This window comes from Duncaniella sp. B8 (assembly GCF_005304985.1).
Classification (GTDB): Bacteria; Bacteroidota; Bacteroidia; order Bacteroidales; family Muribaculaceae; genus Duncaniella; species Duncaniella muris.
Map to the genome: position 1 here is coordinate 3,111,883 of NZ_CP040121.1, position 57,671 is coordinate 3,169,553.

Consider the following 57,671-nt stretch of genomic DNA (forward strand, 5'->3'; position numbering starts at 1 on the left):
CACGGCAGAAACGGTCGGTGGGAAAGCGCCCGCCGCGTCCCTGCCGGAAATCCGTGCCTTCGAATTCGAGCGGACGCCCGGTGACTCCTGCAGTCCAGATGACCATTTCGGAGTATAGGGTCGATCCATCGTCAAAGGTGAGCAGGTTGTCGGCATAGCTTTTCATCTGTCGGCCTAAGTGGATATCCACCAGTAACGATTTCAGATCTTTGAGTGCTGTTTCTGACGACTCGGCGCTCATGGAGGCCAGAAGTTTGTTGCGCCCTTCATACAGGCTGACGGTCATGTCTTCCGGCGGAATGTCGGGGTAGTCGCGTCTGAGTATGTAGCGTTTAAGTTCTCCGATGGCTCCAGCCATCTCTACTCCGGCAGGCCCGCCTCCTATGACAACGAATGTCAGCATGCGCCGGCGTTTTTCGCGGTCAGGTTCTATCGAAGCGCGTTCGCAGCGGTAGAGGATTTCATTACGTATGCGGATTGCCTGGTCGTTGGATTTCAGTGTGTAGACCTCGTCTTTAAGGGCGTCATTGCCGAAGAAGTTGTTTGTGGTGCCGAATGCAATGACAAGCTTGTCATATGGGATTGATCCGTGGTCAGTGATGACGCAATGCCGGCTGACGTCTACGCTTCGGGCACTTTCCATGTGAAATTTCACTCTTCCGGATGCTTTTTTGACGAGTTCGCGTCTGAAAGGGAAGCTGATGCTCGACGGGTCAATTTCAGACGAGGCCACCTGATAGAAAAGCGGCGGGAAGGAGTGATAGTTGTGGTGGTCGACAAGGGTGATGTCAAATTTGTCTTTGTCGATGTGTTTTACAAAATTCAGCCCGGCAAAACCTCCGCCGAGCACTACTATGCGGGTCTTTGATGAATTCATTCAGGCAAAAAAATATAACAGTGTAACATGAACGTTGACACTGTTATAACATTTTTGCGGGTTTTAAGTTTTGAATCAGAGAGAGGTGCCCTACTATGAGATGGTGTGGTTCTCGCACTTGATGACTCGTCCGGGGAATTGATCGACGAAACTGAGATTGTGTGTGGCCATTATCACGGTAGTTCCCTGACGGGCTATATCGTGAAGACGGCTGACAATGGCTTCGCCTGTGGCCGGGTCGAGATTGCCTGTAGGTTCATCCGCGAGAATTATGCGCGGATGGTTGAGGAGGGCGCGGGCTATGACTATGCGCTGCTGCTCGCCTCCTGACAGCTCATGAGGATTCTTATAACTCTTGTTGAGCATCCCGACACCTCTCAGCACCTCTTCAATGCGGGCTTCGATATCAGATTTGTCTTTCCAGCCGGTGGCCTCAAGCACAAATTTAAGATTGGCATAGGCGCTGCGGTCGGTCAGCAACTGGAAGTCCTGAAAGACGATGCCTATCTGACGGCGCAGAAAGGGAATGTCGCGACGGCGTATGGTGTTCAGGTCGTAATCAAGAACACGGGCTTCGCCTCCGGCTATTGGAATGTCGGCATAGAGAGATTTCAGCAGGCTGGATTTGCCGCTGCCCACTTTGCCTATCAGATAGACGAATTCACCTTCGCCCACTGACAGATTGACGTGGCGGAGCGCGATAAGATCTTGGCGGTGGAGTTCTACGTCGCGATAGTCGATGACCTTATTCATTGTTTGCGGTATTGAAAATCAGTTGCCCATTTCAGAGAGGAATTTGATGCGCATGAGGCGGATCTCGTCTTCTGTATAGTCTTCACCGAATTCTTTGTAGGCTTCGTTGAGGTCATCTGTCTGGCATTCCTTAAAGAAGTCAAACAGTTCTTCCTGCGAATCCTCGTCCATTATATCATTTATATAATAGGAGATATTGATTTTTGTGCCTGAGTAGACTATTACTTCAATTCTGTCAAGCAGTTCGTTGAATTCAAGGCCTTTGGCTCTGGCTATTTCAGGCAGAGGTATTTTGCGGTCGATTGACTGGATGATGAAGAGTTTGGTCGAGTTGCGGCTCGGAACGCTACGTACACGCAGGTCTTCCGGACGTTCGATCTCATTGTCTTCGACATGGCGCTTGATTACCTTCACGAAGTCGGCGCCATAGCGTTTTGCTTTACCTGCGCCTACGCCGGGAATGTTCTGAAGTTCTTCGAGTGAAATCGGGTAGGTGGTGGCCATTGCTTCGAGCGACGGATCCTGGAAAATCACATATGGGGGCAGCCCGAGTTGCTTGGCAATTTTCTTGCGCAGGTCTTTCAAGATGCTGTAAAGTTCGTCATCGGCGGCAAATGACGCTCCGCTTTTGATCATTTCCGGTTCGGCGTCTTCGCTGAAATCAGAGTCTTCGATCACTTTGAATGATTCGGGTTTCGAAAGGAATTTTTTGCCTTTCGGGGTGATGCGGAGAAGTCCGTAGTTCTCTATGTCGCGGTCGAGATATCCGGCCAGGATTGCCTGACGGATCACGGCGCTAATAAGTTTTTCATCAGCTCCTTGCTCGCAGCCGAACACGTCGAGCTGGTCGTGCTGATATGATGTGACATCAGCAGTAGTGTGGCCGAGGAGCACATCGGTGACATGATCGGCTTTGAATTTTTCTTTCAGTGCTATTACGGTTTCGAGCACTGCACATAAATCGTCTTTCGCTTCCACTTTTTTCTTTGGATTAATGCAATTGTCGCAGTTCTGGCAGTTGTCGACCGTGAACTCCTCTCCGAAATAGAAGAGCAGTGAGCGACGACGGCAACTGCTTGCCTCAGCGTAGCTCTGGGTTTCCAGCAGGAGCTGGCGGCCGATTTCCTGTTCGGCCAATGGCTTGCCCTGCATGAATTTTTCCATCTTCTGCAGGTCTTTGGCGGCATAGAAGGTTATGCATTGGCCTTCTCCTCCGTCACGGCCGGCGCGGCCGGTTTCCTGATAGTAGCCTTCGAGCGACTTGGGCATGTCATAATGAATAACAAATCTCACATCTGGTTTGTCAATACCCATTCCGAATGCGATCGTGGCGACTATGACATCGACTTTTTCCATCAGAAACGCGTCCTGATTGGCGCTTCGGGTCGCACCGTCCATTCCGGCGTGATAGGGGAGTGCCTTGATGTCGTTCACTGCGAGCATCTCGGCGAGTTCCTCAACCTTCTTGCGGCTCAGGCAATAGATGATGCCTGATTTGCCGGGGTTGTTTTTGATGAATTTTATAATGTCTTTGTCAATGTTGTTGGTCTTTGGCCTGACCTCATAATAGAGGTTCGATCGGTTGAACGACGATTTGAACACTTTGGCATTCTGCATTCCGAGGTTTTTCTGGATGTCATGCTGAACCTTTGGGGTTGCGGTGGCAGTCAGTGCGATCATCGGGCGGACGTTGATCTCGTTGATGATCGGGCGGATGCGTCGATATTCCGGGCGGAAGTCGTGACCCCATTCGGAAATGCAGTGTGCCTCGTCGACTGCGTAGAATGAAATCGGCACAGTCTTCAGAAATTCGATGTTCTCTTCTTTGGTCAGCGACTCCGGTGCCACATAGAGCAGTTTTGTGCGTCCGGCAGTAATGTCGGATTTCACAAGGTCAATCGCTGCGCGGTTGAGCGAGGAGTTTAGGAAGTGGGCCACAGTGTCGGCCGAACTGAAGTTGCGCATTGCATCAACCTGATTTTTCATCAGGGCTATCAGTGGAGAGATCACTATGGCTGTGCCTTCCATCATAAGGGCCGGCAGCTGGTAGCAGAGCGATTTGCCTCCTCCGGTAGGCATGAGGACGAAAACGTCGTTGCCTTCAAGGAGACTTGTCATTATGGCTTCCTGGTTGCCTTTGAATGTGTCAAATCCGAAATGCTCTTTAAGTGCTTCGTGAAGTCGTTGATTCATGGGATTCCGTTCAGGTTGGGGAGGAGTGAGTATGAAATGTGAGAGAACTGAGGGGAGAACTTCCCGGCTGTGCCGGGAAGCCGGGAAGAGGTGATAAAGTTTATGATTGGTGGAGACCGGTGTATCCGATACGTCCTTTTAGCCGATGTAGGCTTTTTGGATTTTCTCTTCGGCGAAGGCGCGGTCGATAACCAGTTCTTTAATGTCGGTAGAGGGGGTTTCATACATCGGATCGATCATGATTGTCTCTACGATTGTGCGCAGACCACGTGCGCCAAGCTTGTATTCGATTGCCTTGTCGACAATGAATTCAAGTGTCTCAGGTGCGAAGATGAGTTTGACTCCGTCCATGGCAAACAGTTTTTCATACTGCTTGGTGATGGCGTTTTTAGGCTCTGTGAGTACTCTGAGAAGTGCTTCGCGGTCAAGCGGATCGAGATGGACAAGTACCGGCAGACGTCCGATGATTTCGGGGATCAGACCGAATGACTTGAGGTCCTGGGGGGCAATGTATTGCAGATAATTGTCAGAGTTGATTTTCGAGCGTGTCGATCCTCCGGTGAAGCCTACCACATGGGTGTTCAGGCGGTGGGCTATTTTTCGTTCGATACCGTCAAATGCTCCTCCGCAGATGAATAGGATGTTTTTAGTATCGACGGCAATCATCTTTTGCTCAGGGTGTTTGCGGCCTCCGTTCGGCGGTACATTGACTACGGAGCCTTCAAGTAGTTTGAGGAGGCCTTGCTGTACACCTTCGCCGGACACGTCGCGAGTGATTGACGGGTTGTCGCCTTTGCGGGCGATTTTGTCGATCTCGTCAATGAAAACTATGCCTCGTTCTGCTTTTGCCACATCATAATCGGCGGCTTGCAGCAGTCTGACGAGCAGGCTTTCGATGTCTTCTCCGACGTAGCCGGCTTCGGTCAGCACCGTGGCGTCGACAATGGCGAATGGTACGTCAAGCTGTCGGGCTATGGTCTTGGCAAGCAAGGTTTTGCCTGTGCCTGTGGGTCCGACCATGATGATGTTGCTTTTCTCGATGTCTACATCGTCTTTGTCCTGCGCAAGACGCTTGTAATGATTGTAGACGGCTACCGAGAGATATTTCTTGGCGTCGTCCTGCCCGATGACATATTGATCGAGAAATGCGCGTATTTCAGCCGGAGTCGGAAGTTCTTTTGTCTCCGGCTCAATGGCGGCTTTGGATTTTTTCCCTTTCGCTTTGTCGGGCCGGATAGAAGGATTCTCTTCGTAATAATCTTTCAGGAGGCCCTCAATCTGGTCAACGCATTCGCTGCATATATAGGTGTCGCCAAACGGACTCGGCACGAGAATGTTGGTGTAGGATGGTTCCTTGCCGCAAAAAGAGCATTTGACTCCGTTGTCAGAGGTGTTGTTGTTTTTTTTTGCCATTCTGTGTCTATAGCGGGGTGGTTTATTTGTGGTCGGGGAGGAGGACGCGGTCTATCATGCCATATTCTTTGGCTTCGTCGGCAGTCATCCAGTAGTCGCGGTCGGCGTCAGCTTCGATGCGTTCGAGCGGCATTCCGGAGTGGTCGGCGATGATCTTGTAGAGTTCGGCTTTGTATTTGAGGATTTCGCGGGCGGTGATTTCGATGTCTGATGCCTGGCCCTGGACACCTCCGAGGGGCTGATGGATCATGACGCGCGAATGCGGAAGGGCCATGCGCTTGCCTTGAGCTCCTGCAACAAGAAGTACAGCCGCCATTGATGCTGCCATGCCGATGCAGATTGTGGAGACATCGCTCTTGATGTGTTGCATGGTGTCATAAAGGCCAAGTCCTGCGATCACTGATCCGCCTGGTGAGTTAAGGTAGATTGAGATGTCTTTTCCGGGATCTACTGAGTCAAGGTAAAGAAGCTGTCCCTGGACTACTGTGGCTGTATAGTCGTTTACGTCAGTGCTGAGGAATATGATGCGATCCATCATCAGACGTGAGAACACATCCATTTGTGCCACATTGAGCTGGCGTTCTTCAATGATGGTCGGAGAGATATAGGAGGAGGTGATTTGAGAAGCTGCCGAGGCGGCATATTGATCGAGCGCGAGCCCATTCATGCCGAGATGGTGCACTGCAAAATTTCTAAAATCCTTATTCATAGTTGTGTAACTTGTTTCGAATAGTTTGTTAATGTAAAGTTACGAAAAAATCTGTTTTCTGCAAAATTATTGCTTCGATTTGATTTGTTTTGTCTTTTGTCTGTCTTGGGTTTATTGGCGGCCCAGAATTATTTTCAGGGTTTTTGATCCCTGACGGGCTATGTATATTCCCGGCTCGAAGCCTGTCGCTGATCCGATTGATTCCGGTTCTGCTAATAAACGTCCTTGAATGTCATATAGTTTGAATGGCTTTGACGGATCAAGGGCTTTAGGCTGTTGGTCGAAGTCAATGTCTGCTATCGCGCTCTGAGTTGCTATGGATTCAATTTCGATTTTGTCGGCATTGGGCATGTTGATGGTGAGGGTTTTGTCTTTATAGCTGCCCGTGGTGTGTGTGGTGCCTTTGGTTATGGTGACTTTCCAGCCGTCCACTGTCATTTCGCTGTCCTGGTGGTTTCCTTCTATCCGGAGCTGGCGCCCAGCAAAGAATTTTCCGTCAAAATCGCGGTTATTGAGCGTGATCCCGTTGATTGTCAGTTTGATGTCGTCGGTGCGCCCGGCGTCGATGGTCAGGGTGCGAGGGGTTCCAAGCCGGAAGTATTCGCTTAGGTGTGTGTAGAAGAATGGTGTGCGAGCGGCGATCCATGAGCGCATTTTCTGTACTTCCTGTGAGTGGTTGGGCCACCATTCGTTGAAGAGCTTGCGATGATTGGGATATTCAGTCTTGATCATGGAGTACATTTTGTCGAGCTCCTTTACGGTGCCACGGTAGTTCATGAAATCGCCCATGTACACAGCGCAGCGGTCTATGAACATGTCATGAAACTCCGGGGTTTCCATCAGGGCGCGGAACAGGCGTGTGTGTTCCGGTTTGTTTGCCCATGCGCGGTCGGGGTCGAAATCATTGTCATATAGCCAGTTGAAGGTTTTATAGTTGTATGGAGCATCGTATAGGCCGAGGCCGAAATCGGTGTCTTTGGCGATCCATCTCCAGCGGCCTCCTTCGGAACGCGGGCGCCAGTTGACTATATTGTTGCCGGGGAAGTCTTTGTTGTCATAGAAGAGGTTCATTATCATTAGATTTGCGAATTCGCCGCAGTCCATCAGAGTGTTGAATTCGTCAAATGTGTGGCCGTCTTCATTGAAGAATTTTTTAAAGTTGTTGAAGTTGTCCCATGTCCCTTCTTTGAGTTCGCCCCAGTTTTCGAACATGTCTATGTCTTCTTCGCCGTTGTAAAAGGTGTAGATGTGGTCTTCATTGGTGCGGGAGCGGATGTTGAGCATGTCTTTATATTCTCCGTTTATGAAAAAGGCTGTCGGGAGCCAGGGTTGCCAGTCGAGATCGCAGTTTGTCCCCATTACGCGCTGGATCAGAGCGTCGCGGAAATAGGTGTAGTCGAAGTCGTTGCCGGAGTTGCGCATTTCGATTGATTTCTTTTGTAGGGTCATTTTTGTTGCAGATGCTATAGTCGTGAAGGTCTATGGCTGATTGTCCTGAGTTGTATAGTTCTACCCAGGAGTCAGGAAATTCGTTGAGGTCATCCATGATGCAGTCAATGTTTGATTGCATTAGTTCGTTGATTTGCAACTGGGCGTTGGCTTCGGTTGTGGAGAGGAGCAGTAGAGCGATTGGAAGAGAGCGAGAGAATTTCATTTAAGTTGATGAGAGTGTTGATGATTGAGGTTGCAGATGAATCAAAGGGTGTTGAGATGTGAGAAGAAGTGCCATATGGCGATTCCTCCTGATACTGACACGTTGAGAGAGTGTTTGGTGCCGCGCTGTGGTATTTCAAGGCATATATCGCATTGGTTTACCACGGCTTGGTCTACGCCTTCAACTTCGTGGCCAAGAATGAGGGCGTATCTGCGTCCTTTCTGGGGCGTAAATTCCTGAAGTTCGATGCTTCCTTTGACTTGTTCGAGGCAGCAAAGGGTATAGCCTTCACGTTGTAGGTGTGTGATGCAGTCTTCTGTTGTATGGAAATATCGCCAGTTTACAGAGTTTTCGGCTCCAAGTGCGGTTTTATGAATTTCGGGAGATGGCGGGCAGGCGCTGATGCCGCAGAGCATGAGTGTTTCCACTGCGAAGGCATCGCATGTGCGGAATATTGAACCGATGTTATTCAGGCTCCTTACGTTGTCCAGGACCACCGTGAGCGTCATCTTGGGCTGACGGCGAAAATGTTCGAGGTCTACTCGGTTGAGGTCGCGGATGCTTTTCTTTTCCATTTGTGCTGGTTTGGTGGGGTGGTTATATGCGCGGAATTGTCTACGCATTTGAAGCAAAGTTAAATAAATTTCTGAAATTTTACGCTATGAGCATCCTTAAAATCGAGATGTGAGGCAAAGGAGGCGCCGCTCTGTTGTTGGTTTATTTGTCGAACCGACTTCAAAATAGAGCCGGGCTGCAGATTCCAATCTGCAGCCCGGCTGTCTTTTCAGTGTTTAATCAGTCCTTGACTGAGGCTATTATGCTTCAGCCGGCTGGACGTTGATGAATTTGCGGCCTTCCTTGCCTTCAGTGAAGACAACTACACCGTCGATAAGAGCGAAAAGAGTGTGGTCCTTGCCCATACCTACGTTGAGGCCGGGGTGGTGAACTGTGCCACGCTGACGCTTGATGATGTTGCCGGCTTTGCAATGCTGACCACCGAAAATCTTTACTCCGAGTCGTTTGCTTTCTGACTCACGGCCGTTCTTAGAACTACCAACACCTTTTTTATGTGCCATTTCTTTTAGAGATTTTAGTGGGTTAAGCTACAACTTCTTTAATTAACACTTTGGTGAAGCACTGACGGTGACCGTTTTTGCGGCGATAGCCTTTGCGGCGTTTCTTCTTGAAAACGATGACCTTTTCACCTTTTACGAGCGGGGTGAGAACCTCGCATACAACCTTTGCGCCGTCCACTATGGGAGCGCCAACTTTAACTGAGTCTTCGGACTGAGCGAGGAGAACACGGTCGAATTCAACCTTGTCGCCTTCTTTGACTGCTTCGCCGAGATAATGAACATACAGGAACTTTTCAGGCTCTGCCTTGAACTGCTGTCCCTGGATTTCTACGATAGCGTACATCTGTTATTAATTGGGTTACAGGTTATTCCGGCGGGCGAGGATGCTGGAGTTGTCTTTTGCATCGCTGCTTAATCGAGCCCGCTACGGCTAAATCGGCCACAAAGTTACGAAAAATAATTTGAAAATAATGATTTTGTTGAAAATATTTTTTAGGATTTATGTTAAAAAGCTTCAAAAAACTTCATATATAGTTTGGCCCAATAAGCAAATGTGATTCGGAGCCCTATGTGGGTGAAATCGGAATGTGTGGCGATGAAAATACAAGAAAGTGAAAGGCGCAGCATGGAGTCCGATGGTTCCGATACTGCGCCTTTGACAATAGCTGTCTGAGTAGAGAGGAGATCAGCGAATAATTATCTTTTCAGTTTTTCCGTTGTGTCTGCGGATATAGAGTCCTGGGGCAAGAGGTGTGTGGACCCGGAAACCCTGCATGTTGAAATATTCCGGCTCCATCTGGTTGTCATCAGCTTCGGTAAGAATTATGGACGTGGGAATCCCTGCGATGTTGACTGTTGCTACCGCGCTTGGCGAGTGGCCGGCTTTCACGGCAGTGTAGCGGACTGAAAGGGATGAACCGTCGTAGATTAGAGGCCGTATGTCAAGGTCGTATGTTTTGCCAGTATGATCTTCGGCATCATCATCGTTTTCGGCAAGAGATAAGATTCCGCTTTCAGTAATTATCGGATCCTGCCCGTCAAGGGTATAATATATCTTCACATCATCGTCTTTGGGTTCAAAGTCAATATACATCCCAATGGAATAGCCTTCTGCAGCCGGAGGGGTGAAGTGGTTGCATTCTGCTGAAGTGGGGGGTATCTGGGTTTCTTTGACTTCTACTTTTATGGCATCAGTAAGGCGTTCGTTGGGGCCATGATCTCGTATGAGCCAAAGATATTTTTTGCTACCGGTATAATTGATTTCAAAATCGCCGGCGTTGTAATTTCTGAGGATGATTGTTTCCGGATCACGATAGATATCGTCATTGAACAATACTTCTTCATCGCTAAAAATATACATCAGATGGCCTTTGCTGTAATCGTTGCTCTCGTCAAAAGTTTTTACGTGTATTTTAATGTTGTAGGTGCTATCGGTCTTTTTGATTTCCATTACCTTGAGGTCGTAGATCTCTTTGCGGTACAGCTGCATTCGGTGCAGACCGTCTGTTTCCGGTGCATATGTGTTGAGTATATACTCTCCGCTTTCTTCTTTGAACCATAGGCCGTAACAATTGGCTTTGGCTCCTTCTAAATAGAAGGACGTCGCGCATGTGTGAGATTCCGGGTCAATATCGACAGTGGTATAGTAATGGTAACGGCGTGGCTTTATGGCAAGCGGGCCGGTTTTTATGCCATCAGTGTAATAATATGTTAGATAATCGTTTGAAAATAATGGTCTGAATGTCCATGGGTAATCAACATGTAGTTCCGGAGAACCGCAGTCGCATGTTTTCTGAAGTTCGGTATAAAAAATAGAGTATTCTCCAACAGAATGTTTGTCCGGCAGGCTGATGATTCCGTTGCCGCTGCGTGTGATTGCGGTGGTTTTTATACCGCTTGGACTATTCATTTCGTTTGCGGCTGCAATGTTAAGATCTTCGGCTACCAAGAGATAGACACATCGGTCAATAATCATGTCGTTGTTCGTTACAAGTCGATAAGTGCTCTCAGCCTGCATGGGCTGAAAAGTAAGAAAGGAGACGCCGAAAGTAGCAGCGATAGCCTTGATTAAGGAGAAATGTTTCATGATTAATTTATGAAAGGTCTGCGTAGATTAGAGTGAAAAATTGATGATCAACTATTCTACTGACGCATAATAAGGTGGATTGCTCAAAACTACATATATTTTGAGAAATGGCCAAGCCGTGAGTTTATATTTAATTAAAATTAACATAAATATTGCGTATTTGTGGCTAAAGTATAATTTGCAAGAAGATTACCGGTTGCTTTCATAGTCGCTTATGGCATTTAATTTGTGAGGGGTGTTAAATGAAAGGATCAGATTATTGATTTTTTTTAACCTGGTTCTTGAAGATTATTAGTAATTTTGTCAACCGCATCAATTCTTCAGATAGGGCTATCGGTAACTTCTGCAATAAATTTTGCAGTGTGTTTGGTAGCAAAAAAGAAAAGAGAAATGGAATTTCGAACAGTCATACGTCCGCTCTGCCGTCAAGGCCTTGTGGAACATGGTAGCCCCATGCTCTTGCTTGGCTCTTGTTTCACGGATAATATAGGCAAATGCCTCAGAGATGACCTTTTTGATGTCGAGGTTAATCCTTTCGGTCCGGTATATAATCCGATGTCTGTCTTGAGATCACTGGAAATTCTGAGAGACTGTCAGCCAATCAGAGAAGAGGAACTTATTGAAGTGGAGGGGCTATACCGCAGCTTTTTGTTTCACTCCCGATATTCAGCTGTTGACAGCGCGCAGGCTGCAGATATGATGGCAGCTTCGGTGCTGTCCGGCCATGAAACTTTGAAATGCGCTTCGGTTGTATTTCTGACTTTGGGTACTACCAGGGTATTCAGGCATCTCGCATCAGATCGGATTGTGGCCAATTGTCACAAACAGCCTGCAAAGGAATTCGAATCTAGGTGTCTCGGATTTGATGAAACGGTTGCGGTTCTTGCTGAGTGCATTGAGCTGATCCGCGGATTTAACCCCTCGGCAAGAATCGTTTTTACAATTAGTCCTCTGCGCTATCTCGAATCAGGCGCTCATGGAAATCAACTGATCAAGTCGACTTTGCTTCTGGCCGTGGATGAAGTGGTGAAAGTTTTTGGCGAAGATGTGGCAAGTTATTTCCCTGCCTATGAGATAATGATGGACGATTTGCGTGATTACAGGTTCTATGCGGAGGATATGAAGCATTCATCGTCACAGGCAGTCGAATATATATATGAAATTTTTCGCGCATCATACTTCTCTCCTGAAACTGAAAAGGTCGCGGCTGAAGCCCGCGCTCTGACCCGTCGGCTTTCCCATCGCATTGTGGCTTCCTCTACTGAGGCTGGAGCTAATGAGATCGCGGCAAGACAGAGGGCCATTCGTGCAATTACTGAACGTTATCCAAAACTCACCGACGCTATCAGGCGTTATAATGACAAGAATACATTATTTAAATAATGCAATATTCAATTTCTGAAATAGCAAAAATAATCGGGGCAGATTCATTATTGCCTGCTCCTGATTCTAGGATATCACGACTGTTGACAGACAGCCGTTCGCTGACATATCCGTCAGACACATTGTTTTTTGCCCTTGAAACATCTTCTGGTGACGGACACCGCTATGTCAAGTCGCTCTATGACCGCGGAGTGCGTAGTTTTGTGGTGTCAGGCTCATTTTCATGCTCGGATGATCTTCAGGATGCTAATATCCTTTATGTTGAGTCTCCGTTAGCTGCGTTGCAGACTCTGGCCGCGAATCATCGCCGGCGTTACGATGTGCCTCTGATTGCCATTACAGGCAGTCGAGGAAAAACCACTGTGAAAGAATGGCTCAATCAATTGCTTCAGGCCGATATTGAAATCGTAAGAAGCCCACGCAGCTACAACTCGCAGATAGGTGTGCCTTTGTCGGTCTGGCAGCTTGACAAAGACTCCGCTATGGGGATATTTGAAGCCGGAATCTCGCAACCGGGTGAAATGGCGAAGCTTAAGGAGATACTTAAACCTGAAATCGGCATCTTCACCAATATCGGTCCGGCTCACAGTGCCGGTTTTGAGTCGATAGAGCAGAAGTGTCGGGAGAAAGCTCTGCTTCTAGACGGTTGCAGAAGTATCATCTATAATGCGGATGATCCTTTGATTTCAGGCTGTGTGAAAGCTGCACCTGAAATGATAGGGTGGTCACGGACTGATCCTGAGGCTCCGCTGTATATCTGCGATGTTGTCAGAGGAAATGGCCGGACCGAATTTCGCTATATATATAAAGGTGGTCAGAGCGCCGTGCTGGAAATTCCGTTTGAGGGAGAGCATGAACTTGAGAATGCTATCCATTGTCTTGCTGTGATGCTTCTGTTTGGAATAAATCAGGAGACCATACGCCGGCGGATGGCATCACTTACGCCCGTTGGCACACGCCTTGAAGTCATTGAGGGTGTCAATGGCTGTCTGCTTGTCCATGACAACTACACCAGCGATTTCAATTCTCTTGCTCCGGCGCTTGATTTCATGAAACGGAGAATTACCCCAGATTGTAAGGCTATGGTCATTGTCAGTGATCTGATGCACGACGCCGATACCGATCTGGAGGACCTTTACCGCCGTATGGCCGAGTTGCTGGCTATTGCAGGTGTGAGCCGGGTGATCGGGATCGGCCCTGAGCTGATGGCCCACAAGGGTTGCTTCGGCCCGGAGTCTGAATTTTTTGCCTCTACAGAAGAGTTTCTACATAAAAAATCTACGTCTGATTTCCGAGGGGAGTTGATTTTGATAAAGGGAGCCCCTGAATTTGGATTCGGACGCATCTGCGAACTTCTTGAAGCCCGGCAGCATGAAACGGTGCTGGAAATCAATCTTGATGCCGTGGTATCGAATTTCAATGCCTTCCGCTCGCGTATCAAGCCTACCACAGCTATCGCCTGCATGATCAAGGCATCGGGATACGGCGCTGGCTCACATGAACTTGCGCGCACCTTGCAGGCTCAGGGGGCATCATATCTTGCCGTGGCCGTCCATGACGAAGGTGCAGACCTGCGTCGTGCAGGAATCACAATGCCTATTCTGGTATTGAATCCGACGGTTGAGAATTTCCATGCCTTGTTTGCCGATCGTCTGGAGCCTGAGATATACAGCTTTGACTTCCTGCGTGCATTGATCCGCGAGGCAGGGCGCTATGGCATTACGGACTATCCGGTCCATATCAAGATTGATTCCGGCATGCACCGTCTCGGATTCCTTAAAGAGGATCTCCCTGAACTGATCGAGCTGCTCAGGAGCCAGGATAGAGTAGTTCCACGCTCGATATTCTCGCATCTCTGTGCCGCGGATGATCCGATGGAGGATGACTATACGCAGCAGCAGTTCGATTATTTTGATGAATGTTGCCGGATGCTCCTTTCGGCATTCCCTGAACGGAAAATACTGCGGCATATTCTGAACTCTACAGGCATCACACGTTTCCCTGATCATCAGCTTGATATGGTGCGTCTCGGAATCGGGCTCTATGGAGTCAAGACTATGCATGACGGTTCGCAGGATGATCTGCGTCCTGTCTCTTCACTCAACACTGTGATTATCTCACTGAAAAACTGGCCTGAAGGAACCACAATCGGCTACAACCGCCGTGGAACGTTAAAGCGGCAGTCGGTGATTGCCACCATTCCGGTAGGTTATGCCGATGGCATTAACCGCCATCTCGGCTATGGCAATACATCGGTGATGGTCAATGGTATCAAATGTCCCACAGTCGGAAGCATCTGCATGGACGCCTGCATGATTGATGTCACGGACGTGGCTGATGTCAAAGTCGGAGACCGTGTGGAGATATTCGGCGAAAATATTCCGGTCGACGATCTTGCCGAAGTCCTCGGTACAATACCCTATGAAGTCCTGACCTCCGTGTCGCAGCGCGTTAAACGCGTCTACTATAGAGAGTGAAAAGCTCCTCGGCAGACGGAAGTCATCTATATATAAAACACACGAATCATACCCCCTTAAACCAAAACAACTAATTATGAAATCGCCAAGTTTGTACATCATCGCCGGTTGCAATGGAGCTGGGAAGACCACAGCTTCATTCACCCTTTTGCCTGACGTCCTTGACTGTCAACAATTTGTAAATGCCGATGAGATTGCCAAAGGCCTTTCTCCTTTCCATCCGGAAAGTGTGAGCATGGAGGCCGGACGTATCATGCTCGGCCGAATAGAAGAGTTGTTGCATAAAGGAATCACCTTTGCCATAGAGACCACGCTGGCCACACGCAGTTACCATGCCCTGGTCTCCAAAGCCCATAAACTGGGCTACTTTGTCCATCTGCTTTACATCTGGCTGTCGTCACCACAGCTGGCAATCAAACGCGTTGCCCAGCGAGTCAGTGAAGGTGGCCATAATATACCCTCCGATGTTATCGTGCGCCGCTATCATCATGGCATCGACAATCTGTTCAACCTGTTTATGCCTATTGTAGACAGCTGGACCATCATAGATAACACTCGCTGCCGCCCGCGTGTAGTGGCGAATGACACACTGACTTTAGCTCCGGAAATATATGAACGAATCAAAAACGATGGAAAGACGCAGGAAGACTGACAATAACATATCCGAAAAGTTAGCCCGCGGAATGGAAGTTGCGGTTGAAAAGTGTCTTTTAGACAAGGTGGTCAAAGGACAGACTGTGGTCTACGCCCACGATGACGGCACGGTCTACACCATGTCGGCCAAAGATGCGCTTGACCATTTCCTTGCGGAAGCCGTAAAAGAAATTTCGAGAAATTAGAAGGCCATTCAGGCTATCGCCAGAACAAACAGAGCCTCTGCCGGATTATTTTTTTGATCCGGCAGAGGCTGTTGCTGGGATTACAGAACCCCGCATCTTTAAAATGAACGCAAGTCGGGAGTGAGGCCGTATAGCTGACGGTTCTGGCCAGATGTATATCATCAATTAATGGAGTGGTCTGCTTTGATCCACTTTTCGATGGCCTTGATTCTTGCTTCGGCATGGAGATTGCCATTAATCATTTTGGCGACTTCGTTCAAAAGGTTCAGAGCGTCATCAGCCGACTTGCAGACATAGTCATTCCGAGGCGGACACTTGCGGTAGACCTCCAGCTCCTTCTTGGCGTATTCAAGCGAATAGCCTTTGTCGCGCAGCAGATGTTTTATGAGCTTGCACACCTCGACATTCTCCGGTGTGTACCTGCGCTGACCCGACGGAGTCCTGTGCGGTTCCAGCTGATCGAACGTATCTTCCCAGAAGCGCAAAGTGCTTGCCGGGATATTCAGCATCGCAACAACCTCGCGGATGCGGTAGTAGGTTTTTGTTGCCGATATCTCGGCCGATTTTGTTAAGTAAGTCGTAAAAATTAATTTATACTAAGCCGCATGGACAAAATTGATATTGAGTTCAGATCCAAGCGCAGCCAACGCACGGTTAGTTGCATAGAGCAGGGATTCTGTGGAGCAATAATCCGCAGGTCTGAGCCATTTGCCCTTGAGGATTCTCCAGAGCGTCTCGGCGATATTCAAATGTGGACTGTACGGTGGAAGGAAAAAGAGATACAACCCACGTTTCTCCCATATTGGACGGAGTTCCCGCATGAGTTTGCATCTGTGGACGCTTGCATTGTCAAGGACAACAAAAGTGTTTTTACGGATACGGAGAGAAAATCGGTCAAGAAAGTCGGCAACCTTGTCAGCGGTCATATTCTCAGTTGTGGAGAATCCTTCATATCGATTGTTGCGGTCTATCATGCCGAAAATATTGAGTCTCAGACCTCTTTCAGATGGGATATAGACATCTTCACCTCGGAACTGCCATCCGTATGGCACATATCCCTCGGTGCAGATGTGGCTTTCATCTCCATAATAAATGTCGATGAGACAATCTTTTTCCTGTTGTACGAGTTCTTGCAGCTTCTCGGTCTTATACGCATAGAGCTGCGGCGAGGGTTTCCCCTTTGGACGTTTTCTTATACGTCTATATCCCGCGCCAAGGCGGATAAAAAAGCCCTGAAGGTACTCTCGGAGGCTTCTTTCCCTGAAGCCTGCTGCCATGCCTCTTTCGCTTTCTTCACGCTCTGCCTGTCGTTCTCTATGGCTTTGCGTACCGACTCTTCGTCCGAGCAGTCCATTATTGGCTTCCGACCCCGTCCGGGACGTGTTTCCAGTCCTTTGATTCCTTCGGCCTCGAAGCGTTTCACCCAGGAATTGACTGATATATGGGTCATGTCGGTCTGTTCTCCAACCTGTTCCGAAGTCAGGCCGGTGGATTTCAGAAGCACTGCGCGACAGCGCATGCGGTATGCGTGGCTCTTGCCTTGGCGAAAGCCTTCCTCTAATTGCAGACGTTGTTGGTCTGTCAGTTGTATAACTTTGATTTTTGCGATAGCGTTGTGTCTTTATGTGTTTACACAAAGATACGCAAAAAAATTGATATAAACTAATTTTCAACATCTACTTATCATGAAATAAAACAGATAAAATTTCGATGTGCAGTCTTAAAGTCGCAACAGACCGTCATCGAGGATGCAAAATATCTTTATGTGTTCACTCCGTTGCGACGAGAAATGGTTTCACGACTCAAAGACAGGGAATTCAATCTTATTATCCAAATTTTCTTACAATAAAACTTTAGTTTTTATGTCTTTGCACTCTAACAGAGCCGAGAGCCACTTAACCCACACGGGATAGGTGGCTCTTGATTTTTATTACTAAGTATATGGAGAAGATTTTTCATTCATACCACATAAAAGGCGCGACACGAAAACCCTTGGCGCTTTTAAGTACATCGATTACGACTATGAGGGCCCTCTTTTGTAAAGAGTTCGGCGCGGCATACTTCGATAGCGTTGGGATATGACATAGAAAATGGCTTATGTACCGCGAAGATACATAAGCCGTTATATATTGTAAAAGACGAGTTTCTATTCGCTCGTAATGATTTTATCTAATGGAATAGGATATATGATAGGTAGGTTATACCATACCTTTTTAGGTATGCCATTCATTTTCCCAGGCTTAAATTTACCCAAGTGCTTGACTGCTTCTTTAGCAGCATTTACATATTCATCAGGCAACGTTGTTTTACGTGCCAATTTGATAGTTTCAACGTCAATAATTCCGTTTTTAGAAATGGCAAAAGTAAAAATACATTTGCCTTTAATGCTGTCTGATTGAGATAGTGATACAGTTGAAAGATAACAGTATAGGTCTCTCAATAGTCCATCATCACCGCCGTTGATATAAGCAGGTCTTTCTTCTACAGTTGTTGCATTTGTTGTTTGAGTGTTCAATGACACTATGAGCAACAAAAAGAATAATATTTTGACTAATTGAAAATTTTTCATACTGCAAATCAGGGCAACCGCATCAAAATTTTAGGCGATAAGCAGCGATGGCGTTGCGTCAACGATGATAGATGTAGGGAAATTCTTTGAATACACCATATCCGAAGTCATGAATTCTTAGTAATTTTATAGTGTTAAAATCTCGGCAACAGTCTGATTTTTAGCGCCATAAAGCTTGCATATCTCGTGCTTTTTTAGTATCTTTGTAGCTGACAATCAACAATATAGATACTAAAATCATGCTAAACGAAATCTTTATGACAGTACCCGATCATCGGGTTACAGGTCGTTGCACATACGCGCTTTCCGACCTTCTGACAATCGCCTTGCTGACCTATATCTGCGGAGGCGAGGATTATGTGGACATGAGCGAGTTCGCTTATTATCGGGCGCGTGATTTCGGTCTGCTTGCCGAGCGTCCTGACCGCAGCCCGTCGCCTGACACTTTCGAGCGGCTGATGAGTGCTGTGGATCCCGATGAGATTGAGAGATGTCTGGTTGAGCATGGCCGGAAGTTCCTTGACACGCTTTCTGAAAAACAGGTTGTCATAGACGGCAAAAAGCTCAGGGGTACATCGCCTAAACAGCATGGAACGAAAGGCGATTACATAATGAACGCCTATGTCAGCGAGAATCATATAGTAGTAGGACAGCAACGTCTCAAAGACAAGGAAAATGAAATAGTCGCCATACCGCAGCTTATTGAAAAACTGGATATCGAAGGAGCTGTAATCTCTATAGATGCTATTGGCACACAAGTAAAAATCGCTCAAGACATCCTTGATAAAAATGCCCATTACTTTCTCGCAGTCAAAGAGAATCAGGGAGCTATGAACGAACAGATTATCGATGCATTCCGCTACAATAAGCCAGTTGACTCAGCTTCGCAGATGGATGCCGACCACGGACGTATCGAGACACGCGATTGCCGCATATTGAATGCGGACACTATCGAGGACAAGGATGTCCTGGCTCGCTGGCCCGGCCTGAAAACATTGATAGAGGTCACTTCAACGGTTGACTATGGCAACCGCACGGCAACCGCCGTCAGACGGTACATCAGTGACGAAGATTATCCCAAGGCTGCATACTTCAATATGTTGGCCCGTGGTCACTGGTCAATCGAGAACCAATTGCATTGGAATCTTGATGTGACATTCCTCGAAGATGCCTGCCGTGCAAGGAAAGGGTATGCGTCACTAAACCTCTCAACAATAAGGAAGTTGGCAATGCAGATTATTAAAGAGCATGTCGACAAAAGTAGTCTGAAGAAAAGACGCTTCAAAGCGAGCCTTTCCAACGACTATCTGACCGATATGCTACTTAAAGCAAAATTTTGATGCGGTTGCCCTGTACTGCAAATTTATCTTATTAATAGGAACAGGAATGATGGAGGGAATTGCATATTCGCCATAAAAGGCGTACCATTCAATTGCTTTTATCACCTCTTATAAATATCGCGCCCGGCTCTTTGAAAGTGATTGGAAGATAACAGGTGAAGCTTTTCTTTAAGTGGGGAATATAGTATTTTACGCGGAAATTGGGCAACGCATTCACAAGTCTTAACGCCTCTTGATTGACGGCCTCGTTCTTGCTCGGTCGGCGAAAAATCGACGGATTGCTGATTGAGCCGTCAGGATGAACGGTAAATTTCACCAATACTCGTTCGCTACCCTTGAATCCTTCAGGAATACGGATGTTTTCGTCAAGCCATTCTTTGAGTTTTCCGTTGCCTCCGGGAAACTCGCAGCGAGTGTCAAGGTTTACCAAGACTTTTCGCGCTTCCGTTTTTATTTGTGAAAGAGTTTCGGGAGATACTGTCAGAAAGAGGGCGCGATTTCCATACTCGTCGTTTTTTACCTTCGCTTTTTGAATGGCGTCAGCTTCTACCAGACCGAGGTGTGCCCCCGGAATCCATTCATCATTGAAATAGAAAAATTCGGTTTTGTCGTTCAGAGTAAGAGGGAATTGAATTTCGCGTACAATGGTGTCGTTCACGCAGTAATTCTGTGCGAAAGCAATGCACGCCTGAACGAGAATCAAGGATACTAAAAATATCTTCTTCATATAGTACAAGTTTGATTTTCCAAAATGTCGTGGTTCAATGGAACCCTTTCCGACCGCAAAGTTAGCAAGGGTAAATGAATTTTGTCTTAACAAATGTATAGACCGCCTTATTTTTTGATGTTCGTTGTTGATTTATTTGCCAGTTCTCGTCTGATACGGCTTAAATGGTTGGGAGTAATCAACAGAAAAGAGGATATATCTTTCAATGTAACAGTCTCGACAATTTGGGGATATTGTTCACACAATTCCACATAACGCTGACGTGGCGACTTGCGGTAGAGATTGAGCAACCGCATGAATACCATATTGAACAGTGCCTTATATTCATCAAGCAGAGAAGGGGAAAGATAATCCTTAAAATTTTTTAACGGCACACGCATTATATCGCAATCAGCGCCGGCGATAATTGCGAATTGAGAGGATTCTCCGCGTAAAGACGAATGAAAATCTGTAATGAGTTGACCGGGGAAAGCGAAATTAACTACTGCCTCATCTCCCGAATCATTGAGGGTTGTAATTTTGAAATAGCCCGAAACTACAAGGGCGGCATAGCGTGCGATTGAACCTTGCTGTACAAAACATTCTCCTTTCTTATAATGGCATAGCGTTCCATTCTCACGGCAAAAATCAATGGCTACCGTAAGATCTAATAAATCAATATATGAATTAAACTGTGCCATAAGGAATTACAAAGTTAGGTAAAAATTTGCTATTCGTCATCTTTTAGCACTAAGAATCTCAACAACCTCGACACGGCTCTTTCATTTAACCTAAAATAAATAGCATATCTTCCCTTACCCGGTTCATTGAGAATCGGGTAATTTTTCCATGTCTGTATATCAAAGAGTTATTCTGGTATCAAAATCTTATTTTTTTCACTTTTGACTTAAAAATCGAATCAGTCTGGTAAAGCTCATCGAGATATGTCTGATCAGTTCGGCTATGCCTTTATTCTTATCTGATTGTTTCTTGCGAAGTCCTTTCCATATTGAGAACACCGAGTAAACTATTCTTTGTATGGTATCGAGGTTTCTGGCGGCTCTTGTTGACTTGCGTTTTATATTGTCCTGCTGAAGATTTTAGTCCAGCCCCCAGTGCATACTTTCTATTGACCAATGGTTGCGCACGAAGATTCCTGGCTTCGGAGTATGCGTAGGCATACTGCTGACGTACAGGCGTTTTTCTGAGGTGTGTACTCCTGTTGACTTTTTGACTGTGGACGATTCATACTCTATGATGGTCATGTTTCCGCCCCATTTCTTCTTGTCTGCGATAATGTCCAGTCCGTCATATACGCGGTAGGTTCTCGTCTCTATCCTGCCGTGGGCCAGTTCGGGACCTTCGGTGTAAGAATATACCGGTGTGTGTTCCACTAGCCTGTCCTCAATGCCGTATCGCAATGACGGCTGGTTGGCTTTGAGTTCTATCAGAAAGTCTCCGCCTTTCTTTCTGATTTTCTCGACAATATCCTTCTGCATAGACATTGCGTCGGCTGTGACAATCTTTCCTGCGACATCTATTTTATCAAGAAGTATCGGTATGGCCTTTATCTCGTTGCTCTTTTCCTGACAGGCTTCGGTGGCGATTGTTATGCCGGTGCTGAACGAATAGGCAGAGACGATATCCGGGCTTCGCCCGTTTTCCTGAACGGTGCCGCGCTCGGCTTTGCCGTCAATGCAGATTATTTCAATGATGCGGCTGGCGCAAGTAAGTCTTTCAAGGAATATGTCTGCGAACTGCTGCATCCTGTCGGCCATATCCATATCGTTGATGCCGTTCTCCACACGGCAAAGCGTGGCCTCAGATGGTACGCCGTTCCTTAACAGGCCCATTTTGTGTAATTTGTTGAGGTTGTATCTGCCGAACTCCAATATCTCGGCTCGTCCGATGCATCCGGCCATACGTCCGAGTATCATCAGCATGATGATATCGTTGAGGCTGTGACGGAAATTGCCTTTGTCCAATCTACGGAAATCCGGCACGGATGAGGCAAACGCTCGAAGTTCTTCCATGATACTGCGCCTTGTGTCAAATTTATTGTGTACTTTTGCGGTATGATCAGGCGCATAGGCGTCAGTCGAACAGACTTGGTCAAGTGGCTTCATTTTTTTGGCGTAACTCTTTGATTATCACCTATAAAGTTACTAAAAATCTGCCACTTGGCCAAATTTTCATTGCACTTATTTTCTTGAAAATCAGAGGTTAAAGCCTCTCCACCCGTACTGCTCTCGCTATAAAATAACACATTTGTCGAGAATGAGACGAAATCTTAAATGAAAGAGCCGTGCAACCTCGACGATGTAAAACGTCGCCTTGCGTAATTGAAAATAGAGCCTCTTACTTCCGAAAACAAAACAGCTATAAAAGATTTAGTTCGTGAACTCAAAGAGCTTGCCAAAGTAATGGAGAAAGTTCAGAAATACTCCAATTGGAAAACCCAGTCTGGTTTCATTTTGCAAAGATAACTCTATGCTCCGACATTACCTCCGCCCACCGGAAAAATCCGCTGACCCCAAATTTTGTAATAATAAAAAAACCTAAAGTTTACCAATAAACGCAAAATAAACGGGTCAAGCCGAAAACACGGTGCATGAATTTTGAGAAAAGTGTTAAATTTGTGGCATGAAAACCGCAGATGCAATATGGATGTGCCTGTCCGAGGGCATGGACGAACTATTTGAGATGGTGCGCTTCGAGCGCACGGAACAGTCCTATGACATATGGCTTGACGAAAAGAAGAAACTGTCTGATGAAGACTATCGTAATCCAAATATCGTAGCGCGAGGCTATACGGATTATGTAACAATACAGGACTATCCGATGCGTGGACGACCTGTATTTCTTCACATGCGCAAGAACAAGTGGTGGGACAGGCAGACCAACGAAATCTTCAGCTACAATCTCGAACTTCCCAACGAGGAAGGAACACGACTCAGCGCCGAGTTCGTGGCTTTTTTAAAAGACGAAGGTGGAGACGACAGCCCTGTCGATTAAACAGATAGCGCAGATGTACTGCGTCAACGGCAAACATTTTGCCGACTTGTACCGCAATAAGATAAGCGGTTACGCCGACTGGTGCGAACAGGAGCTTGGCTTTGGGTTCTATTTCAATGCCGATAATATCGGCCCTTACATGAGCCTTGATGAGACGTGTCTGAGCAACGGGGAGGTATGGACGTTCCTGACCAACAAGGACGGCCACGGAGGCAAGGGAACACTTGCGGCAGCCATTCCCGGAACAAAGAGTGACGAAATTATATCCATACTCATCGGAGCTATGGAGAAATCAATCAGACGCAGGGTCAAGGAAGTGACCTGCGATCTCTCGCCATCAATGATGCTCATAGCCGCAGAAGTGTTCTATAACGCCCATGTAGTCAACGACCGTTTTCATGTCCAACAGGTCTATAATGAGGCCGTTGACGAAATCCGCATTGACATTCGCCGACAGCTCATCGCAGAGGAAAACAACCGCAACAAGTCCGAACCGCCGGTAACGTACTCCAACGGAGAGACCATGCGCCAGATACTGGCTCGCAGCAAACACACTCTGATGATGTCGCAGAACAAATGGACTGACATACAGCGCCATCGTGTCAACATACTGTTCAAATACTATCCAATATTGAAGGCTGCATACAGCCTTGCGATGGAGCTGCGCAAGATTTTCAACGCTAAAATCTCACCGACAAAAGCCATGGGGAGGATGAACAAGTGGTATGAAAAGGTAATGGCATTGGGTAACAACAACTTCCGCTCGGTAATCAAAACATTCAAGAACCACGCCCCAACAATCCTGAACTATTTCCGTCGTCGTGCGACCAATGCCTCTGCCGAGGCATTCAACTCTAAAGTCAAAATATTTCGCTCACAAATGCGTGGTGTCCGGGACCGCGACTTCTTCATCTTCCGATTAGTCAAACTCTACGCCTAAAAATTTAACACTTCTAATTGCCCAATTTAACATATGCACCGTGCTTTCGGCTTGAGCCAAATAAACCCTGAAAATCAACGTTTAAATCATTAATTTTCAGGGTTTTATTGGCGGAGTGAGCGAGATTCGAACTCGCGATACGCTTTTGACGTATACACGCTTTCCAGGCGTGCCTCTTCAGCCACTCGAGCATCACTCCTCTGAGTTAGTTCTATTTCTTTTGCGGCCTCTGCGATATGCAGTGGCGTGGGCTTTGACGGGTGCAAAGATAGACAGAATTTTCGTATTTTGCAAATTTTTTTGAATCTCCTTTAAATACCGGATTTTGAATACAGGAATACAGGCACTCGCATACGTATAGTTTGATCCAAATGTGGAAGGTAAGGATATTGGCAAAAAATAAACCGCCTGACTATAGAGATTTGCAGGCGGTTTGTTGTACCTCGGAGGGGAATCGAACCCCTATCTGAAAATTAGGAATTTCCCATTCTATCCGTTGAACTACCAAGGCTTATTTGAATGCAAAATTACAATTATTAATCGGTTTTTCCAATTTGCAGCTTGTTTTTATTGAGGATTGAGAGTAAATTGAAGTCAGAATTGTGCACTTTGCACCTCAATTAGCGTGTGCGGATTTATGTATTTAGTTGTGTGTTGCTGCGTTTATCTTGCGAGTGAAAGATTGAGATTAAAGCCGAATGAGGTGTTGGTTGTGGGGTAGGAGGTCGATGATACGATCGGGGTATTGATCTGATGATCGAAGAATGCTCCGAGCGTGAGGCGACGCGACATGATATATGATGCGGTGAAGTTCATGGTCAGAGAGCGGGTGCCTGATGTGGGCTGGGTGTAGGCAGTTTCGATGCGGCGGATTAGAGCCTGGGTTTCTGAGAATGCAAAATCGGCGTTGAGGGTGAGGTCGTTGGATATGCCTCGTCCCGATCCTTTCATTTTGAGGACAGTATTGAAGCCGATGATCTTGTAGCCGAGTCCTATGGTCAGGCCGCGCTGATTGGCTTCGACTATCTGACCGGCTGAGGTGTTGAGTGTCAGAGTGCGGGAATCACGATAGTCGGCCGAGATTGTCATGTCGTTCTTAAGTGTTACGGCTGCGCCGAGAAGCGGAGCGAATTTTTCGGTTATGGCCACAGATGAAATGTTGTAGGGCGATGTCGGAATCGGATTGCCGGTGAGCTCATCGATAGTGAATCCGAGGTCACCCTTGTCGGCGCTCATCCAGTTAAGATATGATGAATATGATCCGACTGAGTAGGTGCACTGGTAGGCATGGCTCAGTGTGAAGGCCTTGAATACGTTGCGCAGGTTGCCGAGGTAGATGAGTCCATCATAGGTCACACGCCAGTTCGGAAGAGCGTTTGCAAACGATGGGAAAGGAGTCAGATATTGCTTGCCGGGGTTGGTGCCTGAGTAGGCGGCGATGAATGCCGGAATGAGTACATCGGAACTTGTCGGGCTGATGTCGCCGACGGAGGGATTGAACGGATTGCCGGCGTTGATATTTCCTTCCATGAATCCTCCCATCGGGTAGTTGAGCCCTGCATACTGGGAGCGCACACGGTTTGCGATGACAGGTATGTTTGCGAGGAAGTCATTGAAGGCATCTGAGGCATATCCGTTGTCGGCTTTGAAGTGTCTGAGGGCTGTTTTCAGAGCCACATGGGTCTTGGTGTAGGAGCCGGCAAGGGCTGTCGGCATGTTGTCATACATAAACTGTACTGATCGCGTGCGGTTATCGGTCCGGTTAGTGGTCAGCACGATCTTAAGACCTTTGACGGGCTCAAGAGTCAGATCGAAGTTCAGTTCTTTTGTGTGGGCGAAGATCGCCGGAGATGTCTGGCCGTCGTCGGTGATCAGCCATCCGCGGTGCAGGGCCTTGTCAATGTAGCTTTCATCTGTGAATCCGAAAGCAAAATCCAGTCCGGGCGACATCGGCCCATAGCTGCGTGACTGGCCGAATACATTGCCGATGGTCGGGCGGAACAGAGGGAGAGAAAGTGAGTTGGTGGAGCGGAAGCGGAACGATGCGTTGCGTGGTGACATGACGAAGCGGCTGGCATATTCGCCGATCTCGCGCCAAAGAGTTTTTTCTTCCTTCAATACTTCCTCGATAGTAAATTTGATGTTCTGATCGCCACGTGTAAGTACTTCGATGCTGTTGGCATCCTTCACTTTGTGTGTGATGCGGAATGGCTTGCCGTCAACGGTAGTGGCCTTTACCTTGACTTTCGAGTTGCGCAGGTTGTGGCGCACTGTCAGAGTGGTGTCCGGCAGCAGCGCGTATGTACGTTCGAATTTCTTCGGTTTTTTTACTCTTGTCTGAGCCTTTTTGGCCTGGAAGCGCTGGTTGACCTTCTTTGTGTAGGACCACTTGTTATAGAGCGATTCGAAATTGACACGACCGTCCATATTCCATGAAGCCTGATTGGCAATGGAGTTGCCGGTTTCGATTCCATCGACCTCCGCACCGCGGTCCCAGCGATAGGTCGAGTTATATGATATGTTACCTGTCAGCCAGTCAAGAACCGGAATCTTGTTGAACGGAGCCCGATAGCTGGCCACGAATGACTGATTGTAGCTCCAGGGTGTTCCGAGATGAAGAATGCTCTGCAATACGGTGTCTTTCCATTCCTTGTACTTGTCAGGGAACAGTTTGCGGTTCACAGCGCCCATTGTCTCTTCAATGCGGGCCGATGTGTTGCTGTTGAAGTTGAAGGTGAGAGATTTGGTCAGGTTCCAAGTGAGCGAAAGCTGACGGTCCCAGATAAAATTCTTGCTGACAGAAACCGGGAGCTGGAAGTCAACATCAGTCTCAGAGCGAGTCTGCATTTCATAATAGTAGCGCGAAATGGTGGTCAGGAACGTTATGTTGCTCGGCAGATAGTTGAACTCCCATTCCTTGAAAAACTTCATGTGTTTCGACTTGCTTTTTATGAAGCTGAAAGGTTTGACTCCTTTGAGGTAGGGAGTGTAGGAATACTGGAGAGAGCCGCGGTAATCGTTGGTGTTCTCATACTCGGTGGTCGGATCTGTTTTCGACTGCTTGTTGAACGAAAAATTTATGGTGAAGTTGGCCGGATCCCACGGCATGGGATTTTTTGATTTCACGTCAAACTTCAGGCCGGAAATAGAGAAACTTTTGATTGTGGAATGTTCCACTGAGTAGCTTCGAATAGAGTCTTTTTGGGCTTCAGTGGCGCATGCGTCAAGAGCGTCTTTCAGCCTTACGTCCTGATCGAGCGGGTTGTATTTTGGAGTGATTATTTCTTTTGACACTGAGTAATAGATCGGAGCCCGCAGTTTGACTTTCTCAGGGAGAAAACGACCGGCATCAACCTGCAGTGCAAAGTTATACTGCTCGTAGTCATCCATACGCCGGGCGTTGAGGCTCTGATCAACCCCGCCGAAGCCGGCAGTCTCTACGTGGGCGCCAAAATTCAGCGTGGCGATATCACTTACTCCGATATTCAGATTGCCTTTTGCTGCCCAGCCTCCTTCGCTCTCGAAATCGGTTACTTTCAGTTCGTTGAGCCATACGATGGCATCTTTGGCGGTACTTGCATTGTTGCGGACACCAATAAGCATCACACGGACATCACTGAGCGACGGATTGCCTATGACGGCCATGCGGTTGCGCTCGTTGTCCGGGTCACGTCCTGTAAAGAGAGTAGCGAATCCCACACCAGGCTGCTGTTCATTCTTGGCCCGGTTGCGCTCTTTCTTCAGATCGACAAGCGCCTGAAGGTTGAAGTCCATGTAGTTTTCACGAGGCCATACAATGGCACGGTCTTTGGCATTGTCGGCATATTTACCGGCCGGGGTCAGCTGCAGTGGTACTTCATATTCATAATAGTTGCTGCGTACATCAGTACCGAGGCGCAGGAACACGGAAATTTCACCGGACTGGAGCTTTGTCATGTCATCAATGAGCTTTTCCGCGTGGACCCACATCTGGAGTTTCTTGTAATTTCTCAGGTCGTGATGGGTGTTTTTGTAAATACCACGCGCGTCACCTGGCTGGAGACCGGTGACTTTCAGCGAAAGAGACTGTTCGTTAAGCTGCACAATCTGGCTTTGGCCGGGATCTGTGATGCGGCTTACCCCCGGTGGCAGCACATAGTTGACCGGTTCGCGTTTAGAGTTTTCCTCGATATTGACCACCGACATGTCAAGCTGACCCTCGGCCGGGGCATCGCCTCGTGAGTTGAGATTGAACTGATAGGGACGCCATTCTCCACGCACGAGTTCAAGGGTGGCAAAACGCAGATGTGTGACGGCCTTGAAGCCGGTCATGAACATGCGGGCAAAACGGATAGTGGAGAAATCACTGATGTTGCCGACCACTTTCTGATAGTCGCTCAAAGGGATCTTGAACTGATACCAGACTACTTCCTGTGTGGTCTGATCATTATTCACTACCACAGACACCTGCTTGTCGGTGATATAGTTTTTGCCGACTACAAGGTCTTCAGGCCGGATCGAAATTTTATATTGGAAATAGCGTTCATATTCATTCAGCGTGTTGTCCTGATTGATGTCCTCCACATCAGGAAGCGCACGTGATGACTGGTAGAGCGGATCAGTTGCGTCAGACGGAGAAAGGGAGTTGCCTTCTACTCCGTTATAGCGTTTATAACGTTCAAGCACTCCGAGGCGCTGTTCATCGTAGTCGTATCCACGGAAAAAGTGATAGTTGTCACCTGCCGGGTCGTTGAACGGGGAGAATGGATCAGCCTCCATGCGTTCGATGGCAGACGGACTGAGTTTACGGCGCAGTTCGGCAAGATAGTCGGAATATGTGCTGAAGCCGAATTCATCTTCGTTGATGAGGCCGTCCAGACCGACGTCTTGCGGGAGACGCGAGCTGCTATTGTTGTCAAAAGCATAGGTCAGGGAGTTCTGAGTAGAGACGCGTCCCCACACGGTAGACTGCATGAACTGGTCGTCACCGTTGACCGGCACGCCGTTTTCATAGCTCTTCAGTCCGTCTTTAAGTATATCTTCCGAAATTTCTCCGAAATTCAGATAGAGGTCTCCGCCCTCAAGGTTGTCATTGTCGGGGTCGAGGAATGGAGAAAGCATCCAGAACTGGACATATTCAATATTAGAGGCATCGAAATTGGTGTTGTCCATCTTGCGCATGATGCCTCCCCACCGGCGGTCGGGATAGAGGAGATTGCCTTGGTCGTCGATATCTGTCGCGTCAAGGTTGTAGGGTCCGCGTTCTGTCGGATAGAATGACAGATTCAGAGTCTGGATGGTATTTGATTCGCCATATGGGCGTTCTCGTCCTGGGAAAATCTCACGTGAGGTTATCTCCCGGACATAAGGGTTGTTAAGCATGGCGGGATCGTTTTTGATATAGCCGGGACACATAGAGGAGTTGCGGGCTGTGAACATGCGGTCTATATAATACCAGTTAATCAGCGCGCGGTTTTTGCCATAGCGGATGTCATTTGACAGCGATGCCTCCGGGAACAGTGCGTCACCGCTCGGATCATATGGCGTGGAAGCGAGGAACCATGAGTATGGCGACCGCAGATCTATGCCGATCTGAGTGCTTTCGAAGTCATCAATGTATGACGATCCGCGGTTGCTGCCGCTTTTCTGTTTGTGGGGAATAAGATTTGCGAATTCAGCCTGGAGGCTCAGGGTAGACGGCTGGACTGCATTGACCGTAGGTATCTTGTTCAAGAGGTTTGTCAGCCACATGAACTGGGTGTTATACTGCATGTTGAGCCCCCAGATGGTATTGTTGACTATCTCATCTCCGATATTTACCTTTTCGGTCTGAGCTTTCTCGGAGAAGTGCATGATAGTGGCTCCGAGATTGAAATCCTTGTTGAATTTATAGTTGAGGTCAAGACCGAGCAGGGTTTTGCGTTGCATGGAGTAGAGCGACTGATTTTCCAGTGTCACATTGATGCTCTGTCCGGAGTCAATGATGCTTTGGTTGGTAATGGTCACAATGCCCATTGTGTAGTCTACCGTATAGTCGCTGTTTTCTACAAGTGGAACACCGCCGGCAGTGACAACTACTGATCCGCGAGGCACATTCATGGCATTCAGCCTGATTTGCGAGGATGAACCTTCAGCTCCCTTATATCGGCCTGAGAGGATGAATTTGTTTTTGTCTGCAAACTGACGGGCGACAATTAGGGTTGAATCATAGAGCTGATTGTAAACATAAGGCTCCGCGGCAGCCGGATTGCCGATTTTTTTCTCAAGGTTGGATCCGAACGGCTCTACAACCGGGAATATAATTTTTCCCTGAGAGGAAAGAATGGTGTATCCCTCTATGAAGTCAAAGAATCCGTCAGGATTTGATGCTTCGTTTGAATCTATGCGGTCAAGATTCATGACTTGGAGCAGCGGCACATTATTTATAGGTGCCACGGGCAGATAGTTGATCTGGGTGCCGGTCGTGTCACTCAGATATTTTATATTAAGCCGAAAGTCTGATTTGCTTATCTGGTAGGCGCCGAGTGAATAGACGTTTTTCATCATAAGATCCCACATCGGGAGTTTGGGATTTATGGTGGTTGATTTCAGCATCTTCAGATAGAGCGACTGTTCGGTGGTCGAAATGTCGGCGGAGAATTCACCGACCTGATAGACTTTGCCGTTGTATGTGTATTCATAGGCCACACCAAGGACCTCGTCAGAAGCCAAGGCGCTTTTGAGAGAAATGTATCCGAGGGTAGGGTTCAGTGTGTATTCTGAGGATGAGAGCAGACGGGCCGATTCAACTTTTTCATAATCCATGCCTCCGTTTATCCCCAAGGCAGACAGCGGGGCAAGAGCCTGGGTCACAGTGTTGATGTTTCGTGCTCCGGGATAGTCATTCTTGATTGTGGCGAGCAGGTTGTTTGAAAGGTTTGATGGCTGTGGATAGGCAGGGTCTGTCAACCAGTAATCACTGGCGAGCACCCGATTCTCGCCAAGGTCCATGAACGCGACAAAATTTCGGCTCTGGTCAAAACGCGCATTGCGGTTCGTGATCCAGACTTCGATCCTTGTGATCTGTATGCCTGACGAAACATATGGCAGACGTGAAGCAAAGACGTCGTAATTGTCACGGAAGAAGTGACCGAGGAAGAAGTGGCGGTTCTGATCGTATTCATCCGCATTGATTGAGAACTCAGTTGTCTGCACACCGCCTTTCGAACTTACAGATGTTGACTGCGAATTCTGTTGAGAGACAAGAGCAGTAGCAGTCAGCTTGCCGAACTGCAACTGAGTCTTTATGCCGAACAGGGCGGTGCTTCCACGGATGAGTGATGAGCCTGTGGTCATCGAGACATTACCGGCCTCGATTGACTTGACAATGTCATCTTCCTTGCCTTCATAAGCGAGTTTTATGTTTTTCGAGTCGAAATCGAAGGTCGCATCTGTATTGTAGGTCATGTTGAACTTCATGCGGTCGCCTACAGAGGCATTTACCGTGGCCTGGATCTTTTGGTCAAAGTCAAAATAAGTCCTCCTGCGGGCATCAAGTGCAAGGGCCGGGTTGTCAGTCTTGTTGGTCTTGACACCCATTGAAAGATTCACTGAACCCTGGGTTTTCAGCTGAACACCACCGGGGCCAAATATTTTTTCAAGCGGTCCGAGAGCAAAATTCATGTCGAGAATGTTGAAGGGCTCCTTGTCAGGTGTTGTCAGAGCTTCAGCATTCCGCAGCCTGAAATAGTCTTGCATCTGACGGCGCGTCTGCCAGGTGTTGTATTGTTGAGGTGTCAGATAGAAGGGTGTGACGATATCTGATTCGCCCAGACGTGTGCGGATCACATAGCATCCCAGTTGAGGATCAAATTCAGCGGTAGTCGAAATGTTTGATGGCAAGTCCAGGTCTGTGGCAAGTTCCTGCTGCATGAGCTCATCGTATGTCTGAGGTATCAGGGGCCTTACCGGAAACAGCGTTGTGATAGTGTCAGTCTGGCCTTGCTGAGGAGCTGTTATGACTGGAGCCGGAGGATTGAATTCTGGAGAAATACTTTGGCCGAATGCAAAAAAAGCACTTGTCACCGTCAGAATGGCCATGACGGTGATAATGCTTCGTAATTTGAATATGTTGCGCCTTTGTTTCAGGACTGTGTCGCTATGATGAATTCCGGTTAGTGTCCGAATCTCTACATCATGCTCAATGCTTTTTTTATCGCCGTTTCGACTTTGACGGCAGGGTCAGCATCGAAAATCCTTTTCAGGACCTTCTGTGACTGCTGCCGGACAAAGCCAAGGGCTGTCAGAGCGGCAAGTGCTTCTTCATACACTTCTCCGAAAGAGCCGGATGAGTTGGACTGTAAAGATAACGTATCGTCTGTGGGTTTTATTTTATCCCTCAGATCAACAATTATCCTTTGAGCTGTCTTTGTTCCTATGCCCTTGACATTTTTGAGCGTATTGTGGTCACCTGAATTGATGACAGACTCCAGTCCGGTGACAGGCATGGATGAGAGAATAAGAATAGCGGTGTTCGGACCAACTCCGGAAACACCGATGAGCAAACGGAACATCTCACGTTCTTGTGAAGTAAAAAAGCCATAGAGTACATGTGCATCTTCGCGGATCACTTCATGTATGAGCAGTTTGATTTCTCCGGTTGAACGCTGGATGTCCTCAAATGTAGCCAGCGAGATATTAAGCATGTAGCCTATGTTGCCGGCTTCGATCACGGTATATGTGGGGGTGAGCTCGGAGACCGGCCCTTTTATGTATTCTAACATTTTGGCGGAATATTATTTTATGTTTGTCTGCAAAGTTACATTAAAAAGCCAAGACATGCAATTGTAGGGCCTGAGAGGAGGTTAAGATAAAAGAAATCGGCTCTGAGACATGCCGGAATTAAATCTGGTGATGTCACGGAGCCGATTGGTTCGGTCAGTCAAGGAGCTGATTAAAGCTCGTCGTTTTCAAATACGATCTCGTAGCTGTCGCCGCTCTTGTTGCCTTTATAAGAAAATTTGATACCGCGGTCAGAGAGCTTCACGAGCTGGACAAATTTTTGTTGGGCAGGAGCACTGATTACCTGTGCCTTTACCTGTGCTTTCTGCTCTGCAGCAGATTCTTTCATTACGCTGAGATCAGCCTGATCTTCATCTACGACATAATTGTAAACGATGTAGCCTTCATCGGCTGAAAGGCTCATCTTTTCGATGCCGGGCATTTTCTGTCCTTCAAGCTGTTTGTTGATTTCTTCTACGGCCAGATCGAGAGCCTTGTCAGAACTGCCACAGGCAGTTGTCATTGCCATCATGACTGCTACAGCCACGAAAGCGACATAACGGATAAGTTTCATGAAAAAAATGATTTGATTGGTAAATGTGGAGTGCAAAATTACTCTTTTTTTAATATATGGCCAAAAATATCTAACTTTGTGGCAAAATAAAATCGTAATTGCGATGCAAGTTGTCTACGAAGATAATCATATTATAATAGTAAATAAAGCTCCGGGTGAGATTGTCCAGGGTGACAAAACCGGAGATGAGCCTTTGGTTGAAACGCTAAAGATTTGGTTGAAGGAGAAATATGATAAGCCTGGGAATGTTTTCTGTGGAGTGGTTCATCGTCTGGACCGCCCGGTTGGCGGCCTTGTCGTATTTGCCAAAACTTCAAAAGCTCTGACTCGTCTGAATGAAATGTTCCGTAATGGCGATGTCGAAAAAACTTACTGGGCATTAAGCCGTAATATACCGGCATCGCCAGAAGGTCGTCTGGAACATTATATCACTACTACCGAGCGTAACAACAAGAGCTATGCGTCGCTGACAGAAAAGAAAAACTCAAAAAAGGCGATTCTCAGTTACAGGCTTCTTGGCAGTTCAGACCGCTATAATCTGATTGAAGTGAAACTTGAGACCGGGCGCAAGCATCAGATCAGGGTCCAGCTGTCAGCCATAGGTTGCCCGATAAAAGGTGATTTGAAATACGGCGACAAACGCAGCAATCCAGACGGATCTATCTCTCTGATGGCTCGTCGGATCAAGTTTGTACATCCGGTTTCAGGCGATGTGATAGATGTGACCGCACCGCTTCCTGCGGATCCTCTGTGGCAGGCATTTTCTAACATTGAAAGTTGAGATTGTCTATATGTCTGTTCAGCCATCTGTCATGAAAATAGATCTGGATGAAGTGTTGCGCCAGCGCGTTTCTGCCTATTATCCGTTTATCCCCCGATGGGTCATCCGAAAACTTGAGAATTACATCTGCCAGGATGGCCTGAACAAATTGCTTCAGAACAATGCATCACTTGATGGGGTGGATTTCTGCCGCGGGGTTATCGGAGACCTTGGAGTTAGGTATAATGTGCATGGATCGCTTCCTGCTTCTGACAGCCGTGTGGTTATCGTTTCAAATCATCCGCTTGGAGGTCTTGACGGCATGATTCTTGCCGACATGGTTTCCAGTCAGTATGGAGGCCGGAAAGACATACGCTTTGTGGTGAACGATCTGTTGGATTTCGTTACACCTTTACGTAATATATTCGTAGGGGTCAATAAGCATGGCGACCAGTCACGTTCAGCCGCAGCACAGATTGACGAGGCCTTTGCGTCAGACATGCCGGTGATCATGTTTCCGGCTGGTCTGGTGTCGAGAAAAAGAGATGACGGCACCATCTCAGACCTGCAATGGCACAAAATGGTGGTGAACAAAGCCATTTTGCATAAGCGAAATGTAATTCCGGTATATTTTAGTGGTCATAATTCCCAATTTTTTTATAAATTTGCGCGTTTAAGAGTCCGTCTTGGTCTGAAATTCAATATCGAAATGATCTGTCTGCCACGTGAAATCTTCAAAAGCGCCGGCTGCATCTTTGATATTCATATCGGGAAGACGGTGCCTTGGACTGATCTGCGAGGCGGAAAAAACTCACAGGCTCAGGCTGAAGAACTACGTAGAGCAGTCTATAAGTTGTGCGATAAAACAGACCGCTGTCAGCCGGAGTGAAAAATGAATATGAACTGATAATAGATAGATGACCGAAAAAATAATAGACCCTATTGACCCCGTGCTCATAGAGCGCGAACTTACCCGTGACCGGCTGTTGCGCTCGACCAACAAAGGGAATAATGAAATATATGTGGTGGACGGCCGCGAATGTCAGGCTGTCATGAACGAAGTCGGACGGCTTCGTGAAATCGCATTCCGCATGGCTGGTGGCGGCACAGGCAAAAGTTGCGATATCGACGAGTTTGATCTGATGGATCCTCCTTGTCGTCAGCTCATAGTCTGGGATCCGGAAGCAAAACAGATTCTTGGCGGTTATAGATTTATAATCGGGCGTGACATCAGACTGGATGCCCAGGGCCGTCCGCGTATTGCCACAAGCCACATGTTTCATTTCTCAGACAGGTTTATAAATGAATACCTCCCTTACACCATAGAACTCGGAAGGTCATTTGTGAGACTTGAATATCAGTCATCAAAGGCCGGAGCCAAAGCAATCTTCGCTCTTGATAATCTTTGGGATGGGCTTGGGGCGCTGACTGTGGTCTACCCCGAAATCAAATATCTGTTCGGAAAAATGACCATGTATCCGAATTATCATCGTGAGTGCCGGAATATGATCTTATATTTCCTTCACAAACATTTCCCGGATACAGAGGAACTTGTTCGCCCACTGCATCCTTTCAACCAGAGCTTTGATTCTGTAGCGATGGACAGACTATTTACCGGACGGACATTCAAGGAAGATTACCGGATTCTCAACCATGCAGTCAGAGAATTCGGATTCAACATTCCTCCTCTGGTCAATTCTTATATGAGTCTTTCGCCGACAATGAAAATGTTCGGTACAGCTATAAACGATGAATTCGGAGATGTAGAAGAAAGCGGTATCTTTTTTGCCATTTCCGATATTTTTGAAGAAAAGAAGCAGCGTCACATAGGTACTTATCACCCTCTCTCAGAGGATGAATAAAAATATCCGATAGTAAATTTAAATTCAAAATTCAAATGGATAGGATTTTAGTTACAGGCGGAACCGGATATATCGGTTCGCATACAGTTGTGGAACTTCAACAAGCCGGCTATCCGGTTGTCATTATTGATGATTTCTCCAACTCCAACCGGGAAGTGATTGACGGTATAGAACGTATTACCGGCATCCGTCCGGATTTTGTTGAAGGAGACTGCACGGATATGCAGACACTCTCCAGACTCTTTGCCGATTATCCGGACATAAGAGGCATTATAAATTTTGCCGCATCAAAAGCTGTCGGAGAGAGCATGCATAAGCCAATACTCTATTACCGTAATAACCTCAACACTCTTCTCAATCTCCTTGACCTGATGGGGCCGAATGGAGTGAAAGGCATTGTGTTCTCCTCGTCATGTACTGTCTATGGAGAGCCTGATGAAAATCCGGTGACAGAAAAGGCTCCGATCAAAAAAGCGACATCGCCTTACGGCAACACTAAGCAGATCTCTGAAGAGATTATCACAGATGTGATCAATGCCGGAGCGCCATTTAAAAGTGTGATCCTCCGCTATTTCAATCCGGTAGGCGCACATCCTTCAGCCGAGATCGGCGAATTGCCAAACGGAGTGCCTCAGAATCTGATCCCTTATCTGACGCAGACAGCTATCGGAATCCGCCAGGAACTGAGCGTGTTCGGCAATGACTATGACACACCTGACGGATCTTGTATCCGCGACTATATAAATGTGGTCGATCTTGCCAAGGCTCATGTTATCGCAGTAAAGCGCATGCTTGAAAACAAAAGCGATGCCAAAATAGAAATCTTTAATCTTGGAACCGGCAACGGAGTCTCTGTACTTGAACTGATTAATGTGTTTGAAGAGGCTACCGGAGTGAAAGTGCCCCACAAAATTGTTGGACGCCGGGCCGGAGATATTGAAAAAGTCTGGGCTAATCCGACTTATGCCAATGAAGTTCTGGGCTGGAAAGCCACATCGACACTTGCTGACACCATGCGCTCGGCATGGGCATGGCAGTTGAAACTGAGAGAACGCGGTGTGATGTAAAATCAACTGTCGGATTCAAAACAGACGAATAAGCTAAGTATTATCATATACTGACCCTGGCGGCGTATGTCATGTGAAATGACGTGAGCCGCCAATTTTGAACAATTCAGTAGAAAAGCAGAAGTCCTGGAAGAATTGTCGCTCTTCCAGGACTTCAGTATTTTTAGTAGTAGGTGAAAATCAGTCTACTTTATATATTTCTACTTCAGCCGGTTTGAAATTGGCAATGAAATCGGCATGCTTGCAGACTTCTGCTTCGGCAAGATTTGTGTAAATCTCCGCTGAGCGCTTGAAGCTTTCATTGCGGTTGGCATCAAGAAGAAGCAGATAGCTCATCACAATCACACCGGCCATTTCAACCAGACGGCGGGCCATGAAATCGCCATAGGCCGAATCTTCAACTGCAGTGACAGCCTCTACGGCTTTTGCATAGCGTTCGGTCATGGCAACCAGACGGTCTTTGAGAGACTGGAGCTCGGGCTTGATTTCCTCTGAATTGTATTCGTTGATCAGGTTAAGGTAAGTCCCGGTAGTGACGTGGCGGATAGCGGCCACAACCTGCAGCTGGGTAGTACCTTCGTAAATTGATGTGATACGAGCATCACGATAGAGACGTTCGCAGGCATAATCTTTCATGAAGCCTGAACCGCCGTGGATCTGGATGCAGTCATAAGCATTCTGGTTGCAATATTCGCTGCCCATGCCTTTTGCCAGCGGAGTGAGGGCATCGGCCAAGCGGCTGTAATACTTCGACTCCTTGCGTTCCTCAGGAGTAAGGCTGCGTTCTTTTGCCAGATCGTCATAGATCTTGTAGATGTCCACATAGCGGGCGCAGGCATAGAGAAGCGAACGGGATGCGTCAAGTTTGGCTTTCATCACCGACAGCATTTCATAGACAGCCGGGAATTCGATGATGGCTTTACCGAACTGTTTGCGGTCACGGGCATAGGCGAGAGCTTCGCGGTAAGCGAGTTCGCTGACGCCGATACTCTGTGCGGCGATACCCAGACGAGCTCCGTTCATGAGAGCCATCACATATTTGATGAGGCCGAGACGGCGTGATCCGCAGAGAACGGCTTTTGCATTTTTATATGTGAGCTCACAAGTGGGAGATCCCTTGATACCCATCTTGTTTTCGATACGGCGAACGTTAACACCTCCGTCACGCTTGTCATAGATGAACATCGAGAGACCACGGCCGTCTTTTGTGCCGGCTTCTGAGCGGGCAAGTACCAGGTGAATGTCGCTGTCACCATTGGTGATGAAGCGCTTCACGCCGTTGAGCAGCCATGTGCCGTCAGGCTGTTCTGTGGCCTTTAGCATTACACTCTGAAGGTCAGATCCGGCATCTGGTTCTGTAAGGTCCATTGACATGGTCTCTCCCTGGCATACGCGGGTGATGAATTTTTCTTTCTGAGCTTCGTCAGCGAATTCATAGATGGTCTCGGCGCAATCCTGAAGGCCCCAGAGATTTTCGAAGCCTGTGTCGGCACGGCTGACAATGTCGGCAGCCATGATATAGGGAGTGATCGGGAAGTTGAGACCTCCGTAACGGCGGGGCATTGCCATGCCCATCAGACCTGCTTTACGGCAGGCATCGAGATTCTCTTGTGTTTTGTCAGCATAGATGACACGGCCGTTTTCAACTCGCGGGCCCTGGTGGTCGACATCCTCTGCGTTCGGTGCGATGATGTCGCCGCATATTTCGCCTACGATTTCAAGAACTTTGTCATAGCTGTCCTGAGCATCGGCATAGTCGAGCGGTGCATAGTCGAATTTCTCGGCATCGGTATAGTTACGTTCTTTCAAAGCCACGATCTTCTCCATCAGAGGATGGGTAAGATGGTGTCTGAGATCGGGATTATCTGTATAAAAGTTAGCCATTGCTATAGAATTACCGTGTTATTTGGAGTTTTTCTTGTAATATTTGATCAGCTTGGGCACCACTTCTTCAAGATTGCCGGTAATGACATAGTCGGCTATAGTGTTGATAGGGGCTGCGGGATCATTGTTGATTGAGATGATGATAGAACTGTCCTGCATGCCGGCGATGTGCTGGATCTGACCGGAGATGCCACAGGCGATATAGAGTTTCGGGCGTACAGTCACACCGGTCTGTCCGATCTGACGGGCATGTTCGGTAAATCCGGCATCGACGGCAGCACGTGATGCTCCGACTTCTGCACCGAGTGTGTCGGCGAGTTCGTGGAGAAGCTGGAAATTTTCTTTTGAACCTACTCCGTAACCTCCGGCTACAATGATGGGGGAGTTCTTGATGTTGATTTTCGATTTTTCAATATGGCGGTCGAGAATTTCAACTACAAAATCTTCGTCAGATACATATTTCGCGGCATCGAGTTCAACGATTTCACCTTTGTGGGCGGGATCGAAAATTTCTTTCTTCATCACGCCTTCACGCACGGTGGCCATCTGCGGGCGGCATTCCGGGTTGACGATTGTAGCAACGATGTTGCCACCAAATGCAGGGCGAATCTGAAGAAGGAGGTCCTTGTATTCCTTGCCGGTCTTTGGATCAGTGTGATCGCCGATTTCCAGAGAGGTGCAGTCTGCTGTCAGACCGCTGTGCAGACATGAGCTGACACGGGGACCGAGGTCACGGCCTATGCAGGTGGCTCCCATAAGGCAGGCCTGGGGCTTGATTTCGCGGAAAAGGTTTATAAGGACTGCGGAGTGAGGATTGGAAGTGTAAGGATAGAGACGCTTGTCCGATACTTTATAAAGGCGGTCTACACCATAAGGGAATACCTGCTCTTCAACGCCGTCAAGGTTGTCTCCTACAACGATTGCCTCAAGCTTAACGCCGAGTCGTGAAGCGAGCACCCGGCCTTTGGTCAGAAGTTCGAGGCTGACATCGGCAACGCGACCGTCCTCGAATTCGAGATATACTATTAAATTATTCTGGTCCATAGTGCTGCTTATCCGATAGTGTGATTAGTGATGAGTTCCTTGATGAGATCTTCGATTTCAGCGTCATTGTCAGAGAGTACACGGCAATCTTTGGCTGTGAAGACCACGTTTTCAATAGCCTTGACCTTTGTCGGAGAACCTGGCAGACCGATCTGTGCCGGATCGGCGTCGACATAAGCCGCGCTCCATTCCTTAAGATTGAGGTATGGGCGCTTCTCAAGAAGGGCCTTCTGGCTGTCACTGAGTTTTGCAGCTTCGCTGGGAGAGACTGCATATTTGTATTTCTGGACTCTCATTGCATTGCGCGGGCGGCATGCTGGAGCAGATCCGTTGACAGTCACCACGCAAGGCAGAGGCGCTTTGACGGTTTCAACGCCGTTTTCCAGGCGTCGTTTTACTGTTACATAGCCGTCTTTAAGTTCAATGATTTCCTCGGCATATGTCACCTGAGGGATTCCGAGCTTTTCGGCAATCTGCGGACCAACCTGAGCCGTGTCACCGTCGATAGCTTGGCGGCCACCGAGAATGATGTCATATTTGCCGAACTTTCTGACTGCCTGAGCGAGGGAGTAGGAAGTGGCAAGAGTGTCTGCTCCGCCGAGCACACGGTCGGTAAGTACTATTCCACTGTCGGCTCCGCGATAGATGGCTTCGCGGATTATTTCTGACGCGCGCGGTAAGCCCATTGTAAGCAATGTGATGGTCGAACCGGGGTTGGCATCCTTGAGACGGAGCGCCTGTTCAAGGGCGTTCAAGTCTTCGGGATTGAAGATGGCCGGCAATGCCGCACGGTTGATTGTGCCATCTTCTTTCATTGCATCTTTGCCCACATTGCGGGTGTCAGGCACCTGTTTGGCGAGCACGATGATGTTAAGACTCATAATTTGGTTTGTTTGACTATAGGGTTATTAGATAGGTAATTATTTCTTAGTTTTATCTTCTACCCATTTGCGGGCGTTGATAAAGGCGTCGATCCACGGTGTGACTTCATCGGCGCGACGGCTTGCCGGATAGTAGCCGCACTGCCAGGGGAAGATGGCGCGTTCGAGGTGTGGCATCATGGCTAGATGACGGCCGTCGGCTGAGCAGATGCCGGCTACAGATGCACGTGAGCCGTTGGGATTACCGGGATAAGCGCTGTAATTGTATTTGGCCACAACATTGTAGTCACTCATAGCCATTGGCAGGTTGAATTTGCCTTCGCCATGAGCAACCCAGATGCCCAGTTTGCTTCCTGAAAAAGAGCCGAGCATTACGGAGTTGTTGGCCGGAATGCTTACGCCGAGGAACTGAGATTCGAATTTGTGGCTGTCATTGTGAAGCATCTTGGTCTTTTTCGGGTGTTCGGGATTGATCAGACCGAGTTCGATCATAAGCTGGCAACCGTTGCAGATGCCGAGTGAGAGTGTGTCTTCGCGGGCGAAGAAGTTCTTGAGTGCGCGTTTGGCGTTTTCATCCCATTGGAAGCCTGAGGCCCATCCTTTTGCCGAACCGAGTACATCGGAGTTGGAGAAGCCGCCGCAGAACACTATCATGTTGACATCTTCCAGAGTCTCACGGCCACTCATGAGATCGGTCATATGAACGTCCTTGACATCAAAGCCTGCAAGATAGAGCGAATAGGCCATCTCGCGGTCGCCGTTGACACCCTTTTCGCGGATAATAGCCGCTTTGACGCGGTCTCCATGACCGTCACGGCGCAGTGCGATGCCTCTTGATGCGAGCTTGCCGTCAAAACCGGCGGGCATACGATAGCGGATAGGCTGTTTTTTGTAGTTCTCAAATCGGCTGCGGGCACATTTCTCTCCGCTCTGGAGTGCATCCATGAGGTAGCTGGTGTGGAACCATACATCACGGAGATAGTCGATTCCGAGCAGGCGCTGTGTGCCATTGTGGCTGATGATCAGAGTGCGTTCAGAGGTGGGAGCACCGATATGGCAGAAGCGCACACCTGCTTTTGTCAGAATTTCATCGACAGATGCGATTTTCGATGCTTCAACCTGTGCTACAAGAGCCGGGTTCTCTGCAAAGAGAATCTTTACAAGATCTGATTCTCCAAGCTGTTCGAATCCGGTGGTGTCAAATTCGATGCCTCCGTCGGTATTGGCGAATGTCATTTCAAGGAGTGTGGTCAGAAGACCTCCGGCAGATACGTCATGGGCAGCCATGAGTTTGCCACGCTTGACAAGGGTCTGCACCGTCTCGAAAGCAGTGACAAATTTCTTGGTGTCGCATACGGTCGGAGCTTCTGATCCAAGTTTGCCCTGGGTCTGTGCAAGTGCCGATCCTCCGAGCTTAAGAGAGTCGGATGAGAAATCTATATAATAAAGGATAGAGTTTTTCTTTCCGAGCACGGGGCTGAGAGTCTTGCGGACATCACTTACTTCGCCGGCGGCTGAAATGATGACGGTGCCGGGGGCATAGACCTTGTCGGCTCCGTATTTCTGGGTCATCGACAGAGAGTCTTTTCCGGTGGGGATGTTGACTCCAAGTTCGCAGGCGAATTCGGAGCAAGCTTCAACCGCGCGGTAGAGAGCTGCGTCTTCTCCGGGGTTTTTGCAAGGCCACATCCAGTTGGCGCTGAGTGAGAGCCCTTTTATGCCATCGCTGAGAGGAGTGGCTACAATGTTTGTCAGAGCCTCGGCAACTGCGATTACAGAACCCTTTGCTGAATCAATCAAGGCTACCTGAGGAGCATGGCCGATCGAGGTGGCGATACCTTTGGTGCCTGAATAGTCAAGGGCTACTACGCCGCAGTCGCTCAGAGGAAGCTGTATTTCACCCTGGCACTGCTGACGGGCTATTTTGCCGGTGATCGAGCGGTCTACCTTATTTGTGAGCCAGTCTTTGCAGGCTACGGCTTCAAGCGAAAGCACGGATGCCGCATAGCGATCGATGTCATCTTCGTTGTATTCGCCGTCAGTATATGCAGTCTTGACAGTCGAGTCGGTGAGTGTGGTCTTGGGTGATGAACCGAACATGTCAGACATGGCGAGGTCGATCGGTTTCACGCCATCCTTCTGTTCGAATACGAAGCGATGGTCGCCGGTGGTTTCTCCGACCACGTACATCGGCGCGCGTTCGCGTTCTGCGATAGTGCGGACATAGTCAATATCTTCTTTCTTGAGAACCATGCCCATGCGCTCCTGGCTTTCGTTGCCAATGATTTCTTTTGACGAGAGTGTTTTGTCACCTACAGGGAGTGCGTCAATTTCGATGCGTCCGCCAGTTTCTTCAACGAGTTCCGACAGGGCGTTGAGATGACCGCCTGCGCCGTGGTCGTGGATTGAAACAATCGGATTGTTGTCATTCTCAGCCAATGCGCGGATCACGTTTGAGACGCGCTTCTGCATTTCCGGGTTGGCACGTTGCACGGCATTGAGTTCTATGCCGGAAGCATACTGGCCGGTCTCCACAGACGAGACTGCGCCGCCACCCATGCCGATGCGATAGTTGTCACCACCCATCACCACAACAGCTTCACCTGCTTCGGGAGTTCCCTTGATAGCGTCTTTGGCTGCTGCATAGCCTACACCTCCGGCAAGCATGATCACCTTGTCGTAGGCATACATTTTGCCGTTTTCATCGTGCTCGAATGTCAGGAGGGAGCCGCAGATGAGGGGCTGACCGAACTTGTTGCCGAAATCAGAAGCGCCGTTAGAGGCTTTGATGAGGATTTCGGCGGGAGTCTGATAAAGCCAGGCGCGAGGGTTCATCATAAGTTCCCAAGGGTAGTTTCCGAGCCGGGGATATGATGTCATATACACAGCTGTGCCTGCCAATGGCAGACTGGCGCGTCCTCCGCCGAGACGGTCACGTATTTCACCGCCGCTGCCGGTAGCTGCGCCGTTGAACGGCTCTACTGTTGTGGGGAAGTTGTGAGTCTCGGCTTTGAGCGAGAGGACAGTTTTGAGGTCGCGTACTTCAAAGTAGTCGGAGCGTTCAGGATGTGTAGGGTAGAACTGAGCTACAGTGGGGCCCTCTACAAATGCCACATTGTCTTTGTAAGCCGAAACAAGCTTGTTGGGGTTGACCTGAGATGTCTTTTTGATAAGCTTGAATAATGAAAGCGGTTTCTCCTCGCCGTCAATAACGAAAGAGCCGTTGAAAATTTTGTGACGGCAGTGTTCGCTGTTGACCTGAGAGAAACCGAAAACTTCACTGTCTGTGAGCGGGCGTCCCAGTCGTGCACTAAGGTCGCGCAGATAATCTTCTTCTTCAACGCTCAGCGCCAGACCTTCACGCTTGTTATATTCCGTGATGTCGGCTATACGCTCTATTGGAGCGGCTGTGTTGTTGGTGGTAAACACTTTGGAGTTCAGTCCGTCATAAAGGCGGGAGAGCATTTTGTCAAATGATGGTTCGCCTGATCCGACTTTGTGGAATTCCTCGATTCGGGTAATTCCTTCGATTCCCATATTCTGGGTGATCTCTACCGCATTGGTACTCCACGGAGTTATCATTTCTTTTCTTGGACCGATGAATCGCCCTTTTACCGAAGTTGAAGAGAGGGGAGAAGCACCGTCGAAGAGCCACGCGAGTTTCTCTTTTTCTGAGTCAGAGAACTTGTGGGTAGTCTCTACGGCATAAATAAGGTTGGCACCTTTTTTGAAAAATACGACCATAGTGTTGTTATATGCAATGATTGGTGTGAAATCGTGGTGTTTGTGGGCGCTCCCTGAAATAAAGTAGCCCACGGCAAAGTTACAATAAATCTCTCATTTAACCAAGCGTTGAATTTGAGAAATTGTTGTACCTTTGTACCCTCATGCGTGTAGCTCATAACTGTTGTGATGACACCGCATTGAATTAATAATAGATTTTTTATTGCTTCTTAATAGACTTTGATAATATGGAAAGAAAAACAGGTGTGCTTTTTGATCTTGACGGAGTCCTCGTCGACAGCGAGGGAGAATACACTAAATTCTGGGGTGCTATGGGACGTCGCTACAACGTCGGCGGCGAAACTTTCGCATACGATATAAAGGGCACTACTCTGGCAGAGATTCTTAAAGGCTTTCCGGAGGATGAGCGCGATGGCATTGTCAGAGAACTGCACGAATTTGAAAAAAACATGACTTATCCCTGGATTCCGGGGGTGGAAAAATTCCTGCATATCCTTTCTGAGCGAGAAATTCCGTTTGCCATTGTGACCAGTAGTGATGAGGTCAAGATGAGCTATCTGTTCAAAGCTCATCCTGAGTTGAAAGAAATGGTGAGCGCACTTGTTACAGCCGGGCTGGTAACCAACAGCAAGCCGGATCCAGAAGGCTATCTGAAAGGCGCATCTATGATCAGAGTGCCTATCGAGGACTGTTTCGTGTTTGAAGACTCGATGCAGGGGCTTGAGGCCGGACGCCGTTCGGGGGCGACTGTAATCGGGCTTGCCACAACCAATTCGCGTGAACGCATCAACGGAAAAGCCCACAAAATCATTGATGATTTTGCAGGCTTCAGTATTGATGATATGCAGGCGGCAAGGGTGTCAGAATGACCCTTTGCCGTCATATGGCTATTTCATCGCTTTGAAACTCATGTCAAGGCCTTTGACAGAGTGGGTAAGTGCTCCGACTGAGATGAAGTCTACACCACATTCGCCATAGCTGCGGAGGGTGTCAAGGGTGATACCTCCTGATGATTCTATTTCGGTGCGTCCGTGAATGAGTTTCACTGCTTCGCGTGTGCGCTCAGGGGTGAAATTGTCAAGCATGATGCGGTCGACTCCCGCCTCAAGAGCCTGGCGGATTTCGTCCTCGTTGCGGACTTCAATCTCGATTTTCAGATCTTTGCCTTTCTCGGCAAGATATTTGCGAGCCGCACTCACAGCCTGCGGAATGCCACCGGCAAAATCAACATGGTTGTCCTTGATAAGGATCATGTCAAAGAGCCCGATGCGGTGGTTGCAACCGCCTCCGATACGCACGGCTTCTTTTTCAAGCATACGCATGCCGGGAGTGGTCTTGCGGGTATCAAGAACTTTGGTCTTCAGGCCTTCGAGCTTCTGCTGGTATTTGGCTGTCTGTGTTGCTATCCCGCTCATGCGCTGCATGATGTTGAGCATTACGCGCTCAGTCTGGAGCAAAGAACGGACGCTTCCTTCGACCTCGAATGCGATATCGCCCGGTTTTACATGAGAGCCATCTTCGATGAATACGGTCATTTTCAACTGAGGGTCGAATTTTTCGAATACCTTGCGTGCTATTTCAACGCCTGCGAGAATACCTTCTTCTTTGACTATAAGATGCTGCCTGCCTTGTTCTTCTGCTGGGATGGTGCTGAGTGTGGTGTGATCGCCGTCACCAACATCTTCAGCAAAGGCAAGATTGAGAAGATCGTCGATAAGTTCGTCTTTAGTTTTCATATTGATGGAGAATAAATAATTGATTCATGAAAATAACATTGATAGCAGTCGGAAAAACTTCAACCGATTACATAGAACGCGGCATTGCGGAGTATTTTAAGCGTTGTAACCGCTACATGCCGATGGAGCTTTGCGTCATACCTGATGTCAAGGCTGCAAAAGCATTTTCGGAAGATAGCCAGAAACAGCGTGAGGGTCAGGCTATCCTTGCGGCTTTGCAGCCGGGCGATGTGGTGGTGCTTCTTGACGAGCGTGGAAAAGAATTCACGTCAAGAGAATTTTCCGGAATGATCGAACGCCGTATGATCCAGGGTCTGAAGCGGCTGGTGTTCGTCATCGGTGGCCCTTATGGATTTTCAAAGGAGGTCTATTCAAGGGCTGATGACAAACTTTCGCTCTCACGGATGACTTTCACTCATGAAATGGTGCGACTGTTTTTCGCCGAACAGCTTTACCGGGCCATGACCATCATGCGCGGGGAGCCGTATCATCATGATTGAACGGCTCCGCAGCGGAGCACTCAGGCAGATCTATGCTATTTTATAGAGCAGCCACACGAATGCCAGAGCAAAGGCTGTATATATGAGTGTGGCTCTGATGAAAAGGGCCCAGCGGCGTTTTTTGCGCCCAGACATATATGTATAGAGACCTCCGCCGAGAATCCCGAAGCCGATGCAGTATGCGATCCAGAAACCGATGCTTCCCATGCCAGATCAGTGTTTGGGTGATTTAGCTCCTTTGACACCACCTTTGACACCACCTGACATAGAGAAGATGTTTTGGTCATAGCTGACGGTTTTCAGGCCTTGTTCGCGTTTGCGTTTAAGAGCGAGCTGTACAAGACGATCCATGAGCTTGTCGAATGACAGACCGGTGGCTTCCCAAAGATAGAATGAAAGAGAACCGGGTATTGTGTTGATTTCATTGACAAATATTTCATTGGTGTCATCATCGACAATGAAGTCGATGCGGCTCACTCCGTGACAGCTGAGCACTCGGAATGTCTCTCCGGCAAGGTGGCGGATTTTATCAGTCATTTCCGCCGGAAGTTCCGCCGGAATTCTTTTCTGTGATGCCTGCATGCCTTTAGCTCCTTTTGTACCTCCCATGTATTTATCTTCATATGAAAGGATTTCAGCGCTTTTTATAGGTTCTTCGAGTACTGATGACTCATATTCATCGCAGTCTCCGAGCACAGAACAGTTGATTTCTTTTAGATTGTCGACCATATGCTCGACAATGAGCCGTGAGCTGTATTTCTGGGCGATGTCTACCTTTTCAATAAGCTGCTCTCTATTGCCGGCTCGCCCGATGCCTACGCTTGATCCAAGATTGGCGGGCTTGACAATTACCGGATAACCGATTTTTTCTTCAATTTTTGCGATAAGCTCGTCTCGTTGACTGAACCACTGCTTGTCGGTGAACCATACATAGTCAATCACGGGCACTCCGGATTCGCGCAAAATCATTTTCATCGTGATCTTGTCCATACCATTGGCACTCGCAAGGGTGTCGCATCCGGCATATGGGATTCCGATTGTTTCAAGCACACCTTCGAAAATTCCGTCTTCAACATTGGTCCCGTGGAGCACGGGGATAGCTACGTCAAGTGTGCAGACCGGGCCTTTGGCTCCGAATAGTCCGCCGGTTTTGGCGCGGTAGAGATTATAGTCGCCATAAATCGGTTTCAGATAGACTTCGGTGCATTTTTCAAGCAGCGAAGGGATGTTGCGGTAGTTGGAAATTTCAAATAAAGCATCGCCGGTATAGAACCGCCCCTGCTTAGTTATATATATAGGTGTGACGTCATATTTGTCGCGGTTTATTGCATGCATGGCTTGCGATGCCGAGATAACAGAAATCTCATGCTCGGTAGAGCGTCCGCCAAAAAAGACTCCGATGTTTGTTTTCATTTTGTGTTGTTGTATAATCAGAATAGAGTGTTTTATTTATTTGAATGTATCCGGGAGATCATTTTCGTAGAGGATGGTATCGCCCGGTTTTAGGGTTGTTGCCAGTAATTGCTGGGCTTCGCTGAAAGAGTTGACGGCGTGCACGTCAAGTGATGTCGTGTCGGTCGACTTGATGCCAGAGATGATGGCTTCACGGTTGTAGTGCCCGACTATGATGGCTATGTCGGCGGCTCCGGCTATGTATTCGCCAAATTTCGCATTCAGTTCCTCCTGACGTTCTCCGAGTTCGATCATTCCGGGAGTGACGATTATGCGTCGTCCGCCGGTCATCATTTTCAATACGTCGAGTGCCATTTTCGACCCTGTGGGATTGGAGTTGAAGGCATCGTCTATGATGGTCACACCTCCGGGCGTACGTTTCATATTCAGGCGGTGTTCCACCTGTTGGATGTCATTGACGGCATAGCGGATTTTTTCAATCGGAACTTCAAGCCTTAACGCTACTATTATAGCGGCCAGTAAGTTTGATACATTGCATTCGCCTACCAAATGGGTTGAAAATCCGAATTTTTCACCTGTTGGAGTAACTACTGTGAATGAGGTGCCATGAGCTGAATATCGTATATCTTCGGCTATATACTCGGCCGGGCCACATTCACTTACAGCATAGCGGATGCACTTGACGTTGTCAACCTTGCGGTTGGCAACGAAGGGGAAATCATTGTTGACTACAGCAAGTCCGTCAGTCGGGAGCGAGTCTATGAGCTCAAATTTTGTCCGCTGCACATTCTCAATGGTCTTGAACGATTCGAGATGCTGCTCGCCTACCGCTGTCACGATTCCGATCTCAGGATGCACCAGGTCGCAGATTTCTTTGATATCGCCCGGTTGCTTGGCCCCCATTTCAACAATGAATACTTCGTTATAGGGCTTGAGATATTCTCTGACGGTGCGGATCACACCCATCGTGGTGTTGAAACTGCCCGGAGTCATCATCACATCATATTTCTCCGAAAGAATGCGGTTGAGATAGTGTTTGGTGCTTGTTTTTCCATAGCTTCCGGTCACACCGATGATTTTCAGATCTGGCATTCCGCGTAGAATCCGCTCGGCATCCTGATAGTATTTGCGATTGATATTGGCTTCGACCGGCTTCAGCAGCCAGTTTGCTACAAGAGCAAAGCTCTGTGAAAAACAGAATGCGGCAAGGATGATGTCAACTACAAATATCAGTGACGCTCCTTGAGCCTGGCAGACAAAGAGGCAGATCACAGTGGGTATTGCAGCCAGCAAAAGCATCGTTAGCAGTATGCGGGAGGCCCGTCGGGTCATCACAAGCGGTTTTTTGTATTTCTTTCGGACAAGGATGATTGTGTTTGTCAGAGACACTGCGCATATGAGCCCTGCTGAGATCCATATTGCCGGTGTCAGAGTTGACAGAGAGGCCAGTAATACGGCTCCGCTGACCAGACGCATGGCGGAGGTGCTGTCTTGTGACGTTGAAAGCCAGCGGCTGTAGCGGTCATTGCGATAGGAGTTCTGCTGAAGCATCATTAGCTGTCTTCTGAATTCAAACACAAGTGCTATGACAGCTATGATAATGGTAATATATACAAGCATGATTCTGTTTTGATTTTATTTGGCGGTTAGAAAGCTGCGCAACACAGCGGCAAACTGGCCGGGATTATCAAGGAAACTATAATGGCCACAGCCGGCAAAAGAGACCAGCCCTGCGCCGGGGATGTGTTTTTCCATCTTGCGGGCGTCGCTGATCGGAGTCGCAGTGTCATTCTCTCCCCAGATGAGAAGTGTGGGGGCTTTGATCATCGGCAGTCTGTCACTGAGGTCTTCATTTACTACTTTTGAGAGGATCCGGCGCATCATCGGCGAGGCCCCCGCATAGTCACTTGATCCGGCTTTTGCTCTCCGCTTGTCAAGACGGCGTTCGGCTTCATCGTGGCCGAATATCAGATACATCAGTCGTTTCAAGGTTTTGAATGTGTAAATCTTCCAGTAGTATCTGAATGTGCGTTTAGGCTTGATGCCAGCCGCATCAACCAATATAAGTTTTTCTACAGGATTGCGTGAGGAATAGAGGATACCGACACGGCCTCCGAAAGAGTGTCCGAGCAATACAGGCGGTGTTTTGAGCGACAGACTGTAGATCAGATGTTCGATCAGGCGTGTGTATTGCTCAACTCCCCAGACTTCTTCCGGCTCTTCTGACTGTCCGAAACCGGGGAAATCCACATTTATCACACGATAACCGCAGGCAAGAGCTGTACGCTCGACAGAGGCAAGGGTTGAATGATCGCAACCCCAACCGTGCATGAGCACAATCGTGGCTGTCCCGTCACCGTTATCGGTAAAATGGAATCGCCGTTCGTCAAAAATGATTTCCTTATCCATCTGTATTGCTAATTGACTTGCAAAATTATGAAAAAGCAATGAATAAACATGCTTGTCAAGCCAAAAAGTTTGTAGTCAGAATACCGCCTTCGAGTTTTTTGTGTTGTGTTTTTCCGAACCCCCTTTCTTGGATTACATATCATTGATCAGCACTTCCACAGACAACAGTCTCAAAGAAAGTTGCGATTCTAAGGTGTCTTGAATGAAACAACGGATAACTTAACGTGGGGAAAAAGAATATAACTGAATATAGATAGTTACAATGATTATCAACAACTTAGCCAATCCGCAAATTTGACTGATTTGTAAGATTTTCTACCTATTTAAACAGGCTTATCGCACATAGTAATAATAAAAATATTTTGTTCACATTCATTGTTTTATAACTTTCCGAGCTTTGAATTTGTATATATCTTTATCTTGATTCGGATGTAGGACGGGATCTTGTTGCGTCCATTGTACCCAAAGTTCATTAGGCGTTAATTTTTCAATATACCAATAGCCCTCCACGGAATGTCCGGTCATGTATATGACTACAAAATTCTCTGTTGTGAAAGTCCATTGATAATAGCTCACATCGTCTTTTTTAGAAATATCAGTGAACGACCCGCTGGCAAACCAACCCTTGCCGGTTTTGTCAAACTTATATATCCTAGTTTCATCGTCATAGGTTTCTACACTACCATAGCCATAATCGGCGTACGACATAAGCCATTCGACATCAGTCAACATTGTCACTGTCGTTTGCTGACCTTCATCAAGATAGCCTGAACGCCCTTCACATGACGACAAAACCGCCAACATACAAGCGAAAACTGGGATTACTACTGATTTCATCTTGAAACTGAAACTGACAACATTCCGTCGCCGATAAGGTTTTCTCCCCCGATGGACATCCACCCATTGCCGAATTTTGAGATTATCCTATATGAATTATTCTCTCTGGGATTTCGTATCCCCGAAAAAACAACGATCCCTTTATCTGGATTTGAAGTATCGCCAAATGATAGCTGGTAGTAGTAGAACAACGATTTACTACTTGCAGAAACATTCAGCGTCATCTCTTCTTGAGAGTAAAAGCTCGTTGATTCGCATCTCCTTGAATCTACGGTAAGATTGGCGACATTGCTACCACCTATCGATGTTATTCCGCAATTTTCTATTTCTATGAACTCCGTGTTGCTTCCTTGTATGATTGTATTTGAGGTAGCCGTGGAATATATCATTGCGGTTGCAATTCCTGAGCGTTTGATGGAGTACAATAGACCGTTTATTTCCTCCATTTCACCGATGAACCTCTCTCTGTTGAACGAGCTTACCTCCATAAGCTCCTCGCGACTGCGGTTGACAATATAATCGGAGGCATTAATTTTTTTATCTGGATTAATGAAGAATCTCCCAGAGACATTATCAACATCCACAAACTGCGATAATATCTGAGCATCAGTTTCGTATGCTCTGATTGGAGTAGGCTCATTGAAAACGGTATTATCATCACGACATGATGATAATGAAAAACCGAGCGACAGTAGTGTCACGAAAATTAGTGGCTTATTCATATTCTATTACGTTCACCATTGACCCGATGGAAAGATTAAATTATAATGCAGAAACGTGAGCCAACTATGCCACGTCTTAGTTTGAAGGTCATAGGAAACCATTTGTGCAGATGTAACAATAGTGGTTCTCTCGCACATGTTTGTGAATTTCCTACGTTCTCAAACTACAAGATACGCATAACGCTTCTTATTTTTCCAAAATGTCGTGACTGGATACTTCCAATCATTCGCAAAGATACAACTTTTTATGGCTCGTGTCAATAGCTTGTGCAAAAATAAGTTTGGTTTGGTCATAGATATATACATCTATACTGAACCAAACCAATAAATATATGCTGGGCAAAAGAGAAAAGCCATTATCTGATTTTCTTTTTACCAGCCCCTATATCTATCTACATACTGACCGCCGAAAGAAGAAAACCGAGGCAAAAGAATAGAACTAAAAATAACTAACACCTGCAAATTAAACTTAAATACTTACTATTATCTTGTACTAAATTTCTCAATTAGTACATATTCAGTACACATAATTTTAGATTGTCATCTATACATCAATTAGTTAAGTGCAATACATCGGAACAACGGATGCTTATGACATTGCATAATTGCGCCGTAAACACCTGAAATTTATAGTGTATTGTATCAATTAATTCTTGACAGTCGCTTTACCTGTTGCATTGTCGATCTCGAAATCTGGTGACATATAGAATTTTGCTTATTTATGGTGGTCATGAACGGTTGCATTTGCCACAAGTATCTATTTTGGGACCGTCTGCAATTTTGCAAGGTTTATCCGAGATTCTGCAACATTTCTTTGATGTGTCATTGCTACCTTTGTGGCAACTTCTGATACCGTGGTTCTGGATTTATCGGCTCATGCCAGAACCGATGTTCAATGAAAATTTTTCGAATACAATGCTTTTTAAATTATCAAAACCAGTTGCACCCTCTTTACTGCTTTTTGCGACAGCCGTATTTGTTTCTTGCTCAGGCCATAATCATTCTGATGGCCATTCTGCTGAGGCGGAGGATCATGAGCACAAGCATGACCATACGGGCGAAATCGTGATGTCTCCTTCTGATGCCCTTCGGTTTGGAGTGAAATCAGAGGCGATTGAGAAAGCTCCTTTTGCCGAAGTTGTTAAAGCTGTCGGCGAGATTCTTCCGGCATCGTCTGACAGAGCGGTTGTCAGTGCTCCCACATCAGGAATTGTGAGGCTTGCACGAGGCATTGAACTTGGCAAGAGTGTGCGTTCCGGTGAGCTCATAGCTTCCGTTTCGGCCAAAAATGTCAGTGGCGGAGATATTAATGAAGCTGCCAAAGCGAATTTTCAGGCTGCAAAACGTGAACTCGACAGGCTCGAACCGCTTCTTAAAGAAGGCATAGTAACCAAGAAGGATTATAATGAGGCTTTACGAGCCTATGAAGAGGCAAAAAGTGCTTTCAGCCCGGTTGCGGCTGGCGGAAGTGCGGTTGCCGGTATTCCAGGCGTGATTTCAGAACTGTCGGTCAATGACGGAGCTTATGTGGAAGCAGGCCAGACTATTGCCGTGATAGGGCGTAATTCCCGTCTGACATTGCGGGCTTTGCTTCCTTCCGCAGAGGCAGCCTTCCTCCCGAAAGTTGCCACAGCCAATTTCAGACCTTCGCGAGGCGGTGAGATGGTGTCATTGGCTGATCGTAATTGCACGATTCTGTCATCATCGCCCACAGGCACTACTTTACCGGGCTATGTTGCAGTGTATTTTTCGTTTGACAGTAATGGAGATGTTGTTCCCGGTATGCCTGCCGAAGTCTATCTGATTGGAACAGACAAGGCTGAGACTCTGGCAGTGCCTGTCGGTGCGGTGTCGGAACAGCAAGGCGAGAATTTTGTATATGTAAAGGTTGATGACCATGCCTATAAGAAACAGCCTGTGACTCTGGGGCGTAGTGACGGCCGTAGAATTGAAGTGCTGTCAGGAGTCAATGACGGGGACTCTGTAGTTACTTACGGTTCGACATTTGTCAGGCTGGCAGAAACCTCTACTGTTGTTCCGGAAGGTCATTCACATTCTCACTAAATAATCAGGTTTTATTCGGTTATGCTCAACAGAATAATTAGATTTTCGCTTGACAACCGTCTGGCGGTTGTTGTGATTTCAGCTTTGTTGCTCATCTACGGAGCAATTGTACTGCTTCGTACTGAAGTCGACATATTTCCTGATCTGAATGCTCCTACGGTCGTTGTGATGACTGAAGCCCCAGGCATGGCACCGGAAGAAATCGAACGGGTGATCACTTATCCGGTGGAAACTTCGGTTAATGGTGCCACTGGTGTCCGTCGGGTCCGTTCGGCTTCGGCTACCGGACTTTCGTCTGTATGGGTCGAGTTTGACTGGGGTACTGATGTCTATCTTGCCCGTCAGATTGTAGCGGAAAAGCTCTCTGAAATAGAAGGGGCACTTCCTCCGGGTGTAGGAAAGCCGACGCTTGGACCGCAGTCGTCCATCCTTGGCGAGATCATGATCATCGGGCTGACGGCTGATTCGATAACATCTGCGGAAGAACTGCGCACTATAGCAGACAGCCGCATCAGGCCGAGACTGCTGTCGCTTTCAGGCGTTTCGTCTGTATCAGTGATTGGTGGTGATGCTCGCGAATATCAGATTTTGCTTGATCCTGCCTCAATGCAGCAGTTTGGTGTCACTCTGACAGCAGTGCGTGATGTTGTAACACAGATGAACAGCAATGCTTCCGGCGGAGTGATTTATCAGCACGGCAATGAATATATAATAAAAGGAGATATCGCTACTTCGGATCTTGATAAAATCGGCAATACGGTTATTCTTACGAATGATGCCGGTATGCCGGTCAGGCTTTGTGATATAGCTGAAATGAAAGTAGGTGCGGCGGAGCCTCGTTTAGGCACCGCCTCGGTCAATGCCACTCCGGCCGTATTGCTTACTGTAACAAAGCAACCGGCAGTAGGTACGATAAACCTGACAGAGGAAATCGAGGGCTGCCTGGGACAGTTGCAGAAAACAATGCCGTCTGACGTGGTTGTCAACACTGATATTTTCCGTCAGTCGGAGTTCATATCTACCTCTATCAGCAACTTGCAGGAGGCTTTGTTTATCGGAGCGATATTCGTGATTGTTGTTCTGTTCTTCTTCTTGATGAACTTGCGCACGACTGTCATATCGCTCGTGGCTCTACCATTGTCCATTATTGTTACCGTGCTTGTCTTGCATTGGCTGGGTATGACGATCAACACAATGAGTCTTGGCGGCATCGCCATCGCTATAGGCTCATTGGTGGATGATGCGATTGTCGATGTAGAGAATGTCTACAAACGGCTTAGAGAAAACCTTAAAAAAGGACAATCAGTCATATCTGTGATTTATGAAGCGTCGAAAGAGGTGCGTCTGCCGATTTTCAATTCATCGTTGATAATCATGGCCAGCTTCCTGCCGCTGTTCTTCCTTGACGGTATGGAAGGCCGAATGCTCAAACCGCTTGGTATCTCATTTATTGTAGCTTTGATAGCATCAACAATAGTGGCACTGACAGTTACCCCTGTGCTTTGCTCATTCCTCCTTGGCAGTAAAAAGGCCATGCAGGCTCTTGACAGAGAACCGAAGTTTTCGCGGTGGCTTCGTTCTGGCTATGACAAAGCTCTTGCCTGGTCATTCGGCCATGTGAAATCCATTTTCATAACCACCGGGCTGTTGTTGCTGGTTGCTATTGGGATTTTTTTCTCTCTCGGCCGTAGTTTCCTGCCTCCATTCAATGAAGGGTCGCTTACTATAAACGTCAGCACTCTTCCGGGAATTTCGCTTGAGGAGAGTGACCGTCTCGGACGGGAAGCGGAGAAAATCATACTTTCTATGCCGGAAATTTCATTAACTGCCCGTAAGACCGGGCGTGCCGAACTCGACGAGCACTCTCTCGGTGTGAATGTCTCAGAAATTGAAGCACCTTATAAACTTGATCACGGACGGAGCCGTGCGGAACTTCTTGCTGATCTTCGCCATGAACTATCCCATTTGCCCGGAGTCAACGTGGAAATCGGACAGCCGATATCTCACCGCATTGACGCTATGCTTTCGGGTACCGAAGCGCAGATTGCAATAAAAATTTTTGGCGATGACCTTCAGCGCTTATATAATATAGGTAATGAAATAAAAAATCATATTGCTTCTGTTGACGGGGTTGTCGATGTGAATATCGAGCAACAGGTGGAGAGACCTCAGCTTGACATCCGCCCCAGACGTGACATGCTTGCATATTATGGGGTGACCATGCCGGAATTCGCCGATTTTATCAATATCGCACTTGCCGGAGAAAAAGTGTCGCAGGTATATGAAAACGGGTTTCCCTATGATCTCACTTTGAGAATGGCTCCGTCAAGCAGATCTACTATGGAAGATATCTCTGTATTGGCCATTGATACACCCAAAGGCAAGGTGCCGTTGAGTGAAGTGGCTGACATTGTTTCGGCCACCGGTCCCAATACTATTAACCGGGAAAATGTAAGCCGCAGGATTGTGGTCTCTGCCAATGTCGCCGACCGCGATCTGAAAGGTGTTGTAGATGATATCCGGGCTGAGATCGATGAAGAAATAAGGTTGCCTGAGGGCTATTTTATCAGCTATGGCGGCCAGTTTGAAAATGAAGCCAAAGCCGCCGGAACCCTTGCGATTGTATCAATCATTGCACTCGTCATAATATTCTTGTTGCTTTACGGCCAGTTTCATAGCGCTACACAGTCATGGATCATACTTCTGAACATGCCACTTGCCATAATAGGCGGAGTTTTTCTATTGAGACTGACAACTGGTGAACTAAATATTCCCGCTATAATAGGCTTTATCTCGCTGCTTGGAATCACTACCCGCAACGGAATGCTGCTGATGTCGCGCTACGACCAGTTGCGTCAGGAGGGAACCGGTTTGATGGAACGTATCCGTCATGGCTCTTCCGACCGTCTGAACCCGATTCTTATGACTGCCCTGAGTTCTGCTCTTGCGCTGATTCCTCTCGCTGTGAACGGTGATAAGCCGGGCAATGAAATACAGTCACCGTTGGCCATTGTGATCCTTGGCGGTTTGCTAACCTCAACAATACTTAATATCTTTGTAGTCCCGTTAGTATATTATTATTCACAGCGCAAAAAAGAAAAGTAGTTTAAACTTTGATATTAAGATATATAGATGAAATTTCCAATATCGTTGATGGCCTTGGCTCTTACAGTGTGTTCTGTTTCGGCTTCAGATTTTGACAAGGTTCTGAATACAGTGGTGTCAAATAACATGGCTCTGAAATATGCCGATGCTGAAAATCAGGCGGCAATAGCATCATTGAAGTCGGAAAACACCCTTGACGCTCCTGAAATCGGATTTGAAAGTCTATGGGGGGCAAAAGGAATCGGAGATAAACGCAATTTTTCGATCTCTCAAGGGTTTGACTGGCCGGGGGTATATACT

General features: G+C 47.6%; 45 protein-coding genes, 2 tRNA genes and 2 pseudogenes (2 of these 49 only partly in view). 16 read left to right on the top strand and 33 right to left on the bottom strand.

Annotated elements, in window-relative coordinates; all coding sequences use genetic code 11:
• The 10 genes from FDZ78_RS13370 to FDZ78_RS13415 form a co-directional block, all read right to left on the bottom strand.
• On the bottom strand, window positions 1-877 hold the 5' portion of the coding sequence (locus FDZ78_RS13370; protein WP_136408762.1) for an NAD(P)/FAD-dependent oxidoreductase. Its footprint begins 413 nt before the window's first position; the window shows 877 of its 1,290 coding nt (coding positions 1-877); its start codon is at window positions 875-877; its stop codon lies beyond the left edge, outside the window.
• Between the two features lie 93 nt (window positions 878-970).
• On the bottom strand, window positions 971-1,630 hold the full coding sequence (locus tag FDZ78_RS13375) for a cell division ATP-binding protein FtsE (RefSeq protein WP_136408763.1): 660 nt from the start codon (window positions 1,628-1,630) through the stop codon (window positions 971-973).
• An 18-nt stretch (window positions 1,631-1,648) separates the two neighbouring features.
• Window positions 1,649-3,823: a DNA helicase RecQ gene (recQ, locus tag FDZ78_RS13380; RefSeq protein WP_123398625.1), complete on the bottom strand. Its 2,175-nt coding sequence runs from the start codon at window positions 3,821-3,823 to the stop codon at window positions 1,649-1,651.
• A gap of 138 nt (window positions 3,824-3,961) precedes the next feature.
• Window positions 3,962-5,236 carry an ATP-dependent Clp protease ATP-binding subunit ClpX gene (clpX, locus tag FDZ78_RS13385; RefSeq protein ID WP_107031913.1) on the bottom strand — a complete coding sequence of 425 codons (1,275 nt, stop codon included), beginning with the start codon at window positions 5,234-5,236 and terminating at the stop codon, window positions 3,962-3,964.
• A 22-nt stretch (window positions 5,237-5,258) separates the two neighbouring features.
• Window positions 5,259-5,945, bottom strand: a complete 687-nt coding sequence (gene clpP, locus FDZ78_RS13390) for an ATP-dependent Clp endopeptidase proteolytic subunit ClpP (RefSeq protein WP_107031914.1) — start codon at window positions 5,943-5,945, stop codon at window positions 5,259-5,261.
• 111 nt (window positions 5,946-6,056) lie between these two features.
• Window positions 6,057-7,394, bottom strand: coding sequence for a CotH kinase family protein (locus tag FDZ78_RS13395; RefSeq protein ID WP_136408764.1), 1,338 nt, complete (start codon window positions 7,392-7,394; stop codon window positions 6,057-6,059).
• 246 nt (window positions 7,395-7,640) lie between these two features.
• Entirely contained in the window at window positions 7,641-8,174 is a 534-nt protein-coding gene (locus tag FDZ78_RS13400) for an RNA methyltransferase (protein WP_107031916.1), read from the bottom strand.
• Between the two features lie 240 nt (window positions 8,175-8,414).
• Entirely contained in the window at window positions 8,415-8,675 is a 261-nt protein-coding gene (rpmA, locus tag FDZ78_RS13405) for a 50S ribosomal protein L27 (protein WP_107031917.1), read from the bottom strand.
• Window positions 8,676-8,697: 22 nt separating this feature from the next.
• The gene (gene rplU / locus FDZ78_RS13410; protein ID WP_107031918.1) at window positions 8,698-9,018 is read right to left on the bottom strand and encodes a 50S ribosomal protein L21; all 321 of its coding nucleotides are present in this window, start codon (window positions 9,016-9,018) and stop codon (window positions 8,698-8,700) included.
• Between the two features lie 342 nt (window positions 9,019-9,360).
• Window positions 9,361-10,761 carry an FN3 associated domain-containing protein gene (locus tag FDZ78_RS13415; protein WP_136408765.1) on the bottom strand — a complete coding sequence of 467 codons (1,401 nt, stop codon included), beginning with the start codon at window positions 10,759-10,761 and terminating at the stop codon, window positions 9,361-9,363.
• A gap of 366 nt (window positions 10,762-11,127) precedes the next feature.
• Here FDZ78_RS13415 and FDZ78_RS13420 point away from each other — a divergent pair, with 366 nt between their 5' ends.
• The 4 genes from FDZ78_RS13420 to FDZ78_RS13435 all read left to right on the top strand — a co-directional run bounded on the left by FDZ78_RS13420 (window position 11,128) and on the right by FDZ78_RS13435 (window position 15,460).
• Complete coding sequence (locus tag FDZ78_RS13420) at window positions 11,128-12,144, top strand: GSCFA domain-containing protein (RefSeq protein ID WP_136408766.1); 1,017 nt, start codon at window positions 11,128-11,130, stop codon at window positions 12,142-12,144.
• On the top strand, window positions 12,144-14,621 hold the full coding sequence (locus FDZ78_RS13425; RefSeq protein ID WP_136408767.1) for a bifunctional UDP-N-acetylmuramoyl-tripeptide:D-alanyl-D-alanine ligase/alanine racemase: 2,478 nt from the start codon (window positions 12,144-12,146) through the stop codon (window positions 14,619-14,621). Before FDZ78_RS13420 ends, FDZ78_RS13425 begins: the two co-directional genes overlap by 1 nt.
• 76 nt (window positions 14,622-14,697) lie before the next feature.
• Window positions 14,698-15,273 (top strand): zeta toxin family protein, encoded by a 576-nt coding sequence (locus FDZ78_RS13430; protein WP_124075748.1) that lies wholly within the window; start codon window positions 14,698-14,700, stop codon window positions 15,271-15,273.
• A complete protein-coding gene (locus FDZ78_RS13435; RefSeq protein WP_107031923.1) occupies window positions 15,251-15,460 on the top strand; it encodes a hypothetical protein in 210 nt (69 codons plus the stop codon). Before FDZ78_RS13430 ends, FDZ78_RS13435 begins: the two co-directional genes overlap by 23 nt.
• Window positions 15,461-15,621: 161 nt before the next feature.
• Here the strand turns inward: FDZ78_RS13435 and FDZ78_RS13440 are convergent, their stop codons facing one another.
• The 4 genes and pseudogenes from FDZ78_RS13440 to FDZ78_RS13455 form a co-directional block, all read right to left on the bottom strand.
• A complete protein-coding gene (locus tag FDZ78_RS13440; RefSeq protein ID WP_370291910.1) occupies window positions 15,622-16,047 on the bottom strand; it encodes a MerR family transcriptional regulator in 426 nt (141 codons plus the stop codon).
• A gap of 9 nt (window positions 16,048-16,056) precedes the next feature.
• Window positions 16,057-16,821 (bottom strand): annotated as a pseudogene (locus tag FDZ78_RS13445) (IS630 family transposase); the annotation flags it as partial.
• A pseudogene (locus FDZ78_RS14885) lies at window positions 16,743-16,979 on the bottom strand (helix-turn-helix domain-containing protein); the annotation flags it as partial. The pseudogenes FDZ78_RS14885 and FDZ78_RS13445, both read right to left, overlap by 79 nt.
• A 627-nt stretch (window positions 16,980-17,606) precedes the next feature.
• Window positions 17,607-18,029 carry an energy transducer TonB gene (locus FDZ78_RS13455; RefSeq protein ID WP_124076506.1) on the bottom strand — a complete coding sequence of 141 codons (423 nt, stop codon included), beginning with the start codon at window positions 18,027-18,029 and terminating at the stop codon, window positions 17,607-17,609.
• Window positions 18,030-18,286: 257 nt separating this feature from the next.
• Between FDZ78_RS13455 and FDZ78_RS13460 the strand changes: the two genes are divergently transcribed.
• Window positions 18,287-19,369, top strand: a complete 1,083-nt coding sequence (locus FDZ78_RS13460) for an ISAs1 family transposase (RefSeq protein ID WP_240740289.1) — start codon at window positions 18,287-18,289, stop codon at window positions 19,367-19,369.
• Window positions 19,370-19,457: 88 nt separating this feature from the next.
• Here the strand turns inward: FDZ78_RS13460 and FDZ78_RS13465 are convergent, their stop codons facing one another.
• The 3 genes from FDZ78_RS13465 to FDZ78_RS13475 form a co-directional block, all read right to left on the bottom strand.
• Window positions 19,458-20,096: an energy transducer TonB gene (locus FDZ78_RS13465; RefSeq protein ID WP_124076502.1), complete on the bottom strand. Its 639-nt coding sequence runs from the start codon at window positions 20,094-20,096 to the stop codon at window positions 19,458-19,460.
• A 107-nt stretch (window positions 20,097-20,203) separates the two neighbouring features.
• Window positions 20,204-20,776 carry a Crp/Fnr family transcriptional regulator gene (locus FDZ78_RS13470; protein WP_124076500.1) on the bottom strand — a complete coding sequence of 191 codons (573 nt, stop codon included), beginning with the start codon at window positions 20,774-20,776 and terminating at the stop codon, window positions 20,204-20,206.
• A gap of 399 nt (window positions 20,777-21,175) precedes the next feature.
• Window positions 21,176-22,201 carry an ISAs1 family transposase gene (locus FDZ78_RS13475; RefSeq protein ID WP_240740290.1) on the bottom strand — a complete coding sequence of 342 codons (1,026 nt, stop codon included), beginning with the start codon at window positions 22,199-22,201 and terminating at the stop codon, window positions 21,176-21,178.
• Window positions 22,202-22,718: 517 nt separating this feature from the next.
• Between FDZ78_RS13475 and FDZ78_RS13480 the strand changes: the two genes are divergently transcribed.
• Window positions 22,719-23,090, top strand: a complete 372-nt coding sequence (locus tag FDZ78_RS13480) for a transposase family protein (RefSeq protein ID WP_137426214.1) — start codon at window positions 22,719-22,721, stop codon at window positions 23,088-23,090.
• Window positions 23,065-24,030, top strand: a complete 966-nt coding sequence (locus FDZ78_RS13485) for a transposase (protein WP_240740291.1) — start codon at window positions 23,065-23,067, stop codon at window positions 24,028-24,030. Before FDZ78_RS13480 ends, FDZ78_RS13485 begins: the two co-directional genes overlap by 26 nt.
• 108 nt (window positions 24,031-24,138) lie before the next feature.
• On the opposite strand, the gene FDZ78_RS13490 is transcribed toward FDZ78_RS13485, so the two are convergent.
• From FDZ78_RS13490 to FDZ78_RS13510, 5 genes are all read right to left on the bottom strand, one after another.
• A tRNA-Ser gene (locus FDZ78_RS13490) sits at window positions 24,139-24,229 on the bottom strand.
• A gap of 240 nt (window positions 24,230-24,469) precedes the next feature.
• Window positions 24,470-24,541: transfer RNA gene (locus tag FDZ78_RS13495), tRNA-Arg, on the bottom strand.
• A 152-nt stretch (window positions 24,542-24,693) separates the two neighbouring features.
• Complete coding sequence (gene sprA, locus FDZ78_RS13500; RefSeq protein ID WP_136408769.1) at window positions 24,694-32,088, bottom strand: cell surface protein SprA; 7,395 nt, start codon at window positions 32,086-32,088, stop codon at window positions 24,694-24,696.
• Window positions 32,089-32,177: 89 nt separating this feature from the next.
• Complete coding sequence (ruvA, locus tag FDZ78_RS13505) at window positions 32,178-32,771, bottom strand: Holliday junction branch migration protein RuvA (protein WP_107032625.1); 594 nt, start codon at window positions 32,769-32,771, stop codon at window positions 32,178-32,180.
• A 170-nt stretch (window positions 32,772-32,941) separates the two neighbouring features.
• A complete protein-coding gene (locus FDZ78_RS13510) occupies window positions 32,942-33,343 on the bottom strand; it encodes a hypothetical protein (RefSeq protein WP_123399777.1) in 402 nt (133 codons plus the stop codon).
• A 103-nt stretch (window positions 33,344-33,446) separates the two neighbouring features.
• Here FDZ78_RS13510 and FDZ78_RS13515 point away from each other — a divergent pair, with 103 nt between their 5' ends.
• From FDZ78_RS13515 to galE, 4 genes are read left to right on the top strand one after another with little or no spacing between them, the layout of a single operon-like run.
• Complete coding sequence (locus tag FDZ78_RS13515; RefSeq protein ID WP_124075973.1) at window positions 33,447-34,124, top strand: RluA family pseudouridine synthase; 678 nt, start codon at window positions 33,447-33,449, stop codon at window positions 34,122-34,124.
• A gap of 31 nt (window positions 34,125-34,155) precedes the next feature.
• Window positions 34,156-34,992, top strand: a complete 837-nt coding sequence (locus FDZ78_RS13520) for a 1-acyl-sn-glycerol-3-phosphate acyltransferase (protein ID WP_168182087.1) — start codon at window positions 34,156-34,158, stop codon at window positions 34,990-34,992.
• Window positions 34,993-35,020: 28 nt separating this feature from the next.
• Window positions 35,021-35,965 carry a GNAT family N-acetyltransferase gene (locus FDZ78_RS13525; protein WP_107032629.1) on the top strand — a complete coding sequence of 315 codons (945 nt, stop codon included), beginning with the start codon at window positions 35,021-35,023 and terminating at the stop codon, window positions 35,963-35,965.
• Window positions 35,966-36,000: 35 nt separating this feature from the next.
• Window positions 36,001-37,032, top strand: coding sequence for a UDP-glucose 4-epimerase GalE (galE, locus tag FDZ78_RS13530; protein ID WP_136408771.1), 1,032 nt, complete (start codon window positions 36,001-36,003; stop codon window positions 37,030-37,032).
• Between the two features lie 180 nt (window positions 37,033-37,212).
• On the opposite strand, the gene FDZ78_RS13535 is transcribed toward galE, so the two are convergent.
• Genes FDZ78_RS13535 through purL form a run of 4 tightly spaced genes read right to left on the bottom strand, consistent with a single transcriptional unit; the run spans window position 37,213 to window position 44,585 of the window.
• On the bottom strand, window positions 37,213-38,916 hold the full coding sequence (locus tag FDZ78_RS13535; RefSeq protein WP_136408772.1) for an acyl-CoA dehydrogenase family protein: 1,704 nt from the start codon (window positions 38,914-38,916) through the stop codon (window positions 37,213-37,215).
• A gap of 18 nt (window positions 38,917-38,934) precedes the next feature.
• Complete coding sequence (locus FDZ78_RS13540) at window positions 38,935-39,960, bottom strand: electron transfer flavoprotein subunit alpha/FixB family protein (RefSeq protein ID WP_107032632.1); 1,026 nt, start codon at window positions 39,958-39,960, stop codon at window positions 38,935-38,937.
• A gap of 8 nt (window positions 39,961-39,968) precedes the next feature.
• Entirely contained in the window at window positions 39,969-40,841 is an 873-nt protein-coding gene (locus FDZ78_RS13545; RefSeq protein WP_123399766.1) for an electron transfer flavoprotein subunit beta/FixA family protein, read from the bottom strand.
• 39 nt (window positions 40,842-40,880) lie between these two features.
• On the bottom strand, window positions 40,881-44,585 hold the full coding sequence (gene purL, locus FDZ78_RS13550) for a phosphoribosylformylglycinamidine synthase (protein ID WP_137426215.1): 3,705 nt from the start codon (window positions 44,583-44,585) through the stop codon (window positions 40,881-40,883).
• Window positions 44,586-44,812: 227 nt separating this feature from the next.
• Here purL and FDZ78_RS13555 point away from each other — a divergent pair, with 227 nt between their 5' ends.
• The gene (locus FDZ78_RS13555) at window positions 44,813-45,454 is read left to right on the top strand and encodes an HAD family phosphatase (protein ID WP_107032635.1); all 642 of its coding nucleotides are present in this window, start codon (window positions 44,813-44,815) and stop codon (window positions 45,452-45,454) included.
• A gap of 18 nt (window positions 45,455-45,472) precedes the next feature.
• Here the strand turns inward: FDZ78_RS13555 and nadC are convergent, their stop codons facing one another.
• Entirely contained in the window at window positions 45,473-46,321 is an 849-nt protein-coding gene (gene nadC, locus FDZ78_RS13560; protein WP_107032636.1) for a carboxylating nicotinate-nucleotide diphosphorylase, read from the bottom strand.
• Between the two features lie 26 nt (window positions 46,322-46,347).
• On the opposite strand from nadC, the gene rlmH reads away from it, so the two are divergent.
• Complete coding sequence (gene rlmH / locus FDZ78_RS13565) at window positions 46,348-46,821, top strand: 23S rRNA (pseudouridine(1915)-N(3))-methyltransferase RlmH (RefSeq protein ID WP_107032637.1); 474 nt, start codon at window positions 46,348-46,350, stop codon at window positions 46,819-46,821.
• A gap of 30 nt (window positions 46,822-46,851) precedes the next feature.
• Here rlmH and FDZ78_RS14700 read toward each other — a convergent pair whose 3' ends face one another.
• The 6 genes from FDZ78_RS14700 to FDZ78_RS13590 form a co-directional block, all read right to left on the bottom strand.
• Window positions 46,852-47,028, bottom strand: a complete 177-nt coding sequence (locus FDZ78_RS14700) for a hypothetical protein (RefSeq protein WP_161553583.1) — start codon at window positions 47,026-47,028, stop codon at window positions 46,852-46,854.
• Window positions 47,029-47,034: 6 nt separating this feature from the next.
• A complete protein-coding gene (locus FDZ78_RS13570; protein WP_124075968.1) occupies window positions 47,035-48,234 on the bottom strand; it encodes a D-alanine--D-alanine ligase family protein in 1,200 nt (399 codons plus the stop codon).
• Window positions 48,235-48,270: 36 nt separating this feature from the next.
• Window positions 48,271-49,854: a Mur ligase family protein gene (locus FDZ78_RS13575; RefSeq protein ID WP_124075967.1), complete on the bottom strand. Its 1,584-nt coding sequence runs from the start codon at window positions 49,852-49,854 to the stop codon at window positions 48,271-48,273.
• A 15-nt stretch (window positions 49,855-49,869) separates the two neighbouring features.
• Entirely contained in the window at window positions 49,870-50,643 is a 774-nt protein-coding gene (locus tag FDZ78_RS13580) for an alpha/beta fold hydrolase (protein WP_124075966.1), read from the bottom strand.
• A 372-nt stretch (window positions 50,644-51,015) separates the two neighbouring features.
• The gene (locus tag FDZ78_RS13585) at window positions 51,016-51,480 is read right to left on the bottom strand and encodes a hypothetical protein (RefSeq protein ID WP_124075965.1); all 465 of its coding nucleotides are present in this window, start codon (window positions 51,478-51,480) and stop codon (window positions 51,016-51,018) included.
• On the bottom strand, window positions 51,477-52,202 hold the full coding sequence (locus tag FDZ78_RS13590) for a hypothetical protein (RefSeq protein ID WP_124075964.1): 726 nt from the start codon (window positions 52,200-52,202) through the stop codon (window positions 51,477-51,479). Before FDZ78_RS13590 ends, FDZ78_RS13585 begins: the two co-directional genes overlap by 4 nt.
• A 1,068-nt stretch (window positions 52,203-53,270) precedes the next feature.
• On the opposite strand from FDZ78_RS13590, the gene FDZ78_RS13595 reads away from it, so the two are divergent.
• The 3 genes in view from FDZ78_RS13595 to FDZ78_RS13605 are tightly spaced (at most 27 nt apart) and all read left to right on the top strand, a layout consistent with a single transcriptional unit that may run on beyond the window.
• Window positions 53,271-54,266, top strand: a complete 996-nt coding sequence (locus tag FDZ78_RS13595) for an efflux RND transporter periplasmic adaptor subunit (RefSeq protein ID WP_161553537.1) — start codon at window positions 53,271-53,273, stop codon at window positions 54,264-54,266.
• A 21-nt stretch (window positions 54,267-54,287) separates the two neighbouring features.
• Complete coding sequence (locus FDZ78_RS13600; protein WP_124075962.1) at window positions 54,288-57,371, top strand: efflux RND transporter permease subunit; 3,084 nt, start codon at window positions 54,288-54,290, stop codon at window positions 57,369-57,371.
• 27 nt (window positions 57,372-57,398) lie between these two features.
• Window positions 57,399-57,671, top strand: partial view of a TolC family protein gene (locus tag FDZ78_RS13605; RefSeq protein ID WP_136408774.1) — the start only. The gene runs 906 nt beyond the window's last position; only the first 273 of its 1,179 coding nucleotides appear in the window; it begins with the start codon at window positions 57,399-57,401; its stop codon lies beyond the right edge, outside the window.

What these genes read in the sequence shown, in the direction of transcription:
- rplU (WP_107031918.1), bottom strand. Translation starts at nt 9,018, where the DNA reads ATGTACGCTATCGTAGAAATCCAGGGACAGCAGTTCAAGGCAGAGCCT.
- FDZ78_RS13585 (WP_124075965.1), bottom strand. Translation starts at nt 51,480, where the DNA reads ATGAAATCAGTAGTAATCCCAGTTTTCGCTTGTATGTTGGCGGTTTTG.
- FDZ78_RS13555 (WP_107032635.1), top strand. Translation starts at nt 44,813, where the DNA reads ATGGAAAGAAAAACAGGTGTGCTTTTTGATCTTGACGGAGTCCTCGTC.
- FDZ78_RS13595 (WP_161553537.1), top strand. Translation starts at nt 53,271, where the DNA reads ATGTCTCCTTCTGATGCCCTTCGGTTTGGAGTGAAATCAGAGGCGATT.
- FDZ78_RS13460 (WP_240740289.1), top strand. Translation starts at nt 18,287, where the DNA reads ATGACAGTACCCGATCATCGGGTTACAGGTCGTTGCACATACGCGCTT.
- FDZ78_RS13590 (WP_124075964.1), bottom strand. Translation starts at nt 52,202, where the DNA reads ATGAATAAGCCACTAATTTTCGTGACACTACTGTCGCTCGGTTTTTCA.
- rpmA (WP_107031917.1), bottom strand. Translation starts at nt 8,675, where the DNA reads ATGGCACATAAAAAAGGTGTTGGTAGTTCTAAGAACGGCCGTGAGTCA.
- FDZ78_RS13480 (WP_137426214.1), top strand. Translation starts at nt 22,719, where the DNA reads ATGAAAACCGCAGATGCAATATGGATGTGCCTGTCCGAGGGCATGGAC.
- ruvA (WP_107032625.1), bottom strand. Translation starts at nt 32,771, where the DNA reads ATGTTAGAATACATAAAAGGGCCGGTCTCCGAGCTCACCCCCACATAT.
- FDZ78_RS13545 (WP_123399766.1), bottom strand. Translation starts at nt 40,841, where the DNA reads ATGAGTCTTAACATCATCGTGCTCGCCAAACAGGTGCCTGACACCCGC.
- FDZ78_RS13470 (WP_124076500.1), bottom strand. Translation starts at nt 20,776, where the DNA reads ATGGCACAGTTTAATTCATATATTGATTTATTAGATCTTACGGTAGCC.
- FDZ78_RS13580 (WP_124075966.1), bottom strand. Translation starts at nt 50,643, where the DNA reads ATGGATAAGGAAATCATTTTTGACGAACGGCGATTCCATTTTACCGAT.
- clpX (WP_107031913.1), bottom strand. Translation starts at nt 5,236, where the DNA reads ATGGCAAAAAAAAACAACAACACCTCTGACAACGGAGTCAAATGCTCT.
- FDZ78_RS13535 (WP_136408772.1), bottom strand. Translation starts at nt 38,916, where the DNA reads ATGGCTAACTTTTATACAGATAATCCCGATCTCAGACACCATCTTACC.
- FDZ78_RS14700 (WP_161553583.1), bottom strand. Translation starts at nt 47,028, where the DNA reads ATGGGAAGCATCGGTTTCTGGATCGCATACTGCATCGGCTTCGGGATT.
- FDZ78_RS13415 (WP_136408765.1), bottom strand. Translation starts at nt 10,761, where the DNA reads ATGAAACATTTCTCCTTAATCAAGGCTATCGCTGCTACTTTCGGCGTC.
- galE (WP_136408771.1), top strand. Translation starts at nt 36,001, where the DNA reads ATGGATAGGATTTTAGTTACAGGCGGAACCGGATATATCGGTTCGCAT.
- recQ (WP_123398625.1), bottom strand. Translation starts at nt 3,823, where the DNA reads ATGAATCAACGACTTCACGAAGCACTTAAAGAGCATTTCGGATTTGAC.
- FDZ78_RS13540 (WP_107032632.1), bottom strand. Translation starts at nt 39,960, where the DNA reads ATGGACCAGAATAATTTAATAGTATATCTCGAATTCGAGGACGGTCGC.
- FDZ78_RS13435 (WP_107031923.1), top strand. Translation starts at nt 15,251, where the DNA reads ATGGAAAGACGCAGGAAGACTGACAATAACATATCCGAAAAGTTAGCC.
- FDZ78_RS13395 (WP_136408764.1), bottom strand. Translation starts at nt 7,394, where the DNA reads ATGACCCTACAAAAGAAATCAATCGAAATGCGCAACTCCGGCAACGAC.
- FDZ78_RS13430 (WP_124075748.1), top strand. Translation starts at nt 14,698, where the DNA reads ATGAAATCGCCAAGTTTGTACATCATCGCCGGTTGCAATGGAGCTGGG.
- FDZ78_RS13575 (WP_124075967.1), bottom strand. Translation starts at nt 49,854, where the DNA reads ATGCTTGTATATATTACCATTATCATAGCTGTCATAGCACTTGTGTTT.
- FDZ78_RS13515 (WP_124075973.1), top strand. Translation starts at nt 33,447, where the DNA reads ATGCAAGTTGTCTACGAAGATAATCATATTATAATAGTAAATAAAGCT.
- FDZ78_RS13465 (WP_124076502.1), bottom strand. Translation starts at nt 20,096, where the DNA reads ATGAAGAAGATATTTTTAGTATCCTTGATTCTCGTTCAGGCGTGCATT.
- clpP (WP_107031914.1), bottom strand. Translation starts at nt 5,945, where the DNA reads ATGAATAAGGATTTTAGAAATTTTGCAGTGCACCATCTCGGCATGAAT.
- rlmH (WP_107032637.1), top strand. Translation starts at nt 46,348, where the DNA reads ATGAAAATAACATTGATAGCAGTCGGAAAAACTTCAACCGATTACATA.
- FDZ78_RS13600 (WP_124075962.1), top strand. Translation starts at nt 54,288, where the DNA reads ATGCTCAACAGAATAATTAGATTTTCGCTTGACAACCGTCTGGCGGTT.
- FDZ78_RS13400 (WP_107031916.1), bottom strand. Translation starts at nt 8,174, where the DNA reads ATGGAAAAGAAAAGCATCCGCGACCTCAACCGAGTAGACCTCGAACAT.
- purL (WP_137426215.1), bottom strand. Translation starts at nt 44,585, where the DNA reads ATGGTCGTATTTTTCAAAAAAGGTGCCAACCTTATTTATGCCGTAGAG.
- FDZ78_RS13455 (WP_124076506.1), bottom strand. Translation starts at nt 18,029, where the DNA reads ATGAAAAATTTTCAATTAGTCAAAATATTATTCTTTTTGTTGCTCATA.
- nadC (WP_107032636.1), bottom strand. Translation starts at nt 46,321, where the DNA reads ATGAAAACTAAAGACGAACTTATCGACGATCTTCTCAATCTTGCCTTT.
- FDZ78_RS13425 (WP_136408767.1), top strand. Translation starts at nt 12,144, where the DNA reads ATGCAATATTCAATTTCTGAAATAGCAAAAATAATCGGGGCAGATTCA.
- FDZ78_RS13520 (WP_168182087.1), top strand. Translation starts at nt 34,156, where the DNA reads ATGAAAATAGATCTGGATGAAGTGTTGCGCCAGCGCGTTTCTGCCTAT.
- FDZ78_RS13525 (WP_107032629.1), top strand. Translation starts at nt 35,021, where the DNA reads ATGACCGAAAAAATAATAGACCCTATTGACCCCGTGCTCATAGAGCGC.
- FDZ78_RS13570 (WP_124075968.1), bottom strand. Translation starts at nt 48,234, where the DNA reads ATGAAAACAAACATCGGAGTCTTTTTTGGCGGACGCTCTACCGAGCAT.
- FDZ78_RS13475 (WP_240740290.1), bottom strand. Translation starts at nt 22,201, where the DNA reads ATGAAGCCACTTGACCAAGTCTGTTCGACTGACGCCTATGCGCCTGAT.
- FDZ78_RS13510 (WP_123399777.1), bottom strand. Translation starts at nt 33,343, where the DNA reads ATGAAACTTATCCGTTATGTCGCTTTCGTGGCTGTAGCAGTCATGATG.
- sprA (WP_136408769.1), bottom strand. Translation starts at nt 32,088, where the DNA reads ATGGCCATTCTGACGGTGACAAGTGCTTTTTTTGCATTCGGCCAAAGT.
- FDZ78_RS13375 (WP_136408763.1), bottom strand. Translation starts at nt 1,630, where the DNA reads ATGAATAAGGTCATCGACTATCGCGACGTAGAACTCCACCGCCAAGAT.